The 55,312-nt window shown below is 69.4% G+C and carries 58 protein-coding genes (2 of these 58 running past the window's edge); 48 read left to right on the top strand and 10 right to left on the bottom strand.

What is annotated here, in order from left to right:
• Positions 1-108 carry the end of a putative bifunctional lysylphosphatidylglycerol flippase/synthetase gene (locus ACEUEL_RS19295; protein WP_405708883.1) on the top strand. Its footprint begins 984 nt before the window's first position, so the window shows 108 of its 1,092 coding nt (coding positions 985-1,092); its start codon lies off the left edge, out of view; its stop codon occupies positions 106-108.
• 62 nt (positions 109-170) lie between these two features.
• Here the strand turns inward: ACEUEL_RS19295 and ACEUEL_RS19290 are convergent, their stop codons facing one another.
• Together ACEUEL_RS19290 and ppk2 are read right to left on the bottom strand one after the other, a co-directional pair.
• Entirely contained in the window at positions 171-815 is a 645-nt protein-coding gene (locus ACEUEL_RS19290; protein ID WP_405708881.1) for a hypothetical protein, read from the bottom strand.
• Positions 812-1,816 (bottom strand): polyphosphate kinase 2, encoded by a 1,005-nt coding sequence (ppk2, locus tag ACEUEL_RS19285; protein ID WP_405708879.1) that lies wholly within the window; start codon positions 1,814-1,816, stop codon positions 812-814. The genes ACEUEL_RS19290 and ppk2 overlap by 4 nt, the downstream gene beginning before the upstream one ends.
• Before the next feature lie 118 nt (positions 1,817-1,934).
• Here ppk2 and ACEUEL_RS19280 point away from each other — a divergent pair, with 118 nt between their 5' ends.
• From ACEUEL_RS19280 to ACEUEL_RS19230, 11 genes are all read left to right on the top strand, one after another.
• The gene (locus tag ACEUEL_RS19280) at positions 1,935-3,257 is read left to right on the top strand and encodes an ATP-binding protein (protein ID WP_405708876.1); all 1,323 of its coding nucleotides are present in this window, start codon (positions 1,935-1,937) and stop codon (positions 3,255-3,257) included.
• 149 nt (positions 3,258-3,406) lie between these two features.
• Positions 3,407-4,450, top strand: a complete 1,044-nt coding sequence (gene pstS, locus ACEUEL_RS19275) for a phosphate ABC transporter substrate-binding protein PstS (RefSeq protein WP_405708873.1) — start codon at positions 3,407-3,409, stop codon at positions 4,448-4,450.
• A gap of 164 nt (positions 4,451-4,614) precedes the next feature.
• Positions 4,615-5,589: a phosphate ABC transporter permease subunit PstC gene (gene pstC, locus ACEUEL_RS19270; RefSeq protein ID WP_405708871.1), complete on the top strand. Its 975-nt coding sequence runs from the start codon at positions 4,615-4,617 to the stop codon at positions 5,587-5,589.
• Positions 5,590-5,602: 13 nt separating this feature from the next.
• Positions 5,603-6,436 (top strand): phosphate ABC transporter permease PstA, encoded by an 834-nt coding sequence (gene pstA / locus ACEUEL_RS19265; RefSeq protein ID WP_405708868.1) that lies wholly within the window; start codon positions 5,603-5,605, stop codon positions 6,434-6,436.
• A gap of 7 nt (positions 6,437-6,443) precedes the next feature.
• Positions 6,444-7,265 carry a phosphate ABC transporter ATP-binding protein PstB gene (gene pstB, locus ACEUEL_RS19260; RefSeq protein WP_405708865.1) on the top strand — a complete coding sequence of 274 codons (822 nt, stop codon included), beginning with the start codon at positions 6,444-6,446 and terminating at the stop codon, positions 7,263-7,265.
• 19 nt (positions 7,266-7,284) lie between these two features.
• Positions 7,285-7,998 carry a phosphate signaling complex protein PhoU gene (gene phoU / locus ACEUEL_RS19255; protein ID WP_405708862.1) on the top strand — a complete coding sequence of 238 codons (714 nt, stop codon included), beginning with the start codon at positions 7,285-7,287 and terminating at the stop codon, positions 7,996-7,998.
• 13 nt (positions 7,999-8,011) lie between these two features.
• A complete protein-coding gene (gene phoB, locus ACEUEL_RS19250) occupies positions 8,012-8,713 on the top strand; it encodes a phosphate regulon transcriptional regulator PhoB (RefSeq protein ID WP_405708859.1) in 702 nt (233 codons plus the stop codon).
• Between the two features lie 125 nt (positions 8,714-8,838).
• The gene (nthA, locus tag ACEUEL_RS19245; protein WP_405708857.1) at positions 8,839-9,504 is read left to right on the top strand and encodes a nitrile hydratase subunit alpha; all 666 of its coding nucleotides are present in this window, start codon (positions 8,839-8,841) and stop codon (positions 9,502-9,504) included.
• A complete protein-coding gene (locus tag ACEUEL_RS19240; protein WP_405708854.1) occupies positions 9,501-9,815 on the top strand; it encodes a hypothetical protein in 315 nt (104 codons plus the stop codon). The genes nthA and ACEUEL_RS19240 overlap by 4 nt, the downstream gene beginning before the upstream one ends.
• Positions 9,815-10,177, top strand: coding sequence for an SH3-like domain-containing protein (locus ACEUEL_RS19235; protein ID WP_405708851.1), 363 nt, complete (start codon positions 9,815-9,817; stop codon positions 10,175-10,177). The genes ACEUEL_RS19240 and ACEUEL_RS19235 overlap by 1 nt, the downstream gene beginning before the upstream one ends.
• A 2-nt stretch (positions 10,178-10,179) precedes the next feature.
• On the top strand, positions 10,180-10,518 hold the full coding sequence (locus ACEUEL_RS19230) for a nitrile hydratase accessory protein (RefSeq protein ID WP_405708849.1): 339 nt from the start codon (positions 10,180-10,182) through the stop codon (positions 10,516-10,518).
• On the opposite strand, the gene ACEUEL_RS19225 is transcribed toward ACEUEL_RS19230, so the two are convergent.
• Entirely contained in the window at positions 10,505-11,269 is a 765-nt protein-coding gene (locus ACEUEL_RS19225; RefSeq protein ID WP_405708846.1) for an SDR family oxidoreductase, read from the bottom strand. The two genes, ACEUEL_RS19230 and ACEUEL_RS19225, sit on opposite strands and share 14 nt — an antisense overlap.
• Positions 11,270-11,403: 134 nt before the next feature.
• Between ACEUEL_RS19225 and ACEUEL_RS19220 the strand changes: the two genes are divergently transcribed.
• The 3 genes from ACEUEL_RS19220 to ACEUEL_RS19210 all read left to right on the top strand — a co-directional run bounded on the left by ACEUEL_RS19220 (position 11,404) and on the right by ACEUEL_RS19210 (position 14,209).
• Positions 11,404-12,300, top strand: a complete 897-nt coding sequence (locus ACEUEL_RS19220; protein ID WP_405708843.1) for a LysR family transcriptional regulator — start codon at positions 11,404-11,406, stop codon at positions 12,298-12,300.
• A 125-nt stretch (positions 12,301-12,425) separates the two neighbouring features.
• Positions 12,426-13,376, top strand: a complete 951-nt coding sequence (locus ACEUEL_RS19215; protein WP_405708840.1) for an AraC family transcriptional regulator — start codon at positions 12,426-12,428, stop codon at positions 13,374-13,376.
• Positions 13,377-13,669: 293 nt separating this feature from the next.
• Entirely contained in the window at positions 13,670-14,209 is a 540-nt protein-coding gene (locus ACEUEL_RS19210) for a hypothetical protein (protein ID WP_405708837.1), read from the top strand.
• Positions 14,210-14,292: 83 nt separating this feature from the next.
• Here the strand turns inward: ACEUEL_RS19210 and ACEUEL_RS19205 are convergent, their stop codons facing one another.
• Positions 14,293-15,714: a polyhydroxyalkanoate depolymerase gene (locus ACEUEL_RS19205; RefSeq protein WP_405708835.1), complete on the bottom strand. Its 1,422-nt coding sequence runs from the start codon at positions 15,712-15,714 to the stop codon at positions 14,293-14,295.
• A gap of 223 nt (positions 15,715-15,937) precedes the next feature.
• On the opposite strand from ACEUEL_RS19205, the gene ACEUEL_RS19200 reads away from it, so the two are divergent.
• Together ACEUEL_RS19200 and ACEUEL_RS19195 are read left to right on the top strand one after the other, a co-directional pair.
• Positions 15,938-17,308 (top strand): ActS/PrrB/RegB family redox-sensitive histidine kinase, encoded by a 1,371-nt coding sequence (locus ACEUEL_RS19200; RefSeq protein ID WP_405708832.1) that lies wholly within the window; start codon positions 15,938-15,940, stop codon positions 17,306-17,308.
• Positions 17,309-17,413: 105 nt separating this feature from the next.
• The gene (locus tag ACEUEL_RS19195) at positions 17,414-17,962 is read left to right on the top strand and encodes an ActR/PrrA/RegA family redox response regulator transcription factor (protein ID WP_405708829.1); all 549 of its coding nucleotides are present in this window, start codon (positions 17,414-17,416) and stop codon (positions 17,960-17,962) included.
• A gap of 91 nt (positions 17,963-18,053) precedes the next feature.
• Here ACEUEL_RS19195 and ACEUEL_RS19190 read toward each other — a convergent pair whose 3' ends face one another.
• From ACEUEL_RS19190 to ACEUEL_RS19180, 3 genes are all read right to left on the bottom strand, one after another.
• A complete protein-coding gene (locus tag ACEUEL_RS19190; protein ID WP_405708826.1) occupies positions 18,054-19,016 on the bottom strand; it encodes a hypothetical protein in 963 nt (320 codons plus the stop codon).
• Between the two features lie 104 nt (positions 19,017-19,120).
• On the bottom strand, positions 19,121-19,555 hold the full coding sequence (locus ACEUEL_RS19185) for a hypothetical protein (protein ID WP_405708824.1): 435 nt from the start codon (positions 19,553-19,555) through the stop codon (positions 19,121-19,123).
• A gap of 171 nt (positions 19,556-19,726) precedes the next feature.
• The gene (locus ACEUEL_RS19180; RefSeq protein ID WP_405708822.1) at positions 19,727-20,728 is read right to left on the bottom strand and encodes an adenosine kinase; all 1,002 of its coding nucleotides are present in this window, start codon (positions 20,726-20,728) and stop codon (positions 19,727-19,729) included.
• A 143-nt stretch (positions 20,729-20,871) separates the two neighbouring features.
• Between ACEUEL_RS19180 and ACEUEL_RS19175 the strand changes: the two genes are divergently transcribed.
• The 3 genes from ACEUEL_RS19175 (at position 20,872) to ACEUEL_RS19165 (ending at position 23,855) form a co-directional block, all read left to right on the top strand.
• A complete protein-coding gene (locus ACEUEL_RS19175; protein ID WP_405708819.1) occupies positions 20,872-21,489 on the top strand; it encodes a glutathione S-transferase family protein in 618 nt (205 codons plus the stop codon).
• Between the two features lie 933 nt (positions 21,490-22,422).
• Positions 22,423-23,013: a TetR/AcrR family transcriptional regulator gene (locus ACEUEL_RS19170; RefSeq protein WP_405708816.1), complete on the top strand. Its 591-nt coding sequence runs from the start codon at positions 22,423-22,425 to the stop codon at positions 23,011-23,013.
• Entirely contained in the window at positions 23,010-23,855 is an 846-nt protein-coding gene (locus ACEUEL_RS19165) for an EamA family transporter (RefSeq protein WP_405708813.1), read from the top strand. Before ACEUEL_RS19170 ends, ACEUEL_RS19165 begins: the two co-directional genes overlap by 4 nt.
• A gap of 246 nt (positions 23,856-24,101) precedes the next feature.
• On the opposite strand, the gene ACEUEL_RS19160 is transcribed toward ACEUEL_RS19165, so the two are convergent.
• Entirely contained in the window at positions 24,102-24,443 is a 342-nt protein-coding gene (locus tag ACEUEL_RS19160) for a barstar family protein (RefSeq protein ID WP_405708811.1), read from the bottom strand.
• A gap of 166 nt (positions 24,444-24,609) precedes the next feature.
• On the opposite strand from ACEUEL_RS19160, the gene murJ reads away from it, so the two are divergent.
• The 28 genes from murJ (at position 24,610) to mbfA (ending at position 53,080) form a co-directional block, all read left to right on the top strand.
• Positions 24,610-26,193, top strand: a complete 1,584-nt coding sequence (gene murJ, locus ACEUEL_RS19155; RefSeq protein ID WP_405708808.1) for a murein biosynthesis integral membrane protein MurJ — start codon at positions 24,610-24,612, stop codon at positions 26,191-26,193.
• A gap of 87 nt (positions 26,194-26,280) precedes the next feature.
• Positions 26,281-27,312, top strand: coding sequence for a tryptophan--tRNA ligase (gene trpS, locus ACEUEL_RS19150; RefSeq protein ID WP_405708805.1), 1,032 nt, complete (start codon positions 26,281-26,283; stop codon positions 27,310-27,312).
• Between the two features lie 45 nt (positions 27,313-27,357).
• Positions 27,358-27,855, top strand: a complete 498-nt coding sequence (locus tag ACEUEL_RS19145) for a universal stress protein (protein ID WP_405708802.1) — start codon at positions 27,358-27,360, stop codon at positions 27,853-27,855.
• Positions 27,856-27,940: 85 nt separating this feature from the next.
• Positions 27,941-28,495, top strand: a complete 555-nt coding sequence (locus ACEUEL_RS19140; RefSeq protein WP_405708799.1) for a NifU family protein — start codon at positions 27,941-27,943, stop codon at positions 28,493-28,495.
• Between the two features lie 108 nt (positions 28,496-28,603).
• On the top strand, positions 28,604-29,287 hold the full coding sequence (tsaB, locus tag ACEUEL_RS19135) for a tRNA (adenosine(37)-N6)-threonylcarbamoyltransferase complex dimerization subunit type 1 TsaB (RefSeq protein ID WP_405708796.1): 684 nt from the start codon (positions 28,604-28,606) through the stop codon (positions 29,285-29,287).
• A 26-nt stretch (positions 29,288-29,313) separates the two neighbouring features.
• Positions 29,314-29,802, top strand: coding sequence for a GNAT family N-acetyltransferase (locus ACEUEL_RS19130; protein ID WP_405708793.1), 489 nt, complete (start codon positions 29,314-29,316; stop codon positions 29,800-29,802).
• A 77-nt stretch (positions 29,803-29,879) separates the two neighbouring features.
• On the top strand, positions 29,880-30,317 hold the full coding sequence (locus ACEUEL_RS19125; protein ID WP_405708790.1) for a Fur family transcriptional regulator: 438 nt from the start codon (positions 29,880-29,882) through the stop codon (positions 30,315-30,317).
• Between the two features lie 4 nt (positions 30,318-30,321).
• Positions 30,322-31,080, top strand: coding sequence for a lysophospholipid acyltransferase family protein (locus ACEUEL_RS19120; RefSeq protein ID WP_405708787.1), 759 nt, complete (start codon positions 30,322-30,324; stop codon positions 31,078-31,080).
• A 201-nt stretch (positions 31,081-31,281) separates the two neighbouring features.
• Positions 31,282-32,721, top strand: coding sequence for a tRNA (N6-isopentenyl adenosine(37)-C2)-methylthiotransferase MiaB (gene miaB, locus ACEUEL_RS19115; protein WP_405708784.1), 1,440 nt, complete (start codon positions 31,282-31,284; stop codon positions 32,719-32,721).
• Positions 32,722-32,834: 113 nt separating this feature from the next.
• Positions 32,835-33,842: a PhoH family protein gene (locus tag ACEUEL_RS19110; protein WP_405709532.1), complete on the top strand. Its 1,008-nt coding sequence runs from the start codon at positions 32,835-32,837 to the stop codon at positions 33,840-33,842.
• Entirely contained in the window at positions 33,839-34,351 is a 513-nt protein-coding gene (gene ybeY, locus ACEUEL_RS19105; RefSeq protein ID WP_405708781.1) for an rRNA maturation RNase YbeY, read from the top strand. The genes ACEUEL_RS19110 and ybeY overlap by 4 nt, the downstream gene beginning before the upstream one ends.
• 236 nt (positions 34,352-34,587) lie before the next feature.
• A complete protein-coding gene (locus ACEUEL_RS19100) occupies positions 34,588-35,520 on the top strand; it encodes a CBS domain-containing protein (protein WP_405708778.1) in 933 nt (310 codons plus the stop codon).
• Positions 35,521-35,617: 97 nt separating this feature from the next.
• Positions 35,618-37,216, top strand: coding sequence for an apolipoprotein N-acyltransferase (lnt, locus tag ACEUEL_RS19095; RefSeq protein ID WP_405708775.1), 1,599 nt, complete (start codon positions 35,618-35,620; stop codon positions 37,214-37,216).
• Positions 37,217-37,322: 106 nt separating this feature from the next.
• Entirely contained in the window at positions 37,323-37,733 is a 411-nt protein-coding gene (locus ACEUEL_RS19090; RefSeq protein ID WP_405708772.1) for a helix-turn-helix domain-containing protein, read from the top strand.
• 163 nt (positions 37,734-37,896) lie between these two features.
• Positions 37,897-39,090, top strand: coding sequence for a methionine adenosyltransferase (metK, locus tag ACEUEL_RS19085; protein WP_405708769.1), 1,194 nt, complete (start codon positions 37,897-37,899; stop codon positions 39,088-39,090).
• Positions 39,091-39,179: 89 nt separating this feature from the next.
• The gene (trmB, locus tag ACEUEL_RS19080) at positions 39,180-39,878 is read left to right on the top strand and encodes a tRNA (guanine(46)-N(7))-methyltransferase TrmB (RefSeq protein WP_405708766.1); all 699 of its coding nucleotides are present in this window, start codon (positions 39,180-39,182) and stop codon (positions 39,876-39,878) included.
• 80 nt (positions 39,879-39,958) lie between these two features.
• Positions 39,959-40,309: a hypothetical protein gene (locus ACEUEL_RS19075; RefSeq protein WP_405708764.1), complete on the top strand. Its 351-nt coding sequence runs from the start codon at positions 39,959-39,961 to the stop codon at positions 40,307-40,309.
• Positions 40,309-40,731: a phage holin family protein gene (locus tag ACEUEL_RS19070; protein WP_405708761.1), complete on the top strand. Its 423-nt coding sequence runs from the start codon at positions 40,309-40,311 to the stop codon at positions 40,729-40,731. The genes ACEUEL_RS19075 and ACEUEL_RS19070 overlap by 1 nt, the downstream gene beginning before the upstream one ends.
• Before the next feature lie 151 nt (positions 40,732-40,882).
• Positions 40,883-41,689 carry a ribosome maturation factor RimP gene (gene rimP / locus ACEUEL_RS19065; protein WP_405708758.1) on the top strand — a complete coding sequence of 269 codons (807 nt, stop codon included), beginning with the start codon at positions 40,883-40,885 and terminating at the stop codon, positions 41,687-41,689.
• Positions 41,689-43,299, top strand: a complete 1,611-nt coding sequence (gene nusA / locus ACEUEL_RS19060; protein WP_405708755.1) for a transcription termination factor NusA — start codon at positions 41,689-41,691, stop codon at positions 43,297-43,299. The genes rimP and nusA overlap by 1 nt, the downstream gene beginning before the upstream one ends.
• 13 nt (positions 43,300-43,312) lie before the next feature.
• A complete protein-coding gene (locus tag ACEUEL_RS19055; RefSeq protein ID WP_405708752.1) occupies positions 43,313-43,975 on the top strand; it encodes an RNA-binding protein in 663 nt (220 codons plus the stop codon).
• 65 nt (positions 43,976-44,040) lie between these two features.
• Positions 44,041-46,893 carry a translation initiation factor IF-2 gene (infB, locus tag ACEUEL_RS19050; RefSeq protein ID WP_405708749.1) on the top strand — a complete coding sequence of 951 codons (2,853 nt, stop codon included), beginning with the start codon at positions 44,041-44,043 and terminating at the stop codon, positions 46,891-46,893.
• A 212-nt stretch (positions 46,894-47,105) separates the two neighbouring features.
• Complete coding sequence (locus tag ACEUEL_RS19045) at positions 47,106-47,699, top strand: hypothetical protein (RefSeq protein ID WP_405708746.1); 594 nt, start codon at positions 47,106-47,108, stop codon at positions 47,697-47,699.
• Positions 47,700-47,717: 18 nt separating this feature from the next.
• Positions 47,718-48,143: a 30S ribosome-binding factor RbfA gene (gene rbfA / locus ACEUEL_RS19040; RefSeq protein WP_405708743.1), complete on the top strand. Its 426-nt coding sequence runs from the start codon at positions 47,718-47,720 to the stop codon at positions 48,141-48,143.
• Complete coding sequence (truB, locus tag ACEUEL_RS19035; protein ID WP_405708741.1) at positions 48,140-49,099, top strand: tRNA pseudouridine(55) synthase TruB; 960 nt, start codon at positions 48,140-48,142, stop codon at positions 49,097-49,099. Before rbfA ends, truB begins: the two co-directional genes overlap by 4 nt.
• 200 nt (positions 49,100-49,299) lie before the next feature.
• The gene (gene rpsO / locus ACEUEL_RS19030) at positions 49,300-49,569 is read left to right on the top strand and encodes a 30S ribosomal protein S15 (RefSeq protein ID WP_405708738.1); all 270 of its coding nucleotides are present in this window, start codon (positions 49,300-49,302) and stop codon (positions 49,567-49,569) included.
• A 239-nt stretch (positions 49,570-49,808) separates the two neighbouring features.
• Complete coding sequence (gene pnp, locus ACEUEL_RS19025; RefSeq protein ID WP_405708735.1) at positions 49,809-51,968, top strand: polyribonucleotide nucleotidyltransferase; 2,160 nt, start codon at positions 49,809-49,811, stop codon at positions 51,966-51,968.
• 155 nt (positions 51,969-52,123) lie between these two features.
• Positions 52,124-53,080, top strand: coding sequence for an iron exporter MbfA (gene mbfA, locus ACEUEL_RS19020; RefSeq protein ID WP_405708733.1), 957 nt, complete (start codon positions 52,124-52,126; stop codon positions 53,078-53,080).
• Between the two features lie 127 nt (positions 53,081-53,207).
• On the opposite strand, the gene glcF is transcribed toward mbfA, so the two are convergent.
• Positions 53,208-54,527 (bottom strand): glycolate oxidase subunit GlcF, encoded by a 1,320-nt coding sequence (gene glcF / locus ACEUEL_RS19015; RefSeq protein ID WP_405708730.1) that lies wholly within the window; start codon positions 54,525-54,527, stop codon positions 53,208-53,210.
• Between the two features lie 4 nt (positions 54,528-54,531).
• Positions 54,532-55,312: the 3' portion of an FAD-binding protein gene (locus tag ACEUEL_RS19010; RefSeq protein WP_405708727.1), read on the bottom strand. The gene runs 431 nt beyond the window's last position; only the last 781 of its 1,212 coding nucleotides appear in the window; its start codon lies beyond the right edge, outside the window; it ends in the stop codon at positions 54,532-54,534.

The raw sequence follows: 55,312 nt of genomic DNA, 5'->3' as shown, positions 1-55,312 counted from the left end.
GCCGCCGAGACGCGGCTGGCCGAAATCGGCGGCGAGGTGGCGCCCGCTCCCTGCGAGGCCGGCACCGAGCCGGCACCGGCGCGGCGGGCCTCCGGCAGCGCTCGCTAGGACGCTTCCCGGATCACGGGCGGCGCGGTCGGCCAATCATCGCGCGCCGGACGGCGACACCTTCAGCGCCCGAGGCCGAGGCCCGGCAGCAGGCTCTGCATGCCCTTCGGCATCCGCGTCACCTTCACGCCCGGTGGCAGCTCGAAGCGCTTGGGATCCTGCGGGGCCCGGCTGATCTCCGTCGCCTCGAACACCACCTGCGGCTTGCCGCGCACGGTGGCCTGGGTGCGCAGCACGATGCCGTCGGCGGTGATGCAGGCATCGACCGGCCCGGCTTCCGACTTCTCGGCGGCACGCCACACCTCGCAGGCCTCGCCGGCGACCGTATCGGTGCCGAGCCGCGTGCCGCTGATGGGCATCCCGGCGAAGGCGTACTGCTCCGGCAGCTCGACCTCTACCGCCATGTTCTGCATGCCCGGAACGTCGGACAGCATGATCATCCGGCGCCGCTGCGGGTTGATGAAGGCGGTCATGCCGCCCGGCATGCCGGCGACGTCGATCTCGAGCCGGATGCGGCCCTCGCGATGGGCCATCTTCACCGTGGCGTTGTCGCCGAGGGTCCGGCCCGCGAGCGCGAAGTCGATCTTCGGCAAAGGCAGCGTGTCGGCTCCGGCCGCGCCGGCTCCGGCGAGGCTCACGCAGGCGAGGCCGGAGGCGATCAGCGCACGGGAATAGGACGCGACGGCAGGTTGGTCGGTTCGCGTCATGTCGCTCCCTCGCGGGTGAGCGCGGCCCGCCCGTCCAGTATGATGGCGGGATCCGGCACGCCGATCACCCGGTCGTCGCGTCCCTCATAGGGCAGGTGGGCGAGCAGGTGGCGGATGGTGCCGAGCCGCGTGCGCATCTTGTCATTGGCCAGCACCACGGTCCACGGCGCCTCGGGCGTGTCGGTCGCGTCGATCATGGCGTCGCGGGCGCGGGAGATGGCGTCCCAGCGCGCCGGCGCGGCGAAATCGATGGGCGAGAGCTTCCAGCGCTTCAGCGGGTCTTTCTGGCGGGCGAACAGGCGCTTGAGCTGCATCTCGCGGCCGATGTCGAGCCAGAACTTGAACAGCCGCACGCCGTCATCGGCCAGCATCCGTTCGAAGGTCGGCGCCTGCTCGAGGAAATGGGCGGTCTGCTGCGGCGTGCAGAACCCCATGACCGGTTCGACGACGGCGCGGTTGTACCAGGAGCGGTCGAAGATCGCGATCTCGCCCCTGGTCGGCAGGTGGCGGGCATAGCGCTGGAAATACCATTCGCCCGCCTCGGTCTCGTTGGGCTTCGCCAGCGCCACGATCCGCACCGAGCGCGGGTTGAGGTGCTGGATGATGCGCGCGATCGTTCCGCCCTTGCCGGCGGCGTCGCGTCCCTCGAACACGATGGCGATCCGCTCGCCGTTCGCCTTCACCCAGCTCTGCAGCTTCAGCAGCTCGATCTGGAGCAGCAGCAGCTCCTTGGCGTAGCGCTTGCGCTTGGGGCGCTCAGCATAGGGATAGCCGCCGCTGCCATAGGCGCGGGCGTCGATCACCGGGTCGAGCTGCTCCGCCTCGAACGAGAAATCGGCCAGCGCCCGGGCGAGCGCCTCGTCGGCCCGCGCCTCGGCCTTGCGCGCCGTCTCCTTCCCCGCCGTGCCACCGGCGCGGGAACGGCGGATCTTTCCGGAAGGCGGCCCGGCCTCGCCGGGATCGGTCGTCGCGGGGTTTTTCTTGCCTGGCTTCTTCGTCATATGGAAGCCTCCCATGCTGCGCATATAGACAGGCTATCAGCCGACCGGTCGCGACGGAAGCGCGGGGCTGGCCCGCAATCGTCGGGCACGATATCAGGAAGACACGCGGGGAAGCGCCATGGACGAGCGCGAGTCGGCATCGCAGGACGACGGGCTGCTGCGACGCCTCGCGGCCGCGCGCTGGATGCTGGTCGCCGGCGCGGCAGGGCTCGCGCTTCTCGTGATGACGGACGCCCTCGGCGTCTGGGCCGCTGTCCTGCTCGCCGTGGTCGTGCTGCTCGGCGCCCTCGTGCCGTCGCGCCGTCGCGCCGCGGTGCCGGGCGGCATCGGGCCGGCGGCGAAGCTCACCGCGCCGGTGCCGGTCGAGGCGCGGCTCGGGGCCCTGATCGGCGCGCTGCCCGAGCCCGCTCTCCTGCTCGACCGCCGCGGTTCCGTGCTGGTCGTCAACGAGCGCGCCGCCCGCACCGTCGGCAATGTCCGCGTCGGCGATCCCGTCTCCTTCGCCGTCCGCGTGCCCGAGGTGCTGGAAGCCCTGCGCGCGGCGGGGGCGGACGGCGCGGCCCGCCGCATCGAGTTCACCGAGCGCGTGCCGGTGGAGCGCTGGCTGGAGGCCAATATCGTGCCGATCCGCTTCGCGCCCGGCGAGGCGGAACCGGCCGCGACGCTGCTCACCTTCCGCGATCTCAGCCAGCAGCGCCGCGTCGAGCAGATGCGGGTCGACTTCATCGCCAATGCCAGCCACGAGCTGCGCACCCCGCTCGCCTCGCTGTCCGGCTTCATCGAGACGCTGCAGGGCCCCGCGAAGAACGACGCCCCCGCCCGCGAGCGCTTCCTGAAGATCATGGGCGAGCAGGCGCGGCGCATGTCGCGCTTGATCGACGACCTTCTGTCGCTGTCGCGCATCGAGCTCAACGCCCACCAGCGCCCCGAGGGCGAGGTGGATCTCGGCGTCATCATCGGCCATGTGCGCGACACGCTCGGCCCGCTGGCGCTGGAGCGCGGCGTCGCCGTCACCTTCGAGCCGCCGACGGAACCGGTGCTGGTGCGCGGCGATCGCGACGAGCTGATCCGCGTCTTCGAGAACCTCGTCGAGAACGCGCTGAAATATGGCGGCGTCGGCGGACGGGTGGCGATCACCCTGGCCCGCGAGACGGGCGAGGGGCAGGGCGACGTCGCGGTCGCCAGCGTGCGCGATTTCGGCCCCGGCATCGCGCCCGAGCACCTGCCGCGCCTCACCGAGCGGTTCTACCGGGTGGACACCGCCCATTCGCGCGAGCAGGGCGGCACCGGCCTCGGCCTCGCCATCGTCAAGCACATCGTCGCGCGCCACCGCGGCCGGCTGTCGGTGGACAGCACGCCGGGCGAGGGCGCGACATTCGTGGTGCGGCTGGCGGCACTCGCCGGCTCCAAGGAAAAAAAAGAAATTAAATCAGTGGCTTGACCTGTCATTCAAGTGTCACCCCGGCGTCATAGAACGGTGGCGTCGGGCCGATACGAGTCCCGGTGCAAGGCTGACCAAGCGCGAGGCCTTCCGTCGCCTCCGGCTAAGCCCGGAACGCAACCGGACTCACGAGCTAAGGAGAAGACCCCGTGAAATTCACCACCATCCTCGCCGCCGCTGCGGTGGCCCTCGGCGCGCTGTCCAGCGGCGCCCATGCCGCCGACATCAACGGCGCGGGCGCCTCGTTCCCCGCGCCCGTCTACCAGGCCTGGGCGGCTGCCTATAAGGCCAAGACCGGCACCGGCCTCAACTACCAGTCGATCGGCTCGGGCGGCGGCCAGAACCAGATCACCAACCGCACCGTCGATTTCGGCGCCTCCGACGCGCCGATGGCCAATGACAAGCTGACCAGCGCCAACCTGCTGCAGTTCCCGACCGTGATCGGCTCGGTGGTGAGCATCGTCAATCTCGAAGGCGTCGCCGACGGCCAGCTCACGCTCGACGGCCCGGTGCTCGCCGACATCTATCAGGGCAAGATCACCAAGTGGAACGATCCGAAGATCGCCGCGCTGAACCCGGGCGTGACGCTCCCCGCGATCGCCATCGTGCCGGTCTACCGTTCGGATAGCTCGGGCACCTCCTTCGTGTTCACCTCCTACCTCGCCGACGTCTCGGCCGACTGGAAGTCGAACATCGGCGCCGCCACCTCCGTGCAGTGGCCGGCCGGCGCGGGCGCCAAGGGCAATGAAGGCATTGCCGGCACCGTGAAGAACACCAAGGGCGCCATCGGCTATGTCGAGTTCGTCTATGCCGCGGCGAACAAGCTCGCCACCGCCAACCTCGTCAACAAGGCCGGCAAGGTCGTGAAGCCCTCGACCGAGGCCTTCGTCGCCGCCGCCGCCAATGCCGACTGGGCCGGTGCCAAGAACTTCGCCGCCTCGATGATCAACACCGCCGGCGACACCTCCTGGCCGATCACCTCGGCGACCTTCATCCTGCTGCCGAAGAACCCGACCAATGCGGCGCAGTCGGCCGAGGTCATCAAGTTCTTCGATTGGGCCTACGGTGCGGAAGGCGACGCGATCGCCGAGAAGCTGCACTACATCGCGCTGCCGGACGCGGTCGTCGCCGAGATCAAGAAGGCCTGGGCTTCCGAGGTGAAGGCCGACGGCAAGCCGGTCTGGACGAACTGAGTTCTTCCGCTCTCCCGGCCGGACGCCCCGTGGCGCCCGGCCGGCTGCTCTCGCGTCGGGCGCACGCCTGCCCGGCTGACGGAACCCCGGCGCCCGCACGGTCGCGGGCGCAAACATTGTGCATGTGAAGCGGCGCGCCACGGCCTGCGCCCAGGGACAGTCTCATGACCGCCACACTCGACGGCGCCGCCGCCGGCCCGGCTCTCGCCGCGCACAAGCCGACCGGCCGCGTCAGCGACCCGATCTTCGTCGGCCTGCTGTGGGCGAGCGGCATCTTCGTGCTGGTTCTGCTCGGCCTGATCATCGCCATGCTGTTCGAGGGCGGCCTGCCGGCGATGCGCGAATTCGGCGTCGGCTTCCTGTGGTCGACGACGTGGAACCCGGTCACCGAGCGCTTCGGCGCCGGCGTGATGATCTACGGCACGCTGTTCAGCGCCGTGATCGCGGTCATCGTCGCGCTGCCGCTGTCCTTCGGCATCGCCTTCTTCCTCACCGAGATCGCCCCCGAAAAGCTGCGCCGCCCGATCGGCGTCGCCATCCAGCTGCTCGCCGCCGTGCCCTCCATCATCTACGGCATGTGGGGCTTCTTCATCGTCGTGCCGCTCATCGCCACCTATGTGCAGCCCCCGCTGATCGACTGGCTCGGCCCGATCCCGGTCATCGGCGCGCTGTTCCAGGGCCCCCCGCTCGGCGCCGGCATGCTGACCGCCGGCATTATCCTCGCCATCATGATCCTGCCCTTCATCACCGCGATGTTCGTCGAGGTGCTGGAATCGGTGCCGCCGATGATCAAGGAATCCGCCTATGGCGTCGGCGCCACCACCTATGAGGTCTACCGCAACGTCTCGGTGCCCTATGGCCGCACCGCCATGGTCGGCGCGGTGATGCTGGGCCTCGGCCGCGCGCTGGGCGAGACCATGGCGGTGACCTTCGTGATCGGCAACGCGACGCGCATGTCGGCCTCGCTGTTCGCGCCGGGCGCCACCATCGCCTCCACCATCGCCAACGAGTTCCCCGAGGCCTCGATAGGCTCGCTCAAGCTGCACGCGCTGCTGCAACTCGGCTTCGTGCTGTTCGTGATCTCGTTCATCGTGCTGGCGCTCTCGCGCTATCTCGTCCGCTCCAAGCTGAAGAACTGAGAGAGGCGCACCCATGGCTTCGCTCGCCCGCCGCCGCGCCACCGACTATGCCGTGAAGGCGATCTCCACCGCTTTCGCCGGCCTGTCGCTGCTGCTGCTCGCCTGGATCCTGTGGACGCTGATCGAGCGCGGCCTGCCCGCGCTCGGCCCGCAGGTGTTCACCAACATCACCGCCCCTCCCGGCCAGAATGGCGGCCTGCTCAACGCCATCGTCGGCTCGCTGATCCAGATCGCCGTCGCGCTGATCATCGGCACCCCGATCGGCCTGATGTGCGGCACCTTCCTCGCCGAGAACGGCAAGCTGACCAAGCTCGGCGCCTGCGCACGCTTCGTGAACGACGTGCTGCTCTCGGCGCCCTCGATCCTGATCGGCCTGTTCGTCTACACCCTGCTGGTGGTGCCGCTCGGCGGCTTCTCCGGCTGGGCCGGGGCCATCGCGCTCGCCATCCTCGTCATCCCCGTGGTGGTGCGCACCACCGAGGACATGCTGAACCTGGTGCCGATCGGCCTGCGCGAGGCGGCCTTCGCGCTCGGCGCGCCGCAGTGGAAGGTGGTCACGCTGGTCACCTGGCGCGCCGCCCGCGCCGGCATCGTCACCGGCGTGCTGCTGGCGGTGGCGCGCGCCGCCGGCGAGACCGCGCCGCTGCTGTTCACCTCGCTCGGCAACAATGGCTGGTCGCTCGACATGTCCAAGCCGATGGCCTCGCTGCCGATCGCCATCTATCAATACGCGGCCAGCCCTTTCGAGGACTGGGTGGCGCTGGCCTGGGCCGGCGCCCTGCTGATCACCGTTGGGGTGCTGACCCTCAACATCCTCTCCCGCCTCGTCCTGGCGAAGATGAAGTGAGACGGCCATGAACTTCGCACCCGACACCGCCATCGACATCGCCACCGCGGTGAACCGCGCCACCGGCACGCCCGGCGCCCCCAAGCTCAAGGTCGAGAAGCTGAACTTCTACTACGGCGACAACCACGCGCTGAAGAACATCAACTTCGACATCCCCGAAAAGCGCGTCACCGCGATGATCGGGCCGTCGGGCTGCGGCAAGTCCACGCTGCTGCGCATCTTCAACCGGATGTACCAGCTCTATCCGGGCCAGCGCGCGGAAGGGAAGATCCTGTTCGACGGCGTCGACCTGCTCGGCAAGGGGCTCGATTCCACCGTGGTGCGCTCGCGCATCGGCATGGTGTTCCAGAAGCCGACGCCGTTCCCGATGTCGATCTACGACAACATCGCCTTCGGCGTGAAGCTGCACGAGAGCCTCTCCAAGGCGCAGATGGACGAGCGCGTGGAGTGGTGCCTGCGCAAGGCGGCGATCTGGGAGGAGACCAAGGACCGCCTGCACACCTCGGCGCTCGGCATGTCCGGCGGCCAGCAGCAGCGCCTGTGCATCGCCCGCACCATCGCGGTGAAGCCGGAGGTGATCCTGCTCGACGAGCCGACCTCGGCGCTCGACCCGATCTCCACCTCCAAGATCGAGGACCTGATCGACGAGCTGAAGCAGGACTTCACCATCGTCATCGTCACCCACAACATGCAGCAGGCCGCCCGCTGCGCCGACCTCACCGCCTTCTTCTATCTGGGCGAGCTGATCGAGGTGGGCGTCTCCTCGGACATCTTCACCAATCCGCGCGAAGTGCGCACCCGCGACTACATCACCGGCCGCTTCGGCTGAGCCGGCAGAGGATCACGCCATGACGGAGCACATCGTCTCCTCCTTCGACACCGACCTGAAGGACCTCAGCCGCAAGGTGGTCGAGATGGGCGGCCAGGCCGAGCGGCTCGTCGCCGATTCGGTGCAGGCGCTGGTGAAGCGCGACGCCGATCTCGCCCAGAAGGTCATCGTCCTCGACGGCCCGGTCGACCTGCTCCAGCGCGAGATCGAGGAAAAGGCGGTGCTCACCATCGCCCGCCGCCAGCCGCTGGCCGGCGACCTGCGCGAGATCGTGGCGGCCATGCGCATCGCCAATGATCTCGAGCGCATCGGCGATCTCGCCAAGAACACCGCCAAGCGCGTGCTGGCGCTGACCGGCGAGTTCCACCCGCAGAAGCTGGTGCGCGGCGTCGAGCATATGTCCGGCATCGTGCTGGAGCAGCTGAAAGAGGTGCTGGACGCCTATGCCACCCGCGACCGCGACGCGGCGATCGCGGTCTGGCGGCGCGACGGCGAGGTCGACATCCTCTACACCTCGCTGTTCCGCGAACTGCTCACCTACATGATGGAAGACCCGCGCAACATCTCGCTGTGCACGCATCTGCTGTTCTGCGCCAAGAATATCGAGCGGATCGGCGACCACGCCACCAATGTCGCCGAGACGGTGCATTACCTCGTGACCGGCCAGGTGCTCGCCGACGAGCGCCCCAAGCAGGACACGACCAGCATCACCTCGGTGGCGTTCCCGGCGTAAGGCAGGGCATCCCATGCCGACCAATATCCTGATCGTCGAGGACGAGGAGCCGCTCAGCCTGCTGCTGCGCTACAACCTCGAATCCGAAGGCTACGCGGTGGAGAGCGTCGGGCGCGGCGACGAGGCCGAGACCCGGCTGCGCGAGAGCGTGCCCGATCTCGTCATCCTCGACTGGATGCTCCCCGGCCTCTCCGGCATCGAATTGTGCCGGCGCCTGCGCGCGCGCCCCGAGACCGAGCGCATGCCGGTGCTGATGCTCACCGCGCGGGGCGAGGAATCCGAGCGCGTGCGCGGCCTCGCCACCGGCGCCGACGACTATGTGGTGAAGCCGTTCTCGGTGCCCGAGCTGGTCGCCCGGGTGCGGGCGCTGCTGCGCCGGGCCAAGCCCGACCACATCGCCACCCTCCTGCGCGCCGGCGACATCGAGCTCGACCGCGAGACCAAGCGCGTGCACCGCGCCGGCCGCGAGCTGCATCTCGGCCCGACCGAGTTTCGCCTGCTGGAGTTCCTGATGCAGTCGCCCGGCCGCGTCTTCTCGCGCGAGCAACTGCTCGACGGCGTCTGGGGCCAGGACGTCTACATCGACGAGCGCACGGTGGACGTGCATGTCGGGCGCCTGCGCAAGGCGCTCAACCGCGCCCGCCAGCCCGACCCGATCCGCACCGTGCGGGGCTCGGGCTATTCCTTCAACGAAATGTTCGCCCGCACGCATTGAGGCGAGGCGTTTCTGCCCAACAAAATGGCGTGCGCGATTTCTGGCGGTTTCGCGCATCGCGACGTCGACGGCTGCGATAAGCTCTCGCATAATGATGCTGGGCAGCGCAGCGACGACGGGCAGCCATGGCAGGCCATCACGACGACGACCACCACCATCATCACGACCATCAGGATTCCGCCGACACCCTGCTGAACGCGATGGCGGACATCGAGATCAGCGCCCGGGTCAAGGCGCTGGAAGAACTGCTGTCGGCGAAGGGCCTTGTCGATCCGGCCGCGCTCGATGCCGTGGTCGACCTCTATGAGAACCAGATCGGCCCGCGCAATGGCGCCCGCGTTATCGCGCGCGCGTGGAGCGACCCGGACTATCGGCGCCGACTGCTCGCCGACCCCAATCCGGCTATCGCCGAGCTCGGCTATTCCGGCGCCCAGGGCGAGAACATGGTGGTGGTCGAGAACACGGAGACGGTCCACAACATCGTCGTTTGCACGCTGTGCTCCTGCTATCCGTGGCCGGTGCTCGGCCTGCCGCCGGTCTGGTACAAGAGCATGCCGTACCGGACCCGCGTCGTCCGCGATCCGCGCTCCGTGCTCGAGGAGTTCGGCACACGCCTGCCGGACAGCACCGAGATCCGCGTCTGGGACAGCAATTCCGAGATCCGCTACCTCGTCCTGCCGCGCCGGCCGGCGGGGACGGAGGGGATGGACGAGGCGACGCTGGCCGCGCTCGTCACCCGCGACAGCATGATCGGCGTCACCGAGGCGCTCCCGCCGGAGGGCGCACGATGAACTCGATGCATGATTGCGGCGGCTTCGACGGCTTCGGCCGCGTCGTCCCGGAGGGCTATGACGGGCGCGAGCCGGTCTTCAAGACCGAGTGGGAACGGCGCATGTGCGCGCTGTTCATGGTGACCATCGGCGCCATGTATTCGGACGACGAGTTTCGCCAGTCGCGCGAGCGGCTGGAGCCGGTCAAGTACCTGACGCGACCCTATTACGAGCAATGGTGGTTCGCCGTGTCCCGCGTGCTGCTCCAGAAGGGCATCATCGACGAGGCCGAGTATCGCTCGTGCGTCGCGCGGCTCGGGGGAGGCGCCTGATGCTCGGCCCGGGCGAGATACTCGACCTGCTCAGGATCGGGGCGACCACGCGGGTGGAGGATGCCGCGCGCCGCCCGCTCTTCCTCCCGGGCCAGCGCGTGCTGACACGCAAGATCAACCCGCTCACCCACACCCGCCTGCCGCGCTACTGCCGCGGGCGGCGGGGCGTGATCGACCGCGTGCACGGACTCTACGCATTGCCAGACCTACGCGCGCTGGGCGACGAGACTACGCGCGAATATTGCTACAGCGTGCGCTTCACCATGCGCGAACTCTGGGGCGAGGATGCCTCGCCGGTCGACAGCCTGCTGATCGACCTGTGGGACAGCTACCTCCTGCCGGATGCGGCCGGCGAACCATGAGCGTGCGCGCGCCTCTGCCCGACCTCGACCGTCCCGAGGCGTTCGCGGCCCCCTGGGAAGCGCAGATCTTCGCCATCGTGGTCATGCTGCACGAGCGCGGCCTGTTCGAGTGGGCCGACTTCGCCGCGCGGCTCAGCACCCGGATCCATGCCCACGCGGACGAGCCTTATTACCAGAGCTGGTTCGAGGCGGCGGCCACCCTGCTCGCCGACCATGGATTGGTCGACGAGGCGGCGCTGCTGGCGCAGGCGCGCGCCGTGGTGCGCTATCGCAACTCCGATCATCACCACGTCGCCCGCACCACCCCCATCGCGGTGGCGGCGCCCCTCACGTCCGGGTGATCGACAGGCCGCCATCCACCAGCTGCGCGGTGCCGGAGACGAAGGAGGCCTCGTCCGAGGCGAGGTAGAGCGCGGCTCGGGCGATCTCTTCCGGCTGGCCGACCCGCTTCAGCGCGTGCAGGCCGGCGAGGTAGGCCTGCTCGGCGAGATCGGGGCTGCGCTCGCGGAACATGGCGGTATCGACCGCGCCGGGCAGCACCGCGTTCACCCGCACGCCGCGCGGCCCGTATTCGGCGGCGAGCACCTGCGTCAGCCCGATCAGGCCGGATTTCGAGGCGGCGTAGGCGGCGGTGCCGGGAAAGCCGACCGTGTAGCCGACGAAGGTGGAGGTGAACACCACCGAGCCGCCGCCGTTCGTCAGCATCTGCGCGATCTGGTGCTTGGCGCCGAAGAAGGCGCCGGTGAGGTTGATCGCCAGCGTGTCGTTCCAGCCCGCCGCCGAGACGCCGGTGCTGTCGCCGCCCTCGCCGAGCGTGCCGGCATTGTTGTAGGCGATGTCGAGCCGGCCGTAGCGCTCCACCGCCAGCGCCACCAGCGCGGCCGCATACTCCTCCGAGCGCACGTCGCCGGCGAGCGCCGCGGCGGTGCCGCCCGCGGCGGCGATCTCGGCGACCAGCGCGTCGAGCTCATCCTTGCGCCGCGCGCCGACGACGAGCCGGGCGCCTTCCCCCGCGAACAGCTTGGCGGCAGCCCGGCCTATCCCTGAGCTGGCGCCGGTGATGATCGCGGTCTTTCCCTTCAGACGGTCCATGTTGCTGTCCTCAATGGGCGGCCGCGCGAGAGTTTCGCGGGTCAGCGCCCGTCATGTCGGGGCAGAGAATGGCGCTGCGGTTCAGTTCGCGATAGACCTCGAATAGGGGAACAGGTTTCCGGAAAAACCGAACGATGAAGCTCGACGGCATCAAGGCCTTCGTCACCGTGGCCGAGGCGGGATCGATCAGCGAGGCGGCGCGCCGGCTGCGTCTGTCGAAGTCCGTCGTCAGCGAGCGTCTCGCCGAGCTGGAGCGCAGCCTCGGCTGCGTGCTGGTGCACCGCTCCACCCGCAAGCTGGCGCTCACCGAGGATGGCGCCACCTTCCAGGAGAGAGCCGCCCGCATCCTGCGCGATCTCGACGAGGCGGCGGCGGAACTCGCGGAGCGCCGCGGCGAACTGGCGGGACCGCTGCGCATTTCGGCGCCGGTGACGTTCGGGCGCCTGCATCTGGGCCCCGCGCTTTATCCGTTCCTGGCCCGCCACCCGCTCATCGAGCTGACGCTCGAACTCGACGACCGCCGGGTCGACGTGATGTCCGAAGGGTATGACGCGGTGGTCCGGCACGGGCCGATCGAGGACAGCCGGCTGGTCGCCTGGCGCCTCGCCTCCAGCCGGCGCGTGCTGGTGGCCGCCCCGGACTATCTGTCCCGCCACGGCGTGCCGCGCAGCGTCGCTGAGTTGGAGACGCATGCCGGCATCTTCTACACCAATCGCGGCGTCGCCGACTGGCGGCTCGGCGGGCCGGGCCGCACGGTTCTGGTGCGCGGCCGGGCGGCGCTTCGCCTGAACAATGGCGATCTGATGCGAGATGCCGCCATCGCCGGTCTCGGCATCGTGCTGCTGCCGATGTTCATAGCCGGCTCGGCGATCCGCGCGGGCGATCTGCGGGTGATCGATGTCGGCGTCGCGCCCGAGCCCGAGCACGTCTATGTCGCGCATCCCGAGGGGCGCCGCCCCTCCGCCAAGCTGCGCGCCTTCGCCGATTGCCTGCGCGAGGCCTTCGGCGAGCCGCCTTACTGGGACGGATAGGGCGACCCGGGCGGGCGCTGTCCGGCGGGCCTCCCGCCCCGTCACCCCGCATTCATCCGGGGTTCAGGCGCGTCGGCACACTCCCCGCCCGGCGGCATCGGGCCGTCGATACCGGGGGGTATGTGATGAAACGACTGTCGACGGAGGACGTGCCGCCGCGTGAGCGGCTTGCCTTTCTCCATGATTTCGTCGGCAAGCACGCGGCCGGGATGCGTTTCGTGCCGGATGATTCCGCGCGCTTCCGGGCCGATCTCGCCGTGCTGCCGCTGCCCGGCAACGTGATGGTGGGCGCCGCCCGCTACACCGGCGTGAGCGGCGATCGCGGCCGCGACCTGCTCGGCGACGGGCGCGCCGACTACCAGCTGATGATCCATGCCGCCGCCCATCAGGTCGCGGTGGACGGTGGCGAGCCGGTCGAGGTCGGTGCCGGCGACCTGATGCTGATCGACCAGGGCGTCGCCATGCGCTGCCGCCTGCCGGCGACGGATCTCCTCTGCGTCAATCTCGATCGGGCCCGCCTCGACGCGATGGTGCCGCGCATCGCCGCGCGGCCGCTGCGGGTGATTCCCCGAAGCGCGCCGAACGTCGCGCTGTTCGCCGGCTATGCGAATCTGGTGTGTGGCAACCCGCCGGCCGACGAGGCGTCGGCCCGCGCCGCCTCGGACCATCTCTACCAGCTCGCCGCGCTGGTGCTCGGCGAATGCCCGGACGCCATCTCGATCCGTCGCGGCGTGGGTGCGAGCCGTCTCGCGCTGGTCAAGCAGGATATCCTGTCCCGGCTGCGCGACCCCGAGCTCGACATTGCCGCGGTGGCGCGCCGCCAGCGGGTGACGCCGCGCTACATCCAGCGCCTGTTCGGGGCGGAGGGCACCACCTTCTCGGATTTCCTGCGGGAAGCGCGGCTCGACTGCGCCTTTCGTGCCCTGGCGCGCGCGGGTGGCGGCCCCTCCATCGCCGCCATCGCCTTCGATGCCGGCTTCGGCGACCTGTCGAGCTTCAACCGCGCCTTCCGCCGCCGCTATGGCCGCACCCCCTCCGAGGTGCGCGGCGAGGCGCTGCGCCGCCGGCCGGTCTGAGCCGAGTTCGCGCCATGCCCGATCCGTTCGCTCCGCGCCGAGACGCCGATACCGAGCCGGCGTAGCAACATGCCGCGGCGTGAACGCCGCAAGGGGCGGCGGGCATTCCTATCCCCGCGGCGGCGGGTGTCCGGCGCCGCAACCCTGCCCGTCGCCCCGTTCCGCCGCGCCAGGCCCGCGCCCTTCGGCGTTCGGCGCGGCGCGCGAGGCGACCCCTCCGGCATTCGCCGCGAGGGAGCCGATGGTGTCGGAGAGGCGCCCCCGCGCGGGGCGCCCCGGGAGCAGGAGTTCTGATGATCCGTTATGTGACAGGCCCTCGTCCGGTCGATCGGGGAGCCGCGGGATGGTGCCGCTTCGCCGTTCTGCTTCTCCTCCTTGTCGTCCCGGCCGGCCCGGCCGCCGCGCTCACCGTGCGCGAGGTCGGCCGCGTGGTGGAGGTGATGGAGAAGCTGCGCCCGCATTTCGGGCCGCTCGCCTATGACGAGACGCTGGCGGACGACTGGTTCGCCCGCGATGCGGAGGAGCGCGGGCTCATCGTCCGGGCGGGGTTCACCCAGGCGAGCTGGCGGGCGGCGTTCGATGCCACCGTCTGCGGCTACCTCGCTACCGTGCCGGAGAGCGCGATCGACGCCCTCTTCGCCGAATTGAGGAACCGGCTCGCCCACAGCCCGCGCCTCACCGCGGCCCAGCGCGATTCGATCGAGGAGTTTGTCCGCGAGGAACGCGTGCGGCTCGACCGGTTGCGCCGGGCCGGGGAGGCGGATGCCGAGGCGGTGCGCCCCTTCGCCGACCGGCTGGCCAACCTGCTGCCCAGCCCGCTCATCGAGCCCTGACGGGGGAACGCTGCGGAACCGGCGGAAGGGCGGCCGGGGTCCAGCCCCTCCGGCGCGCCCGCCGCGGTGGGCCGGGTGCGGCGTCAGCCCGTCGCGCCCGGCTTCACCAGCTTCAGCGCCGGCTTGGCGTCCGGCTCGGGGCGGGAGGCGGCGGTGGCTGCCGCGGGGGCCGGCCCGCGCGCCTTGCGGTCCCAATTGTGCGACAGGATGAAGTCGGCGATGCGCGGGGCGATCTCGGAGCGGAAGCGCGAGCCGTTGAACACGCCGTAATGGCCGACGCCGAGCTGGAGGTAATGCGCCTTCTTGTCCTCCGGCAGGTTCACGCAGAGCCGCTGCGCCGCCTCGGTCTGGCCGACGCCGGAGATATCGTCGTTCTCCCCCTCGACGGTGAGCAGCGCGACGCGGCGGATGGCGGCGAGGTCGACGGGCTTGCCCCGGTGCGTCATCCGCCCCAGCGGCAACGCGTGCTCGATGAACACCGTCTCGATGGTCTGCAGGTAGAACTCGGCGGAGAGGTCCATCACCGCCAGATACTCGTCGTAGAAGGCGCGGTGCTTCTCCGCCGAATCGCCGTCGCCCTTCACCAGATGGCGGAACATGTCGTGATGCGCCTGCACATGGCGCTCCAGATTCATGCTGACGAAGCCGTGCAGCTGCAGGAAGCCGGGATAGACCTGCCGCATGCACCCCGGATGCGGGAACGGCACGGTGGTGATGACGTTGCGGCGGAACCAGTCGAGCCCGCGCCCATGGGCGACGTCGTTCACCGCCGTCGGGCTCTCGCGCGTGTCGATCGGCCCGCCCATCAGCGTCATCGAGGCGGGCACGTGCGGATCGTCCTCCGCCTCCATGCGCGCGACCGCCGCCAGCACCGGCACCGCCGGCTGGCACACCGCCATGACATGGGCGCCGCCGCCGAGGAAATGGAAGATGCTGATGACGTAGTCGATATAGTCGTCGAGATCGAACCGCCCCTCGGCGATCGGCACCAGCTTGGCGTCCGCCCAGTCCGTCACATAGACGTCGTGGTTCGGGAGCATGGTCTCGACCGTGCCGCGCAGCAGCGTCGCGTAATGGCCGGACATCGGCGCCACGATCAGCAGCTTGGGCTGCGGCCGGCGCGGGGCATGCTCGAAGCTGCGGGCGAAGTGCAGCAGCCGGCAGAACGGGCGCTCCCACACCGTCTCGATGTGCACCGGCACGCGCGTCGCCCCGACCAGCGTCGAGGAGATGCCCCATTCCGGCTTGCCGTAGCGCCGGGTCGCCCGCTCGAACACCTCGCAGGCGGCGGCGACGGACTTGCCGAATTCGGTGTGGGTCAGCGGGTTGACCGGGTTGCGGTAGTAGAGCTTGCCGACATCGGCCAGCGCCCGGTAGGGGTTCAGCGCCGCCTGCCCCATCTCGAACATCCAGTAGAGGGGGCGCGAGAGCGCCGAGACGGCCTCGACCGCCTGGGAGGGGATATCGCCCGAATCCGGAGCGTCGCCGAATACACCGATGGCCATGCGGAACTCCCGAGTCTTGTTTCGTTAACTAACGCGGTCACCTGTGCTGGGTTGCGCTGCCCAAAAATGCTGCGATTGCGCTTCTGCTGTGCAACATGAAGAGGCACTTCGGTGCCCGCGTCAACGCGTCCGACCTGATCTCGAACTAAAGACGGATGGTTCGGCGTATAGAGTGGCTTTGCGGTCACCCGAGGGGCGGCGCGCAGACCAGCCGGACATCCGCATGACGCTTTCGCTCGACCGCCCTACCGGGGAACGCAATTTCGGCCTGCGGCTGGAGACGCTGATTCGCCTGCGCTGGCTGGCCGTGTCGGGCCAGACGCTGGCGCTGGTGGTGGTCGAATGGGTGCTGGGCTATTCGCTCCCCCTCGGCGCCTGCCTCGCCGTGGTGGCGCTTTCGGCCTGGCTCAACATGGCGCTGCGCGTGCGCAATCCCGGCGCGCGCCGGCTCGGCGACGGCGAGGCGGCCTGGCTGCTGGCCTATGACATCCTCCAGCTCGCCGCGCTGCTGTTCCTCACCGGCGGTCTCGCCAACCCCTTCGCGCTGCTGTTCCTCGCCCCGGTGCTGATCTCGGCGACCGCGCTGTCCCCGCGCTCGACCGTGCTGCTGGGCGCGCTCGCCGCCGGCTGCGCCGCCACCGTCGGGCTCTGGCAGATGCCGCTGCCCTGGGCGGCGGGGGAGGGGCCGGTGCTGCCTCCGCTCTACCTGCTCGGCATCTGGCTGTCGCTGGTGCTGGCCATCGCCTTCATCGGCGTGCATGCGTGGCGGGTGGCGGAGGAGACGCGCGAACTTTCCGACGCGCTCGCCGCCACCGAGCTGGTGCTGGCCCGCGAGCAGCACCTCTCCGCGCTGGACGGCCTCGCCGCCGCCGCCGCGCACGAGCTCGGCACCCCGCTCGCCACCATCGCGCTGGTGGTGAAGGAACTCGCCCGCGCCACCCCGCCGGAGGGGCTGATGGCCGACGACATCCGCCTGCTAGGCGAGCAGGTGGAGCGCTGCCGCGCCATCCTGCGCACGCTCACCTCGCTCGGCTCGGGCGATGCCCCCTTCGACCGCATGCCGATCTCGCATCTGATCGAGGACGTGGTCGCCCCCCACCGCAATTTCGGCATCACCATCAATGTCGCCCTGCCGGCCGAGGCGGGCGAGGAGCCGGTCGCCGCGCGCAATCCGGGGCTGCTCTACGGGCTCGGCAACATCGTCGAGAACGCCGTCGACTTCGCCAATGCGCGGGTCGAGATCGTCGCCGAGTGGTCGCCGCGCGAGGTCACCATCACCGTCACCGACGACGGCGCCGGCTTCACGCCGGAACTGCTCGATCATCTCGGCGAGCCCTATGTGACCAGCCGCGGCCGCCGGCGCTGGCGCCGCGACGAGGGCGAGGGGGAGGGCGGCGAGGGCGAGGGCGACGGCAGCGGCCTCGGCCTCGGCTTCTTCATCGCCAAGACGCTGCTGGAGCGCTCCGGCGCCGAACTCACCTTCGCCAACCGCGCCGCGCCCGACCATGGCGCCCGCATCCGCGTGCGCTGGCCGCGCCACCTGCTCGACATCTCCGGCGAGCGCGAGGATGCCGCGCCGGGACGCGCCGCCTGACCCCCGGCCGACGCCGGCCGGCTTTGCGCAATTTGCCGCACCGTGTAGGTTAGGCACGACGCAAGGAGGTTGCGCGCCGACCGGCCACGACCCGAGGAAATGCCCATGCTCGATACCACCGAACCGCGCGGCGACCGCTCACTGCTCATCGTCGACGACGACCGCGCCTTCCTGCAGCGCCTCGCCCGCGCCATGGAGGCGCGCGGCTTCACCGTGACCACCGCCGAGACGGTGGCGGACGGCCTCGCCCGTGTCGAAGGCGGCGCGCCGGCCTATGCGGTGGTGGACATGCGGCTCGCCGACGGCAACGGGCTCGACGTGATCTCGGCTTTGAAGCGCTGCCGGCCGGACGCGCGCGGCATCATCCTCACCGGCTACGGCAACATCGCCACCGCGGTGAACGCGGTGAAGATGGGCGCGGTCGACTACCTCGCCAAGCCCGCCGACGCCGACGACATCTGCGCCGCGCTGAACGCGCCCGGCGACATCAAGCCGGCCCTGCCCGAGAACCCGATGTCCGCCGACCGGGTGCGCTGGGAGCACATCCAGCGCGTCTACGAATTGTGCGGCCGCAACGTCTCCGAAACCGCCCGCCGCCTCTCCATGCACCGCCGCACCCTCCAGCGGATCCTGGCCAAACGCGCGCCGCGGTAGGGCGGGGGCGGGCGGGCTCTGCCGCCGCAATGAAAGGCCGCGGAGGCGAAGTCGCGTTGGCCGGCGGAATGCGGGGATGCGTCCGCCCTGCTCAGAGCTTCTTCAGCTTGCAGATCAGTTTGTTTTGCTGCGGTGTCTGCACTACCGAGCAATATTTGTGCTTCGAGCAGGTGGCCGGCGAGGCAATGCAATTATACATGACGTCGATATAGCCATCGAGCTTGAGCGCGACGAAGGAACTTGCCCCCTGCGGCAGTTCGTCCTGCCAGACGGTCGATCCGAGCGGGCCGTTCTCGGTGTAGATCGCCGCCCCGGCGGGGGTCGACCCGATCAGCCATGCCCCTTTCCGAACAAAGGTGACGCCGTCCGTCGTTCGGGAGATGTGCCAGTCGCTTGGTTGGCTCTTGGTGCCTGCTGGTGCGGTGCTGGTGACCGCCGGGATGGTGTCGCGCGAGGAAGCCAGCCATTTGACCTGCGGCGGCTGGCCATCGACCGGCGTGCGCAGGCTGTCGATCTTTTCTTGATCCCATCCGCCCGCGCTGCGGATGTCGGCCTTCTGCTCGCGCCAGCGCGTCGCGATGAGGTCGTAGGGATTGGCGGGCAGGATCAGGCGGTAGCGATCGGCGGCGACCTTCTCAATCCGTGAGTAAAGGTCGAAATCGCCTGCCCAGTAGAACTGGTCCCAGAACGATCCGCCCGAGTGCTGACGGACGAAAAAGGTCTGGACGTTGGTCATCGCCATCTGCAGCGCCAGTTCGCGCTCATCAAGCGAAAGGCGGTACAGCGGGGCCGGCGTGAACGGGTCGAAGCCGATGCTGATGGTGACAGGCGCACCGTCCGCCGGAATCTCGAAAGTGCCGGGCACTGTTCCGGCGCGTTCTCCGCGGACATAGGCGAGGAGATAGGGTGGCGCGAACGCCGTTTCGCCGGAGAGTTCAACGGTGAGGATGCGGGTGCGGGTCGTCGCGTCCTGCGCCAAGAGGGGGGGCGAGTACGCCGCGGTGAGCAGGCCGAGGAGCCATGCAGGCAGCAGCGTGCCGACGAACCTGTTCATTCCCTGTCTCCTAAGACCATCCCGGCAGGGGTGAAGTGCGGCCCTGCCTGCGAGATCGGGCGCAGGGCCTTTCCGGTGAGCGGCCTCGCTGGCCGGCGCCGGGATCAATGGTTGAACTTGACGTTTGCAGCGACGGTGACGAAAACGACGAAGGCGGACGCGATGACGGAAAGCGCCTGATGCTGGATCTGTTCGCCAATGCTTGTCGAATACAGCAGGCCCGCCTCGATCTGCAGCGCCATCGTGGAGTAGGCGTGATAGGCCTGCTGCATGCAGCGGGCGAGCAGCAGGATGAATACTGCGACCAGAACCGCGTTGAACGGCCGCGCGATGCTGTTAAGGCCGCTTCGGCCCAAGGCGAGACCGAGCACGGCGGTCAGGGCGAAGGACACCGAGACGAGGAAGGAGACGAGGTCCTTGAACAATCCCGCCGCGGCGATGCGTGCATCCATGTTCTTCATCACCGAATCCGCCGGGACGATCTCAGGGATCGCGCGCGGGGCGGGATAGGCCAGCAGCATGGCGAATGCGCCCAGCATGATCGCTGCGCCGGTGATGAAGCAAAGATAACGGAATGCGGTCCGGCACGCCCGGGTAAATGACTCTGAAAAGCACGGCATGCGCCCCGCTGCCCCACGTGGTATCGCAACGGTAATGCTATCTAAGGTCGCATTATGGTTTCAACATAAATCTTTGGTTGTCGTCACCTCTCACACCCGCAGCCCGTTCTCCTGCGCCAGCGCCTTCAATTCCCGCTCCGGCCGCGCGCCCATATGGGAGATGATCTCGGCCGCCGCGAGGGCGCCGAGGCGCAGCGAGTCCTCCGGGGAGAGCCCGCGGGCGTGGCCGTGCAGGTAGCCGGCGGCGAACAGGTCGCCGGCGCCGGTGGTGTCCACCACCCGCTCGACCGGGAAGGCCGGCACCTCGACCAGCGCGTTGCCCGCCACCGACAGCGCCCCCTTCTCCGAGCGCGTCACCACCGCCCGCGCCACGTCGCGGCGCAGCGCCGCCAGCGCGGTGTCGAAATCCCCGGTCTCGTAGAGCGACTTCAGCTCCGCCTCGTTGGCGAAGACGAGGTCGACCGTGCCGTTGCGCATCAGCGCCAGGAACTCGGCGCGGTAGCGGTCGACGCAGAACGCGTCGGACAGCGTCAGCGCCACCGTGCGCCCGGCGGCGCGGGCGATGTCGGCGGCCTTGAGGAAGGCGCGCTTCGCCGCCGGCGGATCCCACAGATACCCTTCGAGATAGGTGACCGCCGCGCCGGCCACCACCGCCGGGTCGACGTCCTCGGGCGAGAGGTCCTGCGCCGCGCCGAGATAGGTGTTCATGGTGCGCTCGCCGTCCGGCGTGACGAGGATCAGGCAGCGCGCCGTGGCGGGGCCGGTGGAGGCGGCCGGCGTGTCGAAGGCGACCCCGGCGGCGCGGATGTCGTGGCCGAAGATGGCGCCGAGCGTGTCGTCCTTCACCTTGCCCACGAAGCCCGCCCGCCCGCCGAGCGAGGCCACCCCGGCGGCGGTGTTGGCCGCCGAGCCCCCCGAAATCTCGACGCCCGGCCCCATCGCCGCGTAGACGCCTTCCGCTCGCGCCTCGTCGATCAGCGTCATGCTGCCCTTAGGCATGGCGTGGCCGGCGAGGAAGTCGTCATCCGCGCGCGCGAGCACGTCGACGATGGCATTGCCGAAGGCGAGGACGTCGAGCCTTGTGTCGGGCACGGGCGTGGTTCCGGATCGGGGACGGGGAGGCTCCCCGCCGGTTAGCAGACGGGCCGCCGGGGCGCAACGCACGCGCCGGCGGCGGGCCATTGCCAGCGCCGCACGCTTGCGCTACCTATGGAACATAGCAGGAACAAGAAGCCATGTCCCCGGATATCGTGCTCTACACCAACCCGCAGTCGCGTGGGCGCGTCGCCCGCTGGATGCTGGAGGAGGTCGGCGTGCCCTACCGCGCCGAGGTCCTCGGCTATGGGCCGCCGATGAAGACGCCCGACTATCTCGCCATCAACCCGATGGGCAAGGTTCCCGCCCTCGTCCACGGCGCGACGGTGGTGACCGAGAACGCCGCCATCTGCGCCTATCTCGCCGACGCCTTCCCCGCGGCCGGCCTCGCCCCGCCCCCGGCCGAGCGCGGCGCCTATTACCGCTGGTTCTTCTTCCTGGCCGGCCCGTTCGAGGCGGCGATCTTCAACCGCGCGCTGGGTCTCGACGTGCCGGCCGACAAGCAGGTCGCGATCGGCTACGGCACCTGCGAGCGGGCGCTCGACACGCTGGAGCAGGCGGTAAGCCGATCCGACTATCTGGCGGCGTCGAGCTTTACCGCGGTCGACCTGTTCGCCGGCGCGCTGCTCGATTTCGGCATGCGGTTCGGCATGGTCGAGAAGCGCGCGGCCTTCGAGGCCTATGCCGCCCGCATGACGGGACGCGAGGCCTCCCGCCGCGCCGCCGCGAAGGATGACGCGCCGGCCGCGGCGGTGTGAGACGAGGGCGTCCGCGCCGCCGGGGGAGGGGGCTCCACGCGTGAGAAACGCGCGGGCATCCGGCGTCGAAAAGGCTCATACCGCGTCTCGGGACGGCTGGATGCGCCGGGCGAGCCGGAGTGTGCTCTGCCGCCGCGGCGCTCCGTGGTCCTAGCCGGCGGACTGTCGGGGGAGCGCCTAGGCGCGAGGAACGGGCGGGCATCCGAGGTTCCGTGGCTTATACCTCGTCCCGGAGACGGCTCTATGCGCAGGGGAGCTGAGGGCGTTCTGCCGCCGCGGCGCTCCATGGCCGAGGTAGGCGGACTGCCGGGGGGCTCCACGCGTGGGGAGCGCACGAGCATTCGAAATGCCATGGCTCATACGCGGTCACGGGCGCAACTCGTGCATCCGGCTTCTGAAGGCTCATACGCCGTCCCGTGGACGGCTCGATGCGCCGGGCGAGCCGGAGTGTGCTCTGCCGCCTCTTCCCTTCGCGCCGTCGCGGGGGTGTGGCGCCGGCGATCGACGTGAAAGCGCGTCGGGCTGTACGCCGCGGCGCGCCGTTCCGTCGCGCGGTGTTGCGGCGAAGGCCTATCCAGCCGCTTGGCCGGGGTGGAAGGGCTGTCGCCTGGCCGCAGCGGTCGGCAGGTCGCCGTGGACGGGTTCCGTCGCGCGGTGGTGCGGCCAAGGCCTATGGCATCCGCTTGGCGAGGGTGGGCGGTCCGTTGCCTGGGCGCAGCGGTCGGCAGGTCGCCGCGGATGGGTGCCGTTGCGTGCCTTGCCGCTTGCGTCATCCTGCTCCTTCCTGGTGCCCTCCTTGCCTTGCCTTGCCTTGCCTTGCCTTGCCTTCCCGACCCTGCGCGCCCGACGCGTCGGCGGGGCGGGGAAGGCGCTTGCCGGCCATGCGGTTCCGGCATATGGGACAGACCTGTCTCATCTCTGGGAGCGTTCGGCATGGAGCCGCCCGAGCCGTCCCCGCCGCGTGGCCGGCGCGCGCACATTCTCGGCGTGGCCTATCGCCTGTTCCGGCGGGAGGGATTCCGCGCCACCGGGATCGACCGGATCATCGCCGAGGCCGGCGTGGCCAAGATGACCATGTACCGGCACTTCCCCGCCAAGGACGAACTGATCGTCGCCGTGCTGGCGGGACGGGCCGACCGCTTCGAGCGCCGGCTCGACGGTGCGCTGGCGGGGGCGCACGGGGTGGGCGGCCGGATCGACGCCGTGCTGGACCTCTATGCGCGCTGGTTCGACAGCCCCGATTTCCATGGCTGCCTCTTCGCCCACGCCCTCGCCGAATTCCCCGATCCTGCCCATCCGGTCCATGCGGCCGCCGCCGCGCAGAAGACCGCGCTGCGCGCCCGCCTCGCCGGCATTCTCGCCGCCGAACACCCGCCCGCCCGTGCCGAGCGGCTCGCGACGACGGTCGTCCTGCTGATCGAGGGCGCCACCTTGCTCGCCGAGACCGGCATGGGCGCGGCGGCGATCGCCGCAGCGCGGGCGGCCGTGCCGGACCTCCTCGCTGCAGCGCAGGCGCAGCCATGAGCCCCGCCGCCATCGCGCTCGCCCTGTCGGCGGCGATGCTCCATGCCGGCTGGAACGCCTTCCTGCGCGGCGGCGCCGACCGCTTCTGGACCCTCACCGTGATGGGCCTCACCGGCGCCGCCGTGGCGCTGCCGGCGGTGCTGGCGCTGCCGCTGCCGGCGCCCGCCGCCTGGCCGTTCCTCGCCCTCTCCGTCACGATCCAGGTCGGCTACGGCTTCCTGCTGGCGGCGACCTATGGGCGCGGCGAGCTGGGCCAGGTCTATCCGATCGTGCGCGGCTCGGTGCCGATCCTCGTCACCGCCGGCGGCGTGCTGTTCGCCGGGGAGCATCCCGGCGGCCTGCGGCTACTCGGCGTCGCGCTCATCGCGGCGGGTATCGCCAGCCTCGCCCTCGGCCGCGGCCGCGCCACCGTGGCGACGCTGATGCTGGCGATCACGGCGGGGATGCTGATAGCCACCTATGCCGTGGTCGACGCCGCCGGCGTGCGCGCGGCCGGCGCCGGCGCGCCCTATGTCGCGGCCTATGTGTCATGGGTGCTGCTGCTCTATGGCATCGCCCTGCCGGCGGTGTTCCTGCTCTGGCGCGGCCGGCCCGCCCAGCCGCTCCGCTCGGCCGAGACCGCCCGCGCGGTGGGCGGGGGCCTGGTGGCGCTGCTCGGCTACGGGCTGGTGCTCGCCGCCTTCGCCATCGCCCCGGCCGGCCCGGTGACGGCGCTGCGCGAGACCAATGTCGTCTTCGCCGCCCTGCTCGGGCATGTCTTTCTCGGCGAGCGCCTGACGCTCCGCCGTCTCCTCGCCTGCGCCCTCGTGGCGCTGGGCGTCATTTTGATCGCGCTGCGGTAGGGTCTTTCCGGCGAACGTGAGTTCACCGGAATGGCTCCAGTTCATTGTTTCAGTCTTCATACGAACCGGAATTCCACGTTCCCGCGAAAACGCTCCAGGGTGGGAGCGGCTATGAGGCCGGCGCCTCGGCCGCGGCCATGGCGGCCATGACGGGCCTGTTGCCTGCGGCTTCGCCTGGTCCTCGGCTGGCCGGCGGCAGCCACGGCGCCGACCTCAAGCCGGGAGCCGTCCACCGTCGCTGGCGCGTCAGGTACTCACGGGAATCAGGGCGAGAAGCGGAGGGGCGCCACGTTCGGCTAAACGGTCGTTGACGCATGCGACGCCGATGACGAGCGCCGCGTGGTGTTCGGGGCATCGCACCATGAAGTCGGCGGCGCCGGCGATCCGCAGGCCGAGCATGTCGCCCCTCGGGATGGTCCAGCCCGTCAGGCCGCTGCCGGGCTCGTCGATACAGCCCATGCAGTCGATCCAGGCGTCGAGGTTCCGGCCGTAGAAGCCCGGAAAACCGAAGGTCTGCTGGAAGACCGCGTGAAAGCTGGCCCAATCCGTGATCAGACTGGCCGGAATGTCGACGAGGTGAATGCGCATGGCACGGCTCCGGTCGGTGTGTCGACCCGCGAACCTTGCCGCGGAGAGCCGCCCCCCGCCATCCCCCGTGTCGATGGACCCGCTGTTTGAATCCGGAGCGTTTCCTGATCGGTCGGATGTTCCATCCGAACGGGAAGCGCTCTAAGGGGAGAGCGACAGGGATCCCATGAGCCTGCTGCGCCGTTCCTCCACCGTCACCGCCATCACGCTCGCCTCGCGCCTGCTCGGCGTGGCGCGCGATGCCGCCGTCGCGGCGCTGTTCGGCACCGGCGCGGTGGCGGATGCCTCCGTCGCCGGCCTCGCCCTGCCCCAGCTCGCCCGACGGCTGCTGGGGGAGGGCGCGGTGAACGGCGCCGTCGTGCCGCCGGTGCGGGCCGCCGAGGCGCAGGCGGGCGAGGCCGCCGCGCGGGCGCTGGCGGGTTCCGCGCTGGTGGCGCTGGTGCTGGCCGCCGCGCTGCTCGCGCTGCTGGCGGCGCTGTTCATGCCCGGGGTGGTGGCGCTGGTCGCGCCCGGCTTCGACATGGACGGCTCGCGCGCGGAGGGGGCGAGCTTCATCGGCCGCCTCGCCATCGTCTGCCTGCCGCTGATGGCGGCCGCGGGCGTGCTCTCGGCGCTGGCCAATGCCAGCGGACGGGTGGCGCTGCCGGCCGCCTCGCCGCTGGTCGGCAACGTCGCCGTGCTGGCCGTGCTCGGCGGCCTGCTGCTGGCGCTGCATGCGGGCGGGGCGGGGGATCGCGCCGCGCTGGTCTGGCTCGGCCTCGCCACCATCGCCGGCGCGCTCGGCCAGCTCGGTGTCGCCCTGCTCGCCGTGCGGGGCGGCCGGCTGTCGCCGGGGCTGACGAGCCCGCGGCGCTGGCGGGCGGCCCTTGCCCCGGCGAGCCTGCGCGCCGCCCTGCCGATCCTCGGCGCCACCGCGCCCGCGCTGTTGACGACGGCGCTGCCGCAACTGCGCTTCATCATCGCCGGGGCTGCCGCTTCGGGCGTCGTCGGCGGCGTCGCCGCGCTGTTCTATGCCGGGCGGCTGATCGAATTGCCGCTCGGCCTGGTCGGTGCCAGCGCCGGCGCCGTGCTGCTGCCGGCGCTGGCCGGCGAGGCGCGCGGCGAGCGCGATGCCTCGGGCGGGGCGGGCGCGCGCGGCATCGAGGCGGCGCTCGCCTTGACGCTGCCCGCCGCCTGCGGCCTCGCATTGCTCGCCGGCCCGGTGGTCGGCGTGCTGTTCCGGCGCGGCGCCTTCGATGCCGGTGCCGCCGAGGCGACGACGCTGGCGCTGGTGACGCTGGCGGCGGGTGTGCCGCTGCAGGCGGCGGAGAAGATCCTCGCGGCCATCGCCTTCGCCCACGGCCATGCCCGCCTCGCCACCCGCGCGGCGCTGCTCGCCCTCCTCGCGGGGGGGATCACGGGTTTCGCGACGGTCGGTTCGCTCGGCATCGCCGGGCCGGCGCTCGGGCTCGTTCTGTCCAGTCTGATCGGTCTGACCATCCTCCTCACTGCACTGATCGGTCACCGCCTGATCCGGCTCGATCGGGCCGCCTGGCGCCGGCTCGGGGGCATCGCCGTGGCGGCGCTCGCCATGAGCCTCGCTTTGCTGCCGCTCCGCGCCCCGGTCGCGGCGATGGTCGGCGCGGGGGGGATCGGCGCCTGGGCGGCGCTCGGTGCGGCGGTGCTGTTCGGCGTCGGCGTCTATCTCGCCGTCGCCCGCCTCGCCGGCGGCCTCGACATCGCCGCGCTGAAGGCGGCGTTGAAGGGGTAGCGATCTTGCCCCGCCTGCCCGCCCATGCCATGAGGCCGTGCGCGATGTCCGCCCCTTCCGGACACGCGGATCGAAGGACCCAACGACATGGCGTTTGCGCAGCGCGTCTTCTCCGGCGTCCAGCCGACCGGAAACCTGCACCTCGGCAATTATCTTGGCGCGATCAAGCGCTTCGTGGAATTGCAGGACAGCTACGACTGCATCTATTGCGTCGTCGACATGCACGCCATCACCGTCTGGCAGGACCCGGTCGACCTCAAGCGCGCCATCCGCGAGGTGACCGCCGCCTACCTCGCCTGCGGCATCGACCCGACGCGCCATATCGTCTTCAACCAGAGTCAGGTGCCCGGCCATGCCGAGCTCGCCTGGGTGTTCAACTGCGTCGCCCGCCTCGGCTGGCTGAACCGCATGACCCAGTTCAAGGAAAAGGCCGGCAAGGACCGCGAGAACGCCTCGGTCGGCCTCTACGCCTATCCGAGCCTGATGGCCGCCGACATCCTGCTCTACCGCGCCACCCACGTTCCCGTGGGCGAGGACCAGAAGCAGCACCTCGAGCTCACGCGCGACATCGCGCAGAAATTCAACAATGATTACAACGCCTCGATCGAGCGTCTCGGCCTCGGCCCGACGTTCTTCCCGCTCACGGAGCCGTTGATCGGCGGCGAGGCGGCGCGGGTGATGAGCCTGCGCGACGGCACCAAGAAGATGTCGAAGTCGGATCCCTCCGACCTCTCCCGCATCAACCTCACCGACGACGCCGACGCCATCGCCTCCAAGGTCCGCAAGGCCAAGACCGATCCGGAGCCGCTGCCGACGGAGACCGAGGGGCTGAAGACGCGCCCCGAGGCGGATAACCTCGTCGGCATCTACGCCGCGCTCGCCGGCACCACCCGCGCCGATGTGCTGAAGGATTTCGGCGGTGGCCAGTTCTCCACCTTCAAGGCGGCGCTGGTCGATCTCGCCGTGTCGAAGCTGGGCCCGATCGGCGGCGAGATGAAGCGCCTTGTCGACGACCCTGCCCATATCGACGCCGTTCTTGCCGACGGTTCCGCCCGCGCGCGCGTTCTCGCGGCGGAAACCATGGGCCATGTGAAGGACATCGTCGGCTTCGTGCGCTAGGCTGCGAGCCACACCCTCCCGGGGGTGCCATCGCCGGAGCGATCCATGCCGCGCACGCGCCGCAGTCACGAGGAAGGCCATCGCCGCAAGTTCCTCGTGGTCGTCGATGACACGCCCGAATGCGACAGGGCGGTCTATTACGCCGCCCGCCGCGCCGCCCGTACCGCCGGCGGCCTCGTCATGCTGGCGACTTTTGAGCTCGACGAGGCGGGCGGCCAGTGGCTCGGGGTGGCCGACCTGATGCGGGCCGAGGCGACCGACCACGCCACCGCCCGGCTCGGCCACTATGCCGCCCGGGCGCGCGCCTTGTCGGGTATCGAGGCCGAGGTCGTGGTGCGGGAGGGCGTGCTGGCTGCCGCCATCGCCCACCAGGTCGAGACGGACGAGGATATCGGCATATTGGTGCTGGCCTCGTCGGCGGCCGGCGAGGGCGCCGGGCCGCTGGTCCACGGCCTGCTTTCGGGCAATCTCGCGGCTTTCCCCATTCCGGTAACGATCGTTCCCGGCATGCTGACGGACGCCGAGATCGACGCGCTCGCGTGAGGCACTTTCGTTCGTGCCCGCCAGCCCTTATGTAGAGATGACACCCATGCCGCCGGGCCTTGAACCCGTACGGACGGAGCGAGCCATGTTCATCCAGACAGAAGCCACCCCCAATCCCGCCACGCTGAAATTCCTGCCCGGCCGCACCGTTCTCGCCCAGGGAACGCTGGAAGCGCGCAACGCGGCCGAGGCCGCGCGGTCGCCGCTCGCCGCGCGTCTGTTCGAGATTCCCGGCGTCACCGGCGTGTTCTTCGGCGGCGACTTCGTGACGGTGACCAAGGCTTCGGCCGACTGGGCGCATCTCAAGCCGGCGATTCTCGGCGCGATCATGGAGCATTTCGTCTCCGGTCGGCCGGTGCTGGCCGACGAGGACCTGCCCGGCGAGGATGACGCCTTCTTCGAGAGCAAGGATGCCGGCGTCGTCGATACGATCCGCGAGCTCATCGACACCCGCGTGCGCCCGGCCGTGGCCAATGACGGCGGCGACATCACCTTCCGCGGCTACAAGGACGGCATCGTCTTCCTCGCCATGAAGGGCTCCTGCTCGGGTTGCCCGTCCTCGACCGCCACGCTGAAGAACGGCATCGAGAACCTGCTCCGCCATTTCGTGCCGGACGTGGTCGAGGTTCGCCCGGTCTGAACGCGTCGCCCGGGCGCCGCCGCCTCCCCGCGGCGGTGGACGGACCTCGCGCGCGGCTTCCTCTCCGGCACCGCCGGGTGCATCGTCGCCGGGGAGGCCCGCGAAGCCATGCTGATTCTTGCCATCGATACCGCGCTCGAGGCCTGCTCGGCGGCGCTGCATGACGTCGAGACGGATGAGACGCTGGCGGCCGAGACGCTCGCCATGGAACGCGGCCATGCCGAGGAACTCGTGCCGCTCGTTGCGCGCGTGATGGACCGCGCCGGCTGCGGTTTCCCGGATATCGCCGCGTTCGCGGTGACGGTGGGTCCCGGCAGCTTCACCGGGCTCCGGGTTGGGCTGTCCGCAGCGCGCGGTTTCGGCCTCGCGACCGGTCGCCCGGTGATCGGCCTTACCACGCTGGCAACCCTCGCCGCACCGCTTCTGGCCGGCGACGATGCGGTGCCGGTTGTGGCCGCGCTCGATGCGCGCCACGGCAATGTCTATCTTCAGATGTTCGGTGCCGGCGGCCGCGTGCTGGTGGGCGCCCGCGCGGTCGGCGCCAAGGAAGGCGCCCGTGCCGTCGCCATCGGCGCCGTGCGCCTCGTCGGCTCGGGCGCCACGGCGCTGGCCGAGAACTGGCCGGGGGGAGAGGCGGAACCCTTGAGCGTCGATTCCCGCGCCACCCCCGATCCGGTCTGGCTGGCGCGGCTCGCTTCGGTCGCCGATCCTGCCAGCGCCAAGCCCCGCCCCCTCTATCTGCGCGGTCCCGACGCCCGCCCGCAGGACGGCGCGCGCATCGCGCGGCGGTGAGCGATGCCGGTCCCGGGCGGCGTCTCATGAGTGCGGGCTGGTGGCCGTGGCGGCACCGGCCGGCCGCGTTTCGCCGCGCCGCTCCCGCGGATGCCGCGGCGCTTGCCGCCGTCCATGCCACGGGATTTCGCCTGCCGTGGGAGACTCAGGAATTCGAGCGGATGCTCGTCGATCCGCTGAGCCGTGGCTGGGTCGCGACGGATGGCCCCCGCGGGCCGGTGGTCGGCTTCGTGCTGCTGCGCGGCGTGTCCCCCGAGACCGAGGTCCTGTCGATCGCGCTGGCGCCGCGCTGGCGCGGTAGCGGCGTTGCACGGGGCCTCATGGAGCGGGCCTTCGGCGAGCTCGCGGCGGAGGGCTTCACCATGATCTTCCTCGAAGTCGAGGAAGGAAACGGGCCTGCGCTTCGGCTTTACGACCGTGCCGGATTCCAGGAGGTCGGTCGCCGCGCCGCCTATTATCGCAACGCCGACGGCTCCCCGGTCGCCGCCATCGTAATGCGACGGGATATCGCCTGAGCCGTCCCGCGCAAGGAGGTTGCCGTCGACCGCCCGCTTGCGTCATAAGGCTCCTCGGTGGAAAGGACGAGCCCGGCATGAACGAGAAGACGACCGCGATCGAGGATGCCTGCGTGACCCTTGGGCTGCGCATGACCGACCAGCGTCGCGTCATCGCCCGCGTGATCGCCGATGCGCAGGACCATCCGGACGTCGAGGAACTGCACCGGCGCGCCGCCGCGGTCGACGACCGCATCTCCATCTCCACGGTCTACCGGACGGTGAAGCTCTTCGAGGATGCCGGCATCATCGAGCGGCATGATTTCCGCGACGGCCGCTCGCGCTACGAGCCGGTGCCGGACGAGCATCATGATCACCTGATCGACCTGCGGTCCGGTCATGTCGTCGAGTTCCGCTCCGAGGAGATCGAGCAGCTGCAGGAAGAGATCGCCCGCAAGTTGGGATTCCGGCTCGTGGGCCATCGCCTGGAGCTTTATGGCGTGCCGCTGGGCGCGAAGCCGAAGGCCAAGGACTGAGCCCATGCGCCTCTGGGCGATCCTGCTGCCGGTGGCGGCGGTGACGCTCGTCGGCATCCCGATGCAGGCCTTGGCGCTCGCGCTGCGGCTGCCGGCGCGGCGCGCCATTCCGCGCCTCTATTACCGCATCGTGCTGGCGCTGATCGGGGTCCGGGTGCGGGTGGTCGGCGAGTTTGCGGCGGGGCGGCCCCTGCTGATCGTGGCGAACCACGTCTCCTGGCTCGACATCCCAGTGCTGGGCGCGCGCATGCCGCTGGCCTTCGTGGCGAAGAGCGAGGTCGGCACCTGGCCCGGCATCGGCCTGCTGGCGCGGCTGGCGCGCACCGTCTTCGTCGACCGCCAGCGGCGCAGTGACACCGCCCGCGTCACCCGCGCCATGGCCGAGCGGATGGGTGAGGGCGATCCCGTCGTGCTGTTCGCGGAGGGGACCTCGAGCGAGGGCGTGCGCGTGCTGCCGTTCCGCTCCGCCCTGCTCGGCGCCACGCAGGCGGCCGTGGCGGGCGACACACCGGTGACCGTCCAACCGCTCGCCATTGCCTATATCCGCCAGGACGGCCTGCCGCTGCTCAGTCGCGAGCGCCACCGCATCGCCTGGTTCGGCGACATGGAGCTCGCGCCGCATCTCGCCGCGCTGCTGCGCCGCGGGGCGATCGACGTCGAGTTGCGGGTCGGCCCGCCGCTGGCAGGGGCGACGCGCAAGGAAATCGCGGTCGCGGCCGAGCAGTCCGTGCGGGACCTGCTTCAGGCCGCTCCGCGACGATGACAACGCGACCTGCCGCGGCACATTCCCTTTTGGCGGGAATCTCGCTACATAGAGCCAAGCGTGGACCACGGAGACGGTGGCGATCTCGACGAGAGGACGAACGGCACTGTGCGCGGGCGCCTTCACGACGGCGTCGTATCCGCGCGCCATTCTCACCAAGGCGTGCCCCGGAACCGACGGGCACCGCTCGATCGAAACGCAATGAGCGAAGCCCGCAAGCTGTACGTCAAGTCCTTCGGTTGCCAGATGAACGTCTATGACGCCCAGCGCATGACGGACACGCTGGCGCGCGAAGGCTATGTCGAGACCGACACGCCCGACGATGCCGATCTCGTCATCCTGAACACCTGCCACATCCGCGAGAAGGCCGCCGAGAAGGTCTATTCCGAGCTCGGCCGGCTTCGCCAGCAGCAGGAGGAGCAGGGCCGCCGGACCATGGTGGCGGTCGCCGGCTGCGTCGCCCAGGCGGAAGGTGCCGAGATCGTCAAGCGCGCCCGCGTGGTCGATCTCGTCGTCGGCCCGCAGAGCTACCACAAGCTGCCCGAACTCATCGCCGACGCCGAACGGCGCGGCGGCAATCGCCGCGCTGGCATCGTCGAGACCGAGTTCCCGGTCGAGGACAAGTTCGACTTCCTCGCCCCGCCGACCCCCGCCGCCATCGCGGCGCGCGGCCCGGCCGCCTTCGTCACCGTTCAGGAGGGCTGCGACAAGTTCTGCACCTTCTGCGTCGTGCCCTATACCCGTGGCGCCGAGGTTTCCCGCCCCGTCGACAAGATCCTCGACGAGGTCAAGCGTCTCGCCGATGGCGGCGTGCGCGAAGTCACCCTGATCGGCCAGAACGTCAACGGCTATCACGGCCTCGACGCCTCCGGGCACCCCGCCGGGCTCGCCGAGCTCGTGCGGCGCGTCGCCGGGGTGCCGGGCATCGTGCGGGTGCGCTACACGACCAGCCACCCGCGCGATATGGACGACGAGCTGATTGCGGCCCACGCCGAATTGCCGGCGTTGATGCCTTACCTGCACCTGCCGGTGCAGTCGGGCTCCGACCGCATCCTCGCGGCGATGAATCGCAAGCATGATCGCGCGCTCTATTTCGACATCGTGGCGCGCGTGCGCGCGGCGCGACCGGATATCGCCTTCTCCTCGGACTTCATCGTGGGCTTTCCGGGCGAGAGCGACGCGGATTTCGCCGATACGATGGATCTCGTCGAAAGGGTCGGCTTCGCCGGCGCGTTCTCGTTCAAGTACAGCCCTCGTCCGGGAACGCCGGCGGCGACGCAGGACGACCAGATTCCGGAAGCGGTGAAAAACGAGCGTCTTTACGCCTTGCAGGCGCTGATCGACCGGCAGAAGCAGGCCTTCGACGCCGCCTGCCGCGGCCGCCGCTTCGACATCCTGCTCGAGAAACCGGGCCGTTTTCCGGGCCAGCTCATCGGCCGTTCCCCCTATCTCCAGTCCGTCGTGGTGGAGGCGCCGCGCGCCGCCATCGGTTCGGTGGCGCGCGTTGTCATCGGCGACGTCAGCACCAAGAGCATGGCCGGCGCGATCGTCGGTGGCGAGTTGTTCGAGGGTGGCGTTTTCACGGGCGGTGCGCCCGATCGTCCCCATGCGTCGGTTTCAAGGGAGCAGGTGGAGGCTTGAGCGTGCGTCGACCCGGTTCGGATTCCGACAGGCCTTCCTATGGTCGCCCGCTTGCGGCGGCGCATGCCTCCAGCCGTGCCGGCCAGTCCGGCGCCGCCGGGACCGCGCCGTGGCTGGCGCCAGCTGCGGGCGCACCCGCGCAGATCGTGCTCGCCTTCGACGACAACCGGCTCGCCAGCCTGTTGTTCGGCCACTATGGCCAGAACCTCGCGCTCGTCGAGCGGCGGCTCGAGGTCGTCGCGGAGCAGCGTGGCAACCATGTCACCATCGAAGGCACGCGCGAGGCCTGCGACCAGGCGCGCCATGTGCTGGAGACGCTCTATGCCCGCCTCAAGCAGGGCGCCGAGATCGGCCCCGGCGATGTCGAGGGGGTGATCCGGGAGGCCGCGGCGCAGGGCTTCCTGTTCGATTTCGACCCGGCGACGCGCAAGCAGAGCTTCGACGAGATCCAGCTCCGGCGCCGCCCCGTCCGGGCCCGCACCGCCGCGCAGGACGCCTATATCCGGGCGCTGAAGCGCCATACCCTCGTCTTCGGCGTCGGGCCGGCCGGTACCGGCAAGACCTGGCTGGCGGTCGCCTATGCCGTGCATCTGCTAGAGCGGCGGGCGGTGGACCGGCTTATCCTCTCGCGCCCGGCGGTGGAGGCAGGCGAGCGCCTCGGCTTTCTGCCCGGCGATATGAAGGAGAAGGTCGATCCCTATCTGCGCCCGATCTATGACGCGCTGCACGACCTGATGGACCGCGCTTTCGTCGAGCGTGCGCTTACCTCCGGCGAGATCGAGATCGCCCCGCTCGCCTTCATGCGCGGGCGCACGCTGGCCAATGCCTGCGTGATCCTCGACGAGGCGCAGAACACCACCTCGATGCAGATGAAGATGTTCCTGACCCGCTTGGGCGAGAACTCGCATATGATCGTCACCGGTGATCCCTCCCAGATCGACCTTCCGCCCGGACAGACGTCCGGGCTCGCGGAAGCGGTCGGGCTGCTCAAGGATGTCGAGGGGGTCGAAGTGTGCCACTTCCAGGCCGCCGACGTGGTTCGGCACGAACTCGTCGGGCGCATCGTTGCCGCCTATGACGCCAAGCCGGCCGACGGGCGGGCGGGGTCGGGCTCGCGATGAGCCCCGACAGTACCGTCACGGTGGACGTGCTGGTCGAGGCGGACGGCTGGTCCGTCCTCCCGGACGCTGCCGGTCTCGTCGAAGCCGCTGTTCGCACCGCCTGCGTCGCGGCGACGGACGATCTGCCGTCCGGGGCCGACATCGCGGTGATGCTCACCGACGACGCGGCGGTTCGCACCCTCAACAGGGAATGGCGCGGCAAGGACAAGGCGACCAACGTGCTGTCCTTTCCCGCCGACCCCGATCTGGCGCCCGACGCGGGAGAGGCCCATCTGGGCGATATCGCCATCGCCTTCGAGACGCTCTGCCGCGAGGCGGAGGCGGAGGGAAAAACCCGTGGCCACCACCTGAGCCACCTCGCCGTGCATGGCACGCTCCATCTCCTCGGCTTCGATCATGAGACCGGGGAGGACGCCGAGGAGATGGAGGCGCTGGAGCGCCGAATCCTTGCGTCGCTGGGCGTGCCCGATCCTTATCTCGACACCGAACTGGTTGAACAGCACCCATGACCATGCCCGCTTCCCCTTCGAACGCGACGCCCCCGCCCGTCGATCCGCAGAGTACCGAGGGCCCGCTATCGGGGGCCCGACCATCGGAACCACGCGAACGCAGGCTGTTCGATCGGCTGAGGCTTCTGCTCGGGGGCTGGCGCTCCTCCGGGTCACTCCGCAGTGAGCTCGCCGAAGCTCTCGCCGCGCCCGAAACCGGCGCGAATTCCGCCGACCTCACCGTCACCGAACGCGCCATGCTCAGGAACATCCTCGAGCTGCGCGAACTGCGCATCGGCGATGTGATGGTGCCGCGCGCGGACATCGTCGCGGTGCAGAAGGACATCTCGCTCGGCGAGCTTCTCGCCGTCTTCGCCGACGCCGGCCATTCGCGTCTGGTGGTCTATGACGACACGCTCGACGATCCGGTTGGCATGGTGCATATCCGCGACCTTGTCACCTACCTGACGCAGCGCGCCATCCTCGGCCCGCGAAAGGCCGGCGCCCGCGAGGCCGCTGCTGCTGTCGCGCCGGACAAGTCGAGGCCGGCCTTCAATCTCAAGGCGATCGACCTCAGCCAGTCGCTGACCGCGGCGAAGCTTGTGCGCCGCCTGCTCTTCGTGCCGCCCTCGATGCCTTCCATCGAACTCCTCGCCAGCATGCAGGCGAGCCGCATCCATCTGGCGCTGGTCATCGACGAGTATGGCGGTACCGACGGCATCGTCTCGATGGAGGATCTTGTCGAGGAAATCGTCGGCGACATCGAGGACGAGCACGACGACGAGGATGCCTCGCTCATCGTCCGGCAAGCGGATGGCAGCTTCATTGCCGATGCGCGGGCGGGGCTCGAGGAGGTCGCCGAGGTCGTCGATCCCGCCTTCGCCATCGGCGAGGAGGCCGAAGAGGTCGACACGCTGGGCGGGCTGCTCGTCACGCTCGCCGGCCGGGTGCCGGTGCGCGGCGAGATTGTCGCGGGTCCCGGCGGCTTCGAGATCGAGGTGCTGGACGCCGATCCGCGCCGGGTGAAGCGCCTGCGGCTCGTTCCGGCTGGCGAGGCGGGTGCGCGGCGCACGGCGCGACGGCGGGAGCGCACCGCCTCGGGCGAGGCGGAGCCCGCGAGCCTTCCGCCTCCCGCCGAGCAGTCGCCCGACCAGCGGACCCCGACGCCGCGCGATCCGGACGCGGCATGAACCGGGCCGGAAACCGGGATGGGATACGCGATGACCGCGGCCACTGCTCGGTGGCGGCGGTCGGCGTGTTGTCTTCTGCCATCCCGCGAAGCGGCGCATGAGCGTGCGACGCCTTGAAGCTCTGGCTGCGGCGATAACGCTGGCGACCGGCTGGAGGCGCGCGCTCACTGCGCTGGGGGCCGGGGCGTTTTCCGCGCTCGCGATGGCGCCGTTCGATCTGTGGCCGATCCTGGCGCTGACCCTGCCGGTGCTGGTGTGGCAGCTCGACGGCGCCGCCTTGAGCGGTGGACGGGGTTTGCGGGGGGCCTTCGCGAGCGGCTGGTGGTTCGGCTTCGGCTATTTCCTTGCCGGCCTGTGGTGGATCGGCAATGCCTTTCTGGTACAGGCCGACGTGTTCGCCTGGCTGCTGCCGGTGGCGGTGACGCTGCTGCCGGCGGGGCTGGCGCTCTTCACCGGACTGGGCTGCGCGCTTGCCCGTCTGCTGTGGACCGACGGCGCCGCGCGCTTCGTATCCCTGGCGATCGGCCTGACGGCTTCCGAGTGGCTGCGGGGGCATGTCCTCACCGGCTTTCCCTGGAACAATTTCGGATACGCACTCGCCTCCGACCTGAATTTCGCGCAATCGGCCTCGGTCGTCGGTCTCTGGGGGCTGTGCTTCATAACCCTGGCGGCGCTCTCGACCCCGGCCGCGCTGTCATCGGTGGGAACGCCTCGGCGGGCGCGCGTCGTCCCCGCGGTGGTGGCGGCGATCACGCTCGGGCTTCTCTGGGGGGCGGGGGCCTGGCGGCTGGCGACCACCGAAGTCGGGGTCGTGCCGGATGTCTACCTCCGGCTGATGCAACCGGATCTGCCGCAGGACCAGAAGTTCCGATACGACCGGCGCGACGCAATCGTGGATCGCTATATCGCCCTCAGTGAAAGCGAGGGCGGCCTTGGCCGGACCACGCATCTGTTCTGGCCGGAATCGGCGTTTCCCTTCTTCGTGGAGCGCGAACCGGCCGTTCTGCTCCGCCTTGCGGCGATGTTGCCGCCCCAGACGACGCTGGTGACCGGTGCGGCCCGGCTCGGCCCCCGTCGTGCCGGGGAGGAGCGGCCCGGCGTGTTCAATAGCCTGCTGGCAATCGACACAAACGGCGCCATCATCGCGACCGCCGACAAGGTTCATCTCGTTCCGTTCGGCGAGTATCTGCCTTTTCAGGAAACGCTCGAGGCGCTGGGATTGGAGCAGCTCACGCGCGTGCGCGGCGGCTTCCTGGCCGGCCGCGAACGCCGCGATTTCGCCGTCCCCGGCTTGCCGTCCATCGGCCCGTTGATCTGCTATGAGGCCATCTTCCCGGGGGCCGTGACCCCCGTGGGCGCCCGCCCGGGGCTGTTGCTGAACGTCAGCAATGATGCGTGGTTCGGAATAACGCCCGGACCCTTTCAGCACTTCTCCCAAGCGCGCCTGCGAGCCGTGGAGGAGGGGCTTCCTCTCGTGCGGGTGACCAATAACGGTATCTCCGCCGTGATCGACCCGCTGGGGCGAATCGGGGGAATTCTACCGCTGGGTGTATCCGGGGTCCTCGACACGGCACTGCCGACAGCTCTTTCCGCGACGACCTATGCATCTAAAGGTAATTGGATATTGCTTTCATTCGGTGTTCTTGCCTTGGCGCTGGTTATTATGGTGCAACGCAAATCGGCAACCAAAAGTTGATCGACGGTCTCGACCCCTTTGCCTAGACTGCCGCCCGGGGTGGGCGTGCCCTGCTTTTGCAATCATGGCTGGGGAGTAGGGCAATTGCGTATAAGCGAGGAAGTCGATGACCAAGAAGTCCCCAAATCCGGTCGACAAGCACGTCGGTAGTCGGGTGCGCATGCGACGGATGATGGTCGGCATGAGTCAGGAGAAGCTGGGGGAAAACTTGGGGATCACCTTCCAGCAGATCCAGAAATACGAAAAGGGTACGAACCGTATCGGCGCCAGCCGTTTGCAGCATATCGCCAATATCCTCGGCGTTCCCGTCTCGTTTTTCTTCGAGGGGGCTCCGTCGACGTCCGGGGGTGGGGGCGGCTTTGCGGAAGGTGTTTCCCCGGCTTACGTGTCCGACTTTCTTGCGACTTCCGAAGGACTGGCCTTGACCCGCGCTTTTACGCGAATTGCGGACGGCAAGGTGCGCCGCCGCGTGGTGGATCTGGTCGAGGCCATCGCCGGCGAAGAGGCCAAAGTCTGATCGAACGGCAAGCGCGTCGGCCGGCTCTGGGTCCGACGCGCTGTTCGTTTCAACGAACGAGTTCGCGATTCCATCCTTGACCCTGTATCCACCTCCCGCTTAAACGGCTGGAAGTCGGATGCGGGTGTTGCCTTGCATCGCGAGGGCGAGGAGTGGAGCCAACGTGTCGCGCCAGGATTATCTTTTTACCAGCGAGTCCGTTTCCGAGGGTCATCCCGACAAGGTTTGCGACCGCATCTCCGACGAGGTGGTCGATGCCTTCTTCCGGCACGGCCCGGAATATGGCTGGGAACCGAGCCAGCTGCGCGTGGCGTCCGAGACTCTCGCGACCACCAACCGTGTGGTGATCGCCGGTGAGACTCGCGGCCCGGCGGAGATTACCCGCGACTTCATCTCCCACATCGCCCGTCTCGCCATCAAGGATATCGGCTACGAGCAGGACGGCTTCCACTGGGAGACGGCCGATATCGCCGTGCACCTCCACGCCCAGTCCGTCGACATCGCCCAGGGCGTGGATTCGGCCGGCAACAAGGATGAGGGAGCCGGCGATCAGGGCATCATGTTCGGCTATGCCTGCCGCGAGACGCCCGAACTCATGCCGGCGCCGATCTACTACGCCCACCGCATTCTGAAACTGCTCGCCGACGCCCGCCACTCGGGCGAAAGCCGCGTGCTGGGGCCGGACGCCAAGAGCCAGGTGACCGTCCGCTACGCCGGCGGCAAGCCGGTCGAGGTGACGCAGATCGTGCTGTCGACCCAGCATCTCGATGCCGACCTGTCCTCGCACGACGTCCGCAACATCGTCGAACCCTATATCCGTGAGGCGCTGCCGGCGGGGTGGGTGACGCCGGCGACGGTGTGGCACGTCAATCCGACCGGCAAGTTCGTCATTGGCGGTCCCGACGGCGACTGCGGTCTCACCGGGCGCAAGATCATCGTCGACACCTATGGTGGAGCGGCGCCCCATGGCGGCGGTGCCTTCTCCGGCAAGGATCCGACCAAGGTGGACCGGTCGGCGGCCTACGCCGCGCGCTATCTCGCCAAGAACGTCGTCGCCGCCGAACTTGCCGAGCGCTGCACCATCCAGCTCGCCTACGCGATCGGTGTCTCGGACCCGCTCGCCGTCTATGTCGACCTGCACGGTACGGGACAGGTCGATCCGGCCAAGCTCGAAGTCACCCTTCGCGAGGTGATGAACCTGCGGCCGCGGGGTATCCGTGAGCATCTGGACCTGAACAGGCCGATCTATGCCCGCACCTCTGCCTATGGTCATTTCGGCCGCGCGCCGGAAGCCGATGGCGGTTTCTCGTGGGAGAAGACCGACCTCGTCGAGGCGATCCGCTCGGCGGTCGGTTGATCGAAGGAAGCTGCTGTCGGGAGCAGCCACCACGCGGCGGCCCCACGTCAACCAGTTCATCCGGCCGATCGCATTGAATTGGGATTGCCATGGCGGCCGACGACCATTCCGCAAGCTCCGAACGGTTCTACGGGCGCCGACGGGGCAAGACGCTGCGGGCACTCCAGGTCGATCACATCGAGCGCGATCTGCCCGCGCTCGCCATCGATATCGAGCGTGACCTCGCGCCGCCGCTCGACGCGCTCTTCGCGATCCCTGTGCGTGCTATCCGGCTGGAGATCGGTTTCGGCAGCGGGGAGCATCTCGTCGCACAGGCGCAGGCCCATTCCGATATCGGCTATATCGGCGCCGAAGCCTTCCTGAACGGGGTCGCCACAGCGACCGCGGCGGTTACCGCCCGCGGTTTGCAAAATGTCCGCCTGTATGGCGACGACGTCCTGCCGCTGCTGGATCGGCTTCCGGCGGCGAGCCTCGATCGCGTCGATCTCCTCTATCCCGATCCCTGGCCGAAGCGGCGTCACTGGAAGCGCCGCTTCGTGCGGCCAGCGAACCTCGATCGTCTCGCGCGCATTATCGCTTCCGGCGGGCATTTCCGCTTCGCCACGGACGTCGAGGACTATGCCGCCTGGACGTTGCGGCACATGCTGGCGGACGAGCGTTTCGACTGGACGGCGCGGCGCGCTTCCGACTGGCGCGAGCCATGGCCGGGCTGGCCCGGCACGCGTTATGAGGCCAAGGCGCTGCGCGAGGGACGAACGCCGGGCTATTTCGAGTTTCGGCGCCGTTGAGCGCTGGAAAAGCGGAACTCTCCGGATGCCCCGGCGTTATTCGCCGCTATCATGGTGTTCCCGGTGTCGAGGAGGGTTTCATGGACGATCCGAAGCTGCAGGACGATTTCGCCAAGCTGTCTGCCGATCTCGCGACCTTGCGGGGGGATGTCTCGAAGCTCACCGACACGCTCGCCGCGCTGGTCCGCAACGAAGGCGAGGCCGTGAGTGCCGCCGTCAAGCAGCAGGTGAAGCGGGGCGCCGCGAAGGCGGAGGCGACCGCGGCCGGCCTTCTCGAAGAGGGAAGCGCCGCCGTGGACGAAGCCAAGGCCCGGGCCCAGTCTCTTGCCAGCGACGTCGGCACCGCCATCGAGCGTAACCCCTTCGGTGCGGTCATCGCCGCGCTCGGCGTCGGCTTCGTGTTCGGCCTGCTGACCCGGGGCCGTGATTGATGTTCCAGTTCCTGCTCGGTATCGCCGGCGTCGAGATGCGCCTTGCGGCGCGTCGCATGGCGTCGACCGCGCTTCTCTTCGCCATTGGCGGTGTCTTGCTGGTGGTCGCGCTGATCGGGCTGCTGGTCGCGGCCTTCGTGGCGCTGGCGAATGCGTATGACCCGATCGTCGCCGCGCTAATTGTGGCGGGCATCGCTTTCGTCGGAGGCACCATCGTGCTGGCGGTTGCCTACGCACGATTGAAGTCACCATCCCGCCGCGCCACGAGCCTGCCCCTCGGCGCCCTCGGGCAGATGCCGCCGGCCTCGCCTATCGCCGGGGCCATGCCCGTCGCGAAGCGGGCGCCGTTCGGAGCCGGCACGGTTATCGGCGTAGCGACCATAGCGGCGATCCTGGGCGTTGCGCTGGGACGACGGCTTTGAGCGAGAGGAGCGGCACGCGCTTGCGCTGAGTGCCGCTTTGGCTGTATAAGCCGCTCATCCAAATATCTCACAGCGATCGATTATGATCGGTTGAGAGTGGGCGCCTCCGGGAGCCCGCTCTTTTTGCATTGCGGTGTGCCCGCACGGAAAGATGAGCGATATCGAAGCGGAAGCTGCCGGAGCCCTGGATGAGGCACGGCTGATCATCGAGACCGGTCCGGCCGCCCGCGTGGCCGGGATCGTGGAGCCCGTGCTGGCGGGGCTGGGTTTCCGGCTGGTGCGCGTCAAGGTCTCGGGCCGGGATGGCGTCACCGTGCAGGTGATGGCCGAGCGCGCCGATGGCACCTTCGGCATCGACGAATGCGAGGCGGCGAGCCGCGCCATATCGCCGGTCCTCGATGTCGAAGATCCGATCTCCGGCGCCTATCACCTCGAAGTGTCCTCGCCGGGCATCGATCGCTCCCTGGTCCGCCGCAGCGATTTCCAGCGTTGGGCCGGCCACGAGCTGAAGATCGAGATGGCGGTGCCCCATGACGGCCGCAAGCGGTTCCGCGGCCTCCTGCTCGGGGCCGAGGGTGAACTCGCGGTGGTCCGGCTGCCCGATGCGCCGGCGGGCGCGGACGATACCGTCCGCCTGCCGATCGCCGATATCGGCGACGCGCGGCTTGTCCTGACCGAGGCGCTGATCCGCGAGGCGCTGCGCCGCGACAAGGCACTGCGCGAAGGGCGCGGCGAAACCGTCGAGGAGATCGACGACGAGGCCATCGCCGATGCCGCCCGCGAGGCGGCAGACGCCGAGGCACCTGCGCCCCGCCTGCTGCCCCGCAAGAAGCTGCCCCTGAAGTTCCAGAAGACGCCGCCCGGCAAGAAGAAGCGCAAGGACAACGCCAAGCGCTCGGCCGGCAAGAATCATCCCGGCGAATCCAGCCGGTCCATCCCCGCGAAGGAGACGCACTGATGGCTGTCGTCAGCGCAAATCGACTCGAGCTTCTCCAGATCGCCGATGCGGTCGCCCGTGAGAAGACGATCGACCGCAGCATCGTTCTGGCCGCCATGGAAGACGCGATCGCCAAGGCGGCGCGCTCGCGCTACGGCGCCGAGACCGACATCCACGCCGAGATCAATCCGCGCACCGGCGAGCTGCGCCTTGCCCGGCATCTGCTCGTCGTCGATCAGGTCGAGAACTCCGCCACGGAGATCCGTCTCGCCGATGCCCGTCGTCTGAATCCGGCTGCGCAGATCGGCGACCAAATTGCCGACACGCTGCCGCCCTTCGATTTCGGCCGCATCGCCGCGCAGTCGGCCAAGCAGGTCATCGTGCAGAAGGTGCGCGAGGCCGAGCGCGACCGTCAGTACGACGAGTACAAGGACCGCATCGGCGAGATCGTGAACGGTGCGGTGAAGCGCGTCGAGTATGGCAACGTCGTCGTCGATCTCGGCCGCGGTGAAGGCTCGCTGCGCCGCGACGAACTGCTGCCGCGCGAGGTGTTCAAGGTCGGCGACCGCATCCGCGCCTATGTCTACGACGTGCGCCGCGAGCCGCGCGGCCCGCAGATCTTCCTCTCGCGCACGCATCCCCAGTTCATGGCCAAGCTGTTCGCGCAGGAAGTGCCGGAAATCTACGACGGCATCGTCGAGATCCGCGCCGTCGCCCGCGATCCCGGCTCGCGCGCGAAGATCGCCGTCACCTCGCGTGATTCCTCGGTTGATCCCGTCGGCGCCTGCGTCGGCATGCGCGGCTCGCGCGTGCAGGCGGTGGTGAACGAGCTGCAGGGCGAGAAGATCGACATCATCCCGTGGTCGCAGGATGTCGCGACCTTCATCGTCAATGCGCTGGCCCCGGCCGAAGTGGTCAAGGTCGTCCTCGACGAGGACCGCGAGCGTATTGAAGTTGTGGTTCCCGATGCCCAATTGAGCCTGGCGATCGGGCGCCGCGGCCAGAATGTCCGGCTTGCCTCCCAGCTCACCGGCTGGGACATCGACATCATGACCGAGGCGGAGGAGAGCGAGCGGCGGCAGAAGGAATTCGCCGAGCGCACCAAGATGTTCGCCGAGGCGCTCGATCTCGACGAGATGATGGGCCAGCTCCTCGCCTCCGAAGGCTTCACCTCGGTGGAAGAGCTCGCCTATGTGCCGATCGGGGAACTGGCCGGCATTGAGGGCTTCGACGAGGACACGGCGCAGGAACTGCAGAACCGCGCGCAGCAGCACCTCGCCGCCGTCGAGGCGGAGCTCGACGAGCGCCGCCGGGCATTGGGCGTCGAGGATGCGTTGCGCGAAGTGCCGGGCATCACCTCGCCGATGCTGGTCGCTCTCGGCGAGAACGACATCAAGACCGTCGAGGATCTCGCCGGCTGCGCCACCGACGACCTGCTGGGCTGGACGGAGCGCAAGGATGGCGAGGCGGTTCATGTCGCCGGAGCGCTGGAGGGCTTCGAGCTGTCCAAGGAGGACGCCGAGGCGCTCGTCCTTCAGGCGCGCCTGAAGGCCGGCTGGATTTCCGAGGCCGACATCGCCACCGCTGAAGATGCGGAAGACGACGGCGCCGAAGGAACCGCCGAGGGTTGAGGAGGCAGGGCCGTTGCTGGCAGTCGAGCGTGACGAGGATGACGTGGCGGTGGAGACCGATGCCGGCCCGGCGGCCGCTCGGGGCGATACCGCGCGGCTGTGCCTCGCCACGCGCGAGGTGACGCCGGTCGTGGACATGCTTCGCTTTGTGGTGGCGCCGGACGGAACGCTGGTGCCCGACATCGCGCGCAAGCTCCCGGGCCGTGGTGCCTGGGTGACCGCGACCCGGTCGGCGCTGGACGGTGCGCTCAAGCGGAAGGCGTTCGGCCGCGCCTTCCGCGGCAAGGCGAAGGCAGGCGCCGATGCGGCGCTTCCGGCCCTTGTCGAGGATCTGCTGGTGCGCGACGCGCTCGCCGCGCTCGCTCTGGCGAACAAGGCGGGCAGGGTCGTCACCGGCACGGCGAAGGTCGAGTCGGCGCTGGGGGCGGGCGGCGTCGCCGCGCTGCTCCACGCCACGGATGCGGCACCTGATGGCTGCCGCAAGCTCGATTCGCTGGCGCGCCGGCTCGCCGGCGACGAAAGTGATGAAATTGCAGTAGTGAGTTGCCTGCCGGGCGTGCAATTGGACTTGGCGCTGGGGAGGGCAAATGTGGTACATGCTGCGCTGCTCGCGCATCCGACGACCGCGGGGTTCCTCGCGCGGTGCCGAAGGCTCGAACGCTGGCGTGCCGGATAGACAAGCCTGCACAACGGTTTGATGCATTCCGCGATGGGCGCGGGTGCACAGGATACGGATACTAGATGACCGATACGAAGAATCCCGGCGAGAAGACGATGGGCGTTGGCCAGGGACTTGGCCAGGGCAGCAAGACGCTGACGCTCAAGCGTCCCGTCGAGCAGGGCGTCGTCCGCCAGAGCTTCAGCCACGGGCGGTCCAAGGCCGTCGTGGTGGAGAAGGTGAAGCGTCGCGTGATCGGTCCGGGCGAGGGCAAGCCGGAGGGCCACGCGCCGGCCCCGCATGCGCCGAGCCATCCCGCTCCCAGTCAGGCGGCTCCCAGCCACGCAGCGCCGGCAGCGCCCAGCGCGGCGAGCCCGCAGCCCGCGCCCCGGCCCGCCCCGGCACCGCAGCCGGCGGCGGCCGCGCGTCCCGCGCAGCCCGCGGCGCGTCCGAGCGCGCCCCCGCCGAGCCGGACCCAGCAGGCGCCGAATGCCAATCTCTCCGGCCCGCGCCCCGCGCCGGCCGGCTCGCGCCCGTCCGGTGTCGTGCTGCGCACGCTCACCGAGGAGGAGGCCCGTGCCCGCGCCGCCGCCCTTCAGGACGCGCGCGTCCGCGAGGTCGAGGAGCGTCGCCAGGCGGAGGAAGAAGCCCGCCGCCGCGCCGAGCGCGAAGCCCGCGAAAAGATCGAGCGCGAGGCCGCCGAAGCGCGCAAGCGCGAGGAAGAGGCCCGCCGCGCCTTTGACGAGGAAGCCAAGCGCAAGTCCGAGCAGGAGGCGCGCAAGCGTTTCGGCGAGGACAATCCCGCCCCGGCTACGCCCGCCGCAGCCGCGCCCGCGCGCAGTGCCGCGCCCAGCTCCCGTCCGGCTGCGAATGCCGCGACGCCGGCTGCGAACGCGGCCGTGCCCCGGGTTGCGACGCCGCGCGGCCCCGGCGGTATGGAGAGCGAGGACGATGAGCGTCGTCCCGTGCGCCGTGGACCCGGCGGCGGCCCGGCGCGCCCGGCAGTGCCGGCGAACAAGCCGACCCGCCCCGCCAGCGCGGACAAGAGCCGTGGCCGCCTGACCGTCGTCACCGCCCAGTCGGGTGATGACGAACGCCAGCGTTCGGTCGCCTCCTTCCGCCGCCGCACTCAGCGCATGAGCGGCCACCGTCAGGTCGAGACCAAGGAAAAGATCGCCCGCGAGGTCACGATCCCGGAGACGATCTCCATCCAGGAGCTCGCCAACCGCATGGCCGAGCGCGCCGTGGACGTCATCCGCATGCTGATGAAGCAGGGGCAGATGGTGAAGATCACCGACGTGATCGACGCCGATACCGCCCAGCTCATCGCTGAAGAGCTCGGCCATTCGGTCCGCCGCGTCGCCGAGTCCGACGTCGAGGAAGGCCTGTTCGATACGGCCGATACCGACGAGGATCTGGTCTCGCGTCCCCCGGTCGTGACCATCATGGGCCATGTCGACCACGGCAAGACCTCGCTGCTCGACGCCATCCGCAAGGCGAACGTCGTCTCCGGCGAGGCCGGTGGCATCACCCAGCACATCGGCGCCTATCAGGTGACCTCGCCGCTCGGCGGCAAGATCACCTTCATCGACACGCCCGGTCACGCCGCCTTTACGGCGATGCGCGCCCGTGGCGCCAAGGTGACGGATATCGTCGTGCTGGTCGTGGCCGCCGATGACGGCGTGATGCCGCAGACCATCGAGGCGATCAATCATGCGCGCGCCGCCAAGGTGCCGCTGATCGTGGCGATCAACAAGATCGACAAGCCCGATGCCAAGCCGGAGCGCGTGCGTACCGAGCTGCTGCAGTACGAAGTGCAGGTCGAGAGCCTGGGTGGCGATACGCTCGAAGTCGAGGTGTCGGCCAAGGCGCAGACCAATCTCGACAGGCTGCTGGAAGCTATCTCGCTTCAGGCGGAAGTGCTCGACCTCAAGGCCAACCCGAACCGCGACGCGGAAGGCACGGTTATCGAGGCCAAGCTGGACCGCGGTCGTGGCCCAGTGGCGACGGTGCTGGTGCAGCGCGGCACGCTTCATGTCGGCGACATCGTGGTCGCGGGCGCCGAGTTCGGCCGCGTGCGTGCGCTGATCGACGACAAGGGCGCGAATGTCGCCGGGGCCGGTCCGTCCTTCCCGGTCGAGGTGCTCGGCTTCAACGGCACGCCGGAGGCGGGCGACCGCCTCGCGGTGGTCGACAGCGAAGCCCGCGCTCGTGAGATCACCGATTACCGCCAGCGCCAGAAGCGCGAGAAGGCGGCGGCCCGCTCCGCCACCGTCCGCGGTTCGCTGGAGCAGATGATGAGCCAGGCTAAGACGGCCGGCCGGAAGGAATTCCCGCTCATCATCAAGGGCGATGTCTCGGGTTCGGTCGAGGCGATCATCTCCTCGCTGGAGAAGCTCGGCACCGACGAGGTCCAGGCCCGGATCATCCATTCCGGTGCGGGCGGCGTGAACGAGAGCGACGTGACGCTGGCCGAGACGGCCGGTGCGGCGATCATCGCGTTCAACGTGCGCGCCAACAAGGAAGCCCGCGATGCGGCCGAGCGTGCCGGCATCGAAATCCGCCAGTACAACATCATCTACGATCTCGTGGATGACGTGAAGGCGGCGATGGGCGGCCTGCTGGCGCCGGTCAAGCGCGAGACCATGCTCGGCAACGCCGTGATCAAGGAGATCTTCGCGGTCTCCAAGGTGGGCAAGGTCGCCGGTTGCCTCGTCACCGACGGTGTGGTGGAGCGCGGCCAGCATGTGCGCCTGATCCGCGACAATGTCGTGATCCACGAGGGCAAGCTCGCCACGCTCAACCGCTTCAAGGATGCGGTGAACGTGGTGCAGTCCGGCCAGGAATGCGGCATGTCCTTCGAGAACTACCAGGACATGCGGGCGGGCGACGTCATCGAGTGCTACCGCGTCGAGGTCGTGCAGCGCACGCTGTGACGGCGGTCGGTATGTCAGGTGGGGTCCACGGGTATCACCCGTGAGCCCTTGCTTGCCTTGCGTGGTCCGAGCCCGCGCATGTTGAACCCGTGGTTCCGGTTTGGCGCATGTGGTGCGTCCACGGACCCGTCTGTGGTTCGAAAGAGAGAATCCATGCTCGGATTCGTGTTCCCCGTGGGCGATCTCCGCGGGGACGAGGAAGCTGCGATCCGATGCCTACGATCACCGTCGCGGACGGTCCCTACGACCTCACCTACCGCCTCACGCGCGCGGACATCGCCGCGTGGCTGGCGTTGCGCACGGAACTGCGGGGCTTTGCCAAGCTTGCCTTCTTCGCGCCCTTGATCGCCCTCGGTGCCGGCATCGGCTATCTCGAGGATACCGAGACCGGCATTGCGCTCGGGCTCCACAATGAGTGGATGCGCTACGCCATCGTATTCGCGGCCGTCGTGGCGCTCTACGGCTTCTCCATCGTCTTCATGAGCCTCGTGCGGAGGCGGGCGACCCGTCGTGCGGCAGTCCCCCCGGGCGAGGTGCATCTTGTGGCGTCCCGCGCCGGGGTGCGGGTGACGCATGCGGGTCGCACGATCGCGCACACCTGGGACGACATCCTGGCTGTCACCCTCGGCAAGGCCCATGTCGTTCTCGCCACGGCCCCTAAGGCGGCGATCATCGTGCCGGAGACGGCCTTCGAGGATTATGAGCACATGCTGCGCTTCGCCGTTTTTGCGGATGAAGCCATGAAGGCCGCGAGCGCGCGCGCCGATGCCCGTGTTGCGGTCGTCCAGCGCGCCGGCAAACGATAGAACAAGAGGACGCAGACCATGAAACGCGGTTCCCATCCTTTCGGCGCCGGTCCCTCGCAACGGCAGTTGCGGGTCGGCGAACTGGTGCGCCATGCCCTTGCCGAGGTGCTGGCCCGCGGCGACGTTCCCGATCCGGCGCTCGGCAAGACGCTCATCACCGTGCCCGAGGTGCGGATGAGCCCGGATCTCAAGCTGGCCACCTGCTATGTCATGCCGCTCGGCGGCAAGGATACCAAGGCGACGCTCGAGGCGCTCGACGCCAATCGCAAGGCGCTGCGCGGTGAGGTCGGCCACCGCCTCGAACTCAAATTCGTGCCGGATCTGCGTTTCCGCCTCGACACCTCGTTCGAGGAAGGCGCCCGGATCGATGCGCTGCTGCGCTCGCCGGATGTGCAGCGCGATCTCGGCGGCCCCACTGACACTGATCAAGGAGACAAGGAATGAATGCACCCGTCGAGGCCGCTGCAACACCGGCGCCGGAGAAAAAGCGGCGTCCCAAGCGCGATGTCGACGGCTGGGTGCTGCTCGACAAGCCCGTTGGCATGACCTCGACCCAGGCGGTCGGCGCCGTGAAATGGCTGTTCTCCGCGAAGAAGGCCGGCCATGCCGGTACGCTCGATCCGCTCGCCTCCGGCTGCCTGCCGATCGCGCTCGGCGAGGCCACCAAGACCGTCCCCTTCGTGATGGACGGCCGCAAGGTGTATCGTTTCACGGTGCGCTGGGGCATCGAGACCAACACCGACGACTCGGAAGGCGAGTCGGTGACCACGTCCGACCTGCGGCCCTCGCGGGAAGGGATCCTCGCCGCGCTTGAAGGCTTTCGCGGCGAGATCCAGCAGGTGCCCCCCGCCTTCTCGGCGCTGAAGATCAATGGCGAGCGCGCCTATGATCTCGCTCGCGAAGGCATCGCTGTCGAGCTTGCCGCGCGCACGGTCGTCGTGCACCGTCTCGATCTGGTGGACATGCCCGACCCCGACCATGCCGTCTTCGAGGCGGAATGCGGCAAGGGCACCTATGTGCGCTCGATCGCCCGCGATCTCGGTCGGGCGCTCGGCACGCGCGGCCATATCGCCGCGTTGCGCCGGACCTGCGTCGGCACCTTCGAGGAGGTCGATCTCGTTCCGCTCGAGGAGTTGCGCGCGGCGTCGGACGATGGCAGCGCCGCCACGGCCTTCGCGTTGCGTCCGGTTGCGGTTGGCCTCGATACCCTCCCGCAACTGCGTGTCAGCCCCGCCGATGCCGCGCGCCTCGCCCGCGGTCAGAGCATCCTCGTCCGGGGCCGCGACGCGCCGATCATCGAGGGCTTCGTCGCGGTGAGCGCGCAGGGCCGGCTCGTCGCCCTCGGCGAGGCTGAAGCCGGCGAGATCCACCCGCGTCGCATTTTCCATGCGGCCGCGTGAGGTGAGCAACCGGTACACAAGGCGCTAGCCTCGCTGGCGTTTTGGTGTATGGTGCGCGCGCGTTGCGGACATCCGTCCGCGCGACCCGCTGGCATTTCCGACCGCGCTGGACGACATCCCGGCCCGGCCGAGCAGCGGAGGCGAAAGGCGCCGTTTCGGCGTTCGCCGCTTACGAAACTGATGAACAGAAAGGATATCCGATGTCGATCACGGCGGAGCGCAAGCAGGCGCTCATCAACGAATATGCCACCAAGCCGGGCGATACCGGTTCGGCGGAAGTGCAGGTCGCGATCCTCACCGAGCGGATCAGCAACCTGACCGGCCATTTCAAGAGCCACGCCAAGGACAACCATTCCCGGCGCGGCCTTCTCAAGCTGGTGTCGCAGCGCCGCGGCCTTCTCGACTATCTCAAGAAGACCGAGGAAGCCCGCTACAAGAGCCTGATCGAGCGTCTCGGCATTCGCCGCTGACCCGCATGGCGGGCGCGCGTCGCCCGCCTCATCAAGGCGCGCGCGGAATGGTCCGGCGCGCCCGATAGACCGGCGGCGGGCATGGGGCCGGCCGCGACCGATGAGAAGAGGCGGAAGTCATGGCAGGATCGCCGGGGGCTTGAGCGCGCGTCGCGGCGACCGTGCCGCAACCCGCGTTACGGCGAGCCCCCGGCCGTCTTGCTCATGGCTTTCCCCCTTCGGAAAGCCAAGAGAGACATATGTTCGACATTCACCGCGAGGAACTCGACTGGGGTGGACGCACCCTCACGCTCGAGACCGGCAAGATGGCGCGCCAGGCCGATGGCGCTGTGCTCGCGACCTACGGCGACACCACCGTTCTCGCCACCGTCGTTTCGGCCAAGTCGCCGAAGCCGGGGATCGACTTCTTCCCCCTCACCGTGAACTACCAGGAAAAGGCCTACGCGGCCGGCCGCATTCCGGGCGGCTACTTCAAGCGCGAGGGCCGTCCGTCCGAAAAGGAGACGCTGGTCTCCCGTCTCATCGATCGGCCGATCCGTCCGCTCTTCGCCGACGGCTACCGCAACGAGACGCAGGTGATCATCACCGTGCTCTCGCACGATCTGGAGAATGATCCGGACGTGGTGTCCATGGTCGCGGCCTCCGCCGCCCTGACGCTCTCCGGCGTGCCGTTCATGGGTCCGATCGGCGGCGCCCGCGTCGGCTTCATCGACAATGAGTACGTGCTGAACCCGACCGTCGACGAGGTCAAGGAAAGCGCCCTCGATCTCGTGGTCGCCGGCACCGCCGATGCCGTGCTGATGGTCGAATCCGAGGCCAAGGAACTCTCCGAAGAGGTGATGCTGGGTGCCGTGATGTTCGGCCACCGCCACTTCCAGCCGGTGATCGAGGCGATCATCCGCCTCGCCGAGAAGGCGGCCAAGGAACCGCGCGATTTCGCCCAGGCCGACAATTCGGCGCTGGAGGCGGAGATTCGCGGCCTCGCCGAAGCCGAACTGCGCGACGCCTACAAGATTGCCCGCAAGCAGGATCGCTACGAGGCGGTCGGCGCGGCCAAGTCCAAGGTGAAGAAGCATTTCGAGGCGCTGGCGGCCGAGGGCAAGGAGGCCCCGAGCCCGCAGGTCGTCGCCGAGGTGCTCAAGGAACTCGAGGCGAAGATCGTCCGCTGGACCATCCTCGATGAGGGCATCCGCATCGACGGCCGCGACACCAAGACCGTGCGCCCGATCGTGTCCGATGTCGGCGTGCTGCCGCGCGCCCATGGCTCGGCGCTGTTCACCCGCGGCGAGACACAGGCCCTCGTGGTCGCGACGCTCGGCACCGGCGAGGACGAGCAGTTCATCGACAGCCTGGAAGGCACCTACAAGGAGCGCTTCCTGCTGCACTACAACTTCCCCCCCTTCTCGGTCGGCGAGACCGGCCGCATGGGTTCTCCGGGCCGCCGCGAGATCGGCCACGGCAAGCTCGCCTGGCGCGCCGTGCACCCGGTGCTGCCGCCCCAGCATGAGTTCCCCTACACGCTGCGCGCCGTCTCGGAGATCCTGGAGTCGAACGGCTCCTCCTCCATGGCCACCGTCTGCGGCACCTCGCTGGCGCTGATGGATGCCGGCGTGCCGCTGCGCCGCCCGGTGGCGGGCATCGCCATGGGTCTCATCCTCGAGGGTGAGAAGTTCGCGGTGCTCTCGGACATCCTCGGCGACGAGGATCACCTCGGCGACATGGACTTCAAGGTTGCCGGCACCGACAAGGGCGTCACCGCCCTGCAGATGGACATCAAGATCTCCGGCATCACCGAGGAGATCATGAAGGTCGCGCTGACGCAGGCGAAAGACGGCCGTCTCCACATCCTCGGCGAGATGGGCAAGGCACTTTCCGGCGCCCGCGCCGAGCTCGGCGAGCATGCTCCGCGCATCGAGGTGATCCAGATCCCGGTCGACAAGATCCGCGAAGTGATCGGTTCGGGCGGCAAGGTGATCCGCGAGATCGTCGAGAAGACCGGCGCGAAGATCAACATCGAGGACGACGGCACCGTGAAGGTCGCTTCCGCCTCGGGTGAGTCGATCAAGGCCGCGCTGAACTGGATCAAGTCGATCGCTTCCGAACCGGAAGTCGGCCAGATCTACGAAGGCACCGTCGTGAAGGTTGTCGATTTCGGCGCCTTCGTGAACTTCTTCGGCGCCAAGGACGGCCTTGTCCACGTCTCGCAGCTCGCCAAGGAGCGGGTCGCGAAGCCCTCCGACGTCATCAAGGAAGGCGACAAGGTCAAGGTCAAGCTGCTCGGCTTCGACGAGCGCGGCAAGACCCGCCTGTCGATGAAGGTCGTCGACCAGGCGACCGGCGAGGACCTCGAGGCCAAGGCGAAGTCGGCTGAGGCGACCGAGATCGGCGCCGCGGAGTGATCCGCGACCACCTCTGGACGATATGAGCGGGGCGCCTTCGGGCGCCCCGTTTCGTTTCCACCCATGCACCCGGCGCAGGGCGCCCCTCTCCGACAGGCCGTCGACAGGTTTCACCCATTAGATTAGATTGATTCCAATCTGATTGGGTGTTCCCGATGAAGCGTTTCGCCGATCTCACCGAGGCGGAAGTCCTGGCTCTCGCCATCTCCAACGAGGAGGAGGACGGCCGCATCTATCTGCAGTTTGCCCAGCGGCTGAAGCCCGACTATCCCGCGTCCGCGGAGGTGTTCGAGCGGATGGCGGCGGAGGAGGCCGGCCATCGCAACCGCCTGCTCGACCTCTACACGGCGAAGTTCGGCGAGCGGTTGCCTTACATCACCCGGCAGGACGTGAAGGGCTTCCTGAAGCGGAACCCGGTCTGGCTGCTCGACAGCCTGCGCATCGACGCGGTCCGCCATCAGGCCGAGATGATGGAACTGGAGGCGGCGAGTTTCTACGCCAAGGCTGCCGAGCGGGCGCGCGACGCCGATGTGCGCCGCCTGCTCGGCAATCTCGCCGAGGAGGAACAGAAGCACGAGGACCTTGCCGCGCGGCTCGAGGCGAGCCTGGTCAGCGGCGAGGCGAAGACGGCGGAGGACGCCACCGCCCATCGCCTGTTCGTGCTCCAGATCGTGCAGCCGGGCCTCGCCGGACTGATCGACGGCTCGGTCTCCACACTGGCGCCGATCTTCGCCGCGGCCTTCGCCACGCATAATTCCTGGGACACGTTCCGCGTCGGCCTCGCCGCCTCGATCGGCGCAGGCATCAGCATGGCGTTCACCGAGGCGCTGTCGGACGACGGCGCCATTACAGGACGCGGCAGCCCGTGGATGCGTGGCCTCGCCTGCGGGATCATGACCACGCTGGGCGGGCTCGGCCATACGCTGCCCTACCTGATCCCCGATTTCTGGACGGCGACGGCGGTGGCGGCCGTGGTCGTCGCGATCGAACTCGTCGCCATCGCCTGGATCCGGTGGCGCTACATGGAGACGCCGTTCCACTCCGCGGCCGTCCAGGTGATGCTCGGCGGCGTGCTGGTGCTGCTCACCGGCATCTTCATCGGCAGTTCGTAGCGCCGGTTCGGAACGTCGCCGCCGGCGCCGTCATACCGGCCGAGCAAAGCGAGAGCCGGGATCGCTCGCCGAACTGCATCGTGCGGTCTCGGCCTTCGGCCGTCCGGGATGACGAGGGTAGGGCGCCTCACGCCGCGCGCGGGGAGGCCTCGACGCCATCGGGCACCGGCCCGCCGGTCGCCCAGTCGAGCAGTTCGACGGTATGGGCGATGGGCAGGGGCGTTCCCCCGCCGATCTGGGTCATGCAGCCGATGTTTCCGGTCGCGACGATCTCCGGCCGCGTGCGCTCGATATTGGCGACCTTGCGCGCGCGCAACTGCCCGGCGATCTCCGGCTGCAGGATGTTGTAGGTGCCGGCCGAGCCGCAGCACAGATGCCCTTCCGACGGCTCCAGTACGGTGAAGCCGACCGAGGCCAGCAGCGCCTTGGGCGCGAGCTTGACCTTCTGGCCGTGCTGGAGCGAACAGGCGGCGTGGTAGGCGACCCGGCGGCCCGCGTCGATCACCGGCACGGGCAATTCCTGCTCGGCGAGGAATTCGCTGATGTCCTTCGCGAGCGCCGAGACCCGCGCCGCCCGCTCGGCATAGGCCGGCTCGGTGCGCAGCATGTAGCCGTAATCCTTGATCGTGGTGCCGCAGCCCGAGGTAGTGATCAGGATGGCGTCGAGCCCCTCGCCGTCGATCTCGCGGCTCCAGGCGTCGACATTGGCCCGTGCGCTGGCGAGGGCATCATCCTCGCGGCCCATGTGATGGGTGAGCGAGCCGCAGCAGCCGGCGCCCTTCGGCCGCACCACCTCCACGCCCATCCGGGTGAGCAGCCGGATCGCCGCCTCGTCGATCTGCGGGCGCAGCACCGGCTGGGCGCAGCCGTCGAGAAGAGCGACACGCGCCCGTCGCGTGCCATTTGCGGGAAAATGCCGGGTGCTTTCGTCCGCCGAACGCGTCGCCGGCCGCGCCGGTGCGAGCCTCAGCATGGCGGCGACCGGAGCAAGCCCCGGGACGCTGCCGATCAGCCCGGCAAAGGGGCGTGCCACCATGGCGCCGGCAATGGCGAGACGGAAGCGACCGCGATAAGGCAGGATCGCCGCCAGCAGGCCGCGCATCAGCCGGTCCTTGAGCGGGCGCCGATACGTCTCCTCGATATGGGCCCGGGCATGGTCGACCAAATGCATATAATGCACGCCCGAGGGGCAGGTCGTCATGCAGGACAGGCACGACAGGCAACGGTCGACATGCTTGACGACCTCGGCCGTTGCCGGGCGCTCGTTCTCCAGCATGTCCTTGATGAGGTAGATCCGGCCGCGCGGGGAATCGAGCTCGTCGCCCAGCAGGACGTAGGTCGGACAGGTTGCCGTGCAGAAGCCGCAATGGACGCAGGTCCGCAGGATCTTGTCGGCTTCCGCAATGCCCGGATCGGCCAGCTGCGCGAGGGTGAAATTCGTCTGCATGACCTTACATTCCCGCGTGCATGCGGCCGGGATTGAGCACCCCGGCGGGATCGAAGCTCGCTTTCAGCCGCCCGGACAGCGCGCGCGTGACCGTATCGGGTGCCTGGAACACGTCGAGGGCCGCCCGGTGCGCGGCTGTGGCGCGCACCAGCGTGGCGTGGCCGCCGGTTCGCGCCACGGCCGCACGTACGACGTCGGCATGCGGCTCGGCGGCCGGCATGGCCATCCAGACGAGCCCCCCGGCCCAGTCGTAGAAGCAGCTCCCGCCGCACCGGCGCGCGGCCTCGCCGATCACGGCGCCGTCGGAGGGGGTGGTCGATACCCGCCACACGGCATGATCCGTGCGGTCCGCGAAGGGGACGGCATCGCGGATCTCTCGCCACAGCGCTTGAGAGGCGACCTCGCCCAGCGCTTCCAGCGATCCGAAGGGAGCCAGTAGCGCTTCGAGCTTGGACCTGCGGTGCCGGATCGAGGCCGGCACGCCCTCCAGCCGGAGTGCCGTCACCGCGGTACCCGCCGCCGCGGTCGGGGTGACGAGTGCCGCGACGGGTGCGGGCAGGTGCGCGGCCGACGACACGTCGTAATACGAGCCGACCGCAGTGCTCATCGCCCTCGCTGCGGTGCGGTCGTCAAGGCCGAGCACGAGGAGCGTCTCCTGCGTTTCGGGACGCGGCAGCACCTTGATGGTGATCTCGGTGAACGCCGCGAGCGTGCCATAGGAGCCCGCCAGCCCGCGCGGCAGGTCGTAGCCGGTGACGTTCTTCACGACGCGCCCGCCCGCCTTG

The organism is Ancylobacter terrae (assembly GCF_045108345.1).
Taxonomy (GTDB): Bacteria; Pseudomonadota; Alphaproteobacteria; order Rhizobiales; family Xanthobacteraceae; genus Ancylobacter.
The sequence above is the reverse complement of the archived record's forward strand: the minus strand, read 5'-3'. Positions and strand labels throughout refer to the sequence as shown.

Coding starts and splice junctions, on each gene's coding strand:
- ACEUEL_RS19290 (WP_405708881.1), bottom strand. CDS start 815: ATGACGCGAACCGACCAACCTGCCGTCGCGTCCTATTCCCGTGCGCTG.
- ppk2 (WP_405708879.1), bottom strand. CDS start 1,816: ATGACGAAGAAGCCAGGCAAGAAAAACCCCGCGACGACCGATCCCGGC.
- ACEUEL_RS19280 (WP_405708876.1), top strand. CDS start 1,935: ATGGACGAGCGCGAGTCGGCATCGCAGGACGACGGGCTGCTGCGACGC.
- pstC (WP_405708871.1), top strand. CDS start 4,615: ATGACCGCCACACTCGACGGCGCCGCCGCCGGCCCGGCTCTCGCCGCG.
- pstA (WP_405708868.1), top strand. CDS start 5,603: ATGGCTTCGCTCGCCCGCCGCCGCGCCACCGACTATGCCGTGAAGGCG.
- pstB (WP_405708865.1), top strand. CDS start 6,444: ATGAACTTCGCACCCGACACCGCCATCGACATCGCCACCGCGGTGAAC.
- phoU (WP_405708862.1), top strand. CDS start 7,285: ATGACGGAGCACATCGTCTCCTCCTTCGACACCGACCTGAAGGACCTC.
- phoB (WP_405708859.1), top strand. CDS start 8,012: ATGCCGACCAATATCCTGATCGTCGAGGACGAGGAGCCGCTCAGCCTG.
- nthA (WP_405708857.1), top strand. CDS start 8,839: ATGGCAGGCCATCACGACGACGACCACCACCATCATCACGACCATCAG.
- ACEUEL_RS19240 (WP_405708854.1), top strand. CDS start 9,501: ATGAACTCGATGCATGATTGCGGCGGCTTCGACGGCTTCGGCCGCGTC.
- ACEUEL_RS19235 (WP_405708851.1), top strand. CDS start 9,815: ATGCTCGGCCCGGGCGAGATACTCGACCTGCTCAGGATCGGGGCGACC.
- ACEUEL_RS19225 (WP_405708846.1), bottom strand. CDS start 11,269: ATGGACCGTCTGAAGGGAAAGACCGCGATCATCACCGGCGCCAGCTCA.
- ACEUEL_RS19220 (WP_405708843.1), top strand. CDS start 11,404: ATGAAGCTCGACGGCATCAAGGCCTTCGTCACCGTGGCCGAGGCGGGA.
- ACEUEL_RS19215 (WP_405708840.1), top strand. CDS start 12,426: ATGAAACGACTGTCGACGGAGGACGTGCCGCCGCGTGAGCGGCTTGCC.
- ACEUEL_RS19210 (WP_405708837.1), top strand. CDS start 13,670: ATGATCCGTTATGTGACAGGCCCTCGTCCGGTCGATCGGGGAGCCGCG.
- ACEUEL_RS19205 (WP_405708835.1), bottom strand. CDS start 15,714: ATGGCCATCGGTGTATTCGGCGACGCTCCGGATTCGGGCGATATCCCC.
- ACEUEL_RS19200 (WP_405708832.1), top strand. CDS start 15,938: ATGACGCTTTCGCTCGACCGCCCTACCGGGGAACGCAATTTCGGCCTG.
- ACEUEL_RS19195 (WP_405708829.1), top strand. CDS start 17,414: ATGCTCGATACCACCGAACCGCGCGGCGACCGCTCACTGCTCATCGTC.
- ACEUEL_RS19190 (WP_405708826.1), bottom strand. CDS start 19,016: ATGAACAGGTTCGTCGGCACGCTGCTGCCTGCATGGCTCCTCGGCCTG.
- ACEUEL_RS19185 (WP_405708824.1), bottom strand. CDS start 19,555: ATGCTGGGCGCATTCGCCATGCTGCTGGCCTATCCCGCCCCGCGCGCG.
- ACEUEL_RS19175 (WP_405708819.1), top strand. CDS start 20,872: ATGTCCCCGGATATCGTGCTCTACACCAACCCGCAGTCGCGTGGGCGC.
- ACEUEL_RS19170 (WP_405708816.1), top strand. CDS start 22,423: ATGGAGCCGCCCGAGCCGTCCCCGCCGCGTGGCCGGCGCGCGCACATT.
- ACEUEL_RS19165 (WP_405708813.1), top strand. CDS start 23,010: ATGAGCCCCGCCGCCATCGCGCTCGCCCTGTCGGCGGCGATGCTCCAT.
- ACEUEL_RS19160 (WP_405708811.1), bottom strand. CDS start 24,443: ATGCGCATTCACCTCGTCGACATTCCGGCCAGTCTGATCACGGATTGG.
- murJ (WP_405708808.1), top strand. CDS start 24,610: ATGAGCCTGCTGCGCCGTTCCTCCACCGTCACCGCCATCACGCTCGCC.
- trpS (WP_405708805.1), top strand. CDS start 26,281: ATGGCGTTTGCGCAGCGCGTCTTCTCCGGCGTCCAGCCGACCGGAAAC.
- ACEUEL_RS19145 (WP_405708802.1), top strand. CDS start 27,358: ATGCCGCGCACGCGCCGCAGTCACGAGGAAGGCCATCGCCGCAAGTTC.
- ACEUEL_RS19140 (WP_405708799.1), top strand. CDS start 27,941: ATGTTCATCCAGACAGAAGCCACCCCCAATCCCGCCACGCTGAAATTC.
- tsaB (WP_405708796.1), top strand. CDS start 28,604: ATGCTGATTCTTGCCATCGATACCGCGCTCGAGGCCTGCTCGGCGGCG.
- ACEUEL_RS19130 (WP_405708793.1), top strand. CDS start 29,314: ATGAGTGCGGGCTGGTGGCCGTGGCGGCACCGGCCGGCCGCGTTTCGC.
- ACEUEL_RS19125 (WP_405708790.1), top strand. CDS start 29,880: ATGAACGAGAAGACGACCGCGATCGAGGATGCCTGCGTGACCCTTGGG.
- ACEUEL_RS19120 (WP_405708787.1), top strand. CDS start 30,322: ATGCGCCTCTGGGCGATCCTGCTGCCGGTGGCGGCGGTGACGCTCGTC.
- miaB (WP_405708784.1), top strand. CDS start 31,282: ATGAGCGAAGCCCGCAAGCTGTACGTCAAGTCCTTCGGTTGCCAGATG.
- ybeY (WP_405708781.1), top strand. CDS start 33,839: ATGAGCCCCGACAGTACCGTCACGGTGGACGTGCTGGTCGAGGCGGAC.
- ACEUEL_RS19100 (WP_405708778.1), top strand. CDS start 34,588: ATGCTCAGGAACATCCTCGAGCTGCGCGAACTGCGCATCGGCGATGTG.
- lnt (WP_405708775.1), top strand. CDS start 35,618: ATGAGCGTGCGACGCCTTGAAGCTCTGGCTGCGGCGATAACGCTGGCG.
- ACEUEL_RS19090 (WP_405708772.1), top strand. CDS start 37,323: ATGACCAAGAAGTCCCCAAATCCGGTCGACAAGCACGTCGGTAGTCGG.
- trmB (WP_405708766.1), top strand. CDS start 39,180: ATGGCGGCCGACGACCATTCCGCAAGCTCCGAACGGTTCTACGGGCGC.
- ACEUEL_RS19075 (WP_405708764.1), top strand. CDS start 39,959: ATGGACGATCCGAAGCTGCAGGACGATTTCGCCAAGCTGTCTGCCGAT.
- ACEUEL_RS19070 (WP_405708761.1), top strand. CDS start 40,309: ATGTTCCAGTTCCTGCTCGGTATCGCCGGCGTCGAGATGCGCCTTGCG.
- rimP (WP_405708758.1), top strand. CDS start 40,883: ATGAGCGATATCGAAGCGGAAGCTGCCGGAGCCCTGGATGAGGCACGG.
- nusA (WP_405708755.1), top strand. CDS start 41,689: ATGGCTGTCGTCAGCGCAAATCGACTCGAGCTTCTCCAGATCGCCGAT.
- infB (WP_405708749.1), top strand. CDS start 44,041: ATGACCGATACGAAGAATCCCGGCGAGAAGACGATGGGCGTTGGCCAG.
- ACEUEL_RS19045 (WP_405708746.1), top strand. CDS start 47,106: ATGCCTACGATCACCGTCGCGGACGGTCCCTACGACCTCACCTACCGC.
- rbfA (WP_405708743.1), top strand. CDS start 47,718: ATGAAACGCGGTTCCCATCCTTTCGGCGCCGGTCCCTCGCAACGGCAG.
- truB (WP_405708741.1), top strand. CDS start 48,140: ATGAATGCACCCGTCGAGGCCGCTGCAACACCGGCGCCGGAGAAAAAG.
- rpsO (WP_405708738.1), top strand. CDS start 49,300: ATGTCGATCACGGCGGAGCGCAAGCAGGCGCTCATCAACGAATATGCC.
- pnp (WP_405708735.1), top strand. CDS start 49,809: ATGTTCGACATTCACCGCGAGGAACTCGACTGGGGTGGACGCACCCTC.
- mbfA (WP_405708733.1), top strand. CDS start 52,124: ATGAAGCGTTTCGCCGATCTCACCGAGGCGGAAGTCCTGGCTCTCGCC.
- glcF (WP_405708730.1), bottom strand. CDS start 54,527: ATGCAGACGAATTTCACCCTCGCGCAGCTGGCCGATCCGGGCATTGCG.